Source organism: Streptomyces sp. NPDC058239 (assembly GCF_042882185.1).
Taxonomy (GTDB): Bacteria; Actinomycetota; Actinomycetes; order Streptomycetales; family Streptomycetaceae; genus Streptomyces.
Genome location: NZ_JBHVWS010000002.1, coordinates 1 through 44,725, shown reverse-complemented (window position 1 = coordinate 44,725; position 44,725 = coordinate 1). Strand labels below are relative to the sequence as shown.

Annotated in this window: 23 protein-coding genes and 1 pseudogene; 13 read left to right on the top strand and 11 right to left on the bottom strand. The window is 71.0% G+C overall.

The genetic code is table 11. The features are described 5' to 3' along the window. Nucleotides 1-93: 93 nt before the first annotated feature. Nucleotides 94-894 carry a DeoR/GlpR family DNA-binding transcription regulator gene (locus tag ACFVYE_RS02775; protein ID WP_093899008.1) on the bottom strand — a complete coding sequence of 267 codons (801 nt, stop codon included), beginning with the start codon at nucleotides 892-894 and terminating at the stop codon, nucleotides 94-96. A 192-nt stretch (nucleotides 895-1,086) separates the two neighbouring features. On the opposite strand from ACFVYE_RS02775, the gene ACFVYE_RS02770 reads away from it, so the two are divergent. Both ACFVYE_RS02770 and ACFVYE_RS02765 read left to right on the top strand, forming a co-directional pair. Further along, on the top strand, nucleotides 1,087-1,971 hold the full coding sequence (locus tag ACFVYE_RS02770; protein WP_383976295.1) for an SIS domain-containing protein: 885 nt from the start codon (nucleotides 1,087-1,089) through the stop codon (nucleotides 1,969-1,971). A gap of 118 nt (nucleotides 1,972-2,089) precedes the next feature. After that, entirely contained in the window at nucleotides 2,090-2,926 is an 837-nt protein-coding gene (locus ACFVYE_RS02765) for an acyl-CoA thioester hydrolase/BAAT C-terminal domain-containing protein (protein WP_389603752.1), read from the top strand. Between the two features lie 582 nt (nucleotides 2,927-3,508). Here the strand turns inward: ACFVYE_RS02765 and ACFVYE_RS02760 are convergent. The 5 genes from ACFVYE_RS02760 to ACFVYE_RS02740 all read right to left on the bottom strand — a co-directional run bounded on the left by ACFVYE_RS02760 (nucleotide 3,509) and on the right by ACFVYE_RS02740 (nucleotide 7,800). After that, nucleotides 3,509-4,048, bottom strand: coding sequence for a hypothetical protein (locus ACFVYE_RS02760; protein WP_389603750.1), 540 nt, complete (start codon nucleotides 4,046-4,048; stop codon nucleotides 3,509-3,511). A gap of 113 nt (nucleotides 4,049-4,161) precedes the next feature. Then, nucleotides 4,162-5,283 carry a P1 family peptidase gene (locus tag ACFVYE_RS02755; RefSeq protein WP_383976313.1) on the bottom strand — a complete coding sequence of 374 codons (1,122 nt, stop codon included), beginning with the start codon at nucleotides 5,281-5,283 and terminating at the stop codon, nucleotides 4,162-4,164. A gap of 211 nt (nucleotides 5,284-5,494) precedes the next feature. After that, on the bottom strand, nucleotides 5,495-6,184 hold the full coding sequence (locus tag ACFVYE_RS02750) for a 4'-phosphopantetheinyl transferase (protein WP_389603748.1): 690 nt from the start codon (nucleotides 6,182-6,184) through the stop codon (nucleotides 5,495-5,497). A 169-nt stretch (nucleotides 6,185-6,353) separates the two neighbouring features. Further along, complete coding sequence (locus tag ACFVYE_RS02745) at nucleotides 6,354-6,764, bottom strand: hypothetical protein (RefSeq protein WP_389603746.1); 411 nt, start codon at nucleotides 6,762-6,764, stop codon at nucleotides 6,354-6,356. Between the two features lie 367 nt (nucleotides 6,765-7,131). Further along, nucleotides 7,132-7,800, bottom strand: a complete 669-nt coding sequence (locus ACFVYE_RS02740) for a TetR/AcrR family transcriptional regulator (RefSeq protein ID WP_383976305.1) — start codon at nucleotides 7,798-7,800, stop codon at nucleotides 7,132-7,134. A gap of 225 nt (nucleotides 7,801-8,025) precedes the next feature. Here ACFVYE_RS02740 and ACFVYE_RS02735 point away from each other — a divergent pair, with 225 nt between their 5' ends. Continuing rightward, nucleotides 8,026-8,847, top strand: coding sequence for a class II aldolase/adducin family protein (locus ACFVYE_RS02735; protein WP_383976307.1), 822 nt, complete (start codon nucleotides 8,026-8,028; stop codon nucleotides 8,845-8,847). A 202-nt stretch (nucleotides 8,848-9,049) separates the two neighbouring features. On the opposite strand, the pseudogene ACFVYE_RS02730 reads toward ACFVYE_RS02735, so the two are convergent. After that, a pseudogene (locus ACFVYE_RS02730) lies at nucleotides 9,050-9,219 on the bottom strand (hypothetical protein); the annotation flags it as partial. A gap of 261 nt (nucleotides 9,220-9,480) precedes the next feature. Here ACFVYE_RS02730 and ACFVYE_RS02725 point away from each other — a divergent pair. From ACFVYE_RS02725 to ACFVYE_RS02710, 4 genes are all read left to right on the top strand, one after another. Continuing rightward, entirely contained in the window at nucleotides 9,481-10,293 is an 813-nt protein-coding gene (locus tag ACFVYE_RS02725; protein ID WP_389603743.1) for a response regulator transcription factor, read from the top strand. Between the two features lie 1,001 nt (nucleotides 10,294-11,294). Beyond that, complete coding sequence (locus ACFVYE_RS02720; protein ID WP_389603741.1) at nucleotides 11,295-12,308, top strand: ParB/RepB/Spo0J family partition protein; 1,014 nt, start codon at nucleotides 11,295-11,297, stop codon at nucleotides 12,306-12,308. A gap of 1,014 nt (nucleotides 12,309-13,322) precedes the next feature. After that, complete coding sequence (locus ACFVYE_RS02715; RefSeq protein ID WP_383976014.1) at nucleotides 13,323-14,174, top strand: VOC family protein; 852 nt, start codon at nucleotides 13,323-13,325, stop codon at nucleotides 14,172-14,174. A gap of 85 nt (nucleotides 14,175-14,259) precedes the next feature. Beyond that, nucleotides 14,260-14,970: a response regulator gene (locus ACFVYE_RS02710; RefSeq protein ID WP_383976016.1), complete on the top strand. Its 711-nt coding sequence runs from the start codon at nucleotides 14,260-14,262 to the stop codon at nucleotides 14,968-14,970. A gap of 62 nt (nucleotides 14,971-15,032) precedes the next feature. Here the strand turns inward: ACFVYE_RS02710 and ACFVYE_RS02705 are convergent, their stop codons facing one another. Both ACFVYE_RS02705 and ACFVYE_RS02700 read right to left on the bottom strand, forming a co-directional pair. Then, a complete protein-coding gene (locus ACFVYE_RS02705) occupies nucleotides 15,033-16,271 on the bottom strand; it encodes a beta-ketoacyl-[acyl-carrier-protein] synthase family protein (protein ID WP_383976018.1) in 1,239 nt (412 codons plus the stop codon). A gap of 85 nt (nucleotides 16,272-16,356) precedes the next feature. Then, complete coding sequence (locus ACFVYE_RS02700; protein ID WP_383976020.1) at nucleotides 16,357-17,391, bottom strand: beta-ketoacyl-ACP synthase III; 1,035 nt, start codon at nucleotides 17,389-17,391, stop codon at nucleotides 16,357-16,359. Nucleotides 17,392-17,628: 237 nt separating this feature from the next. On the opposite strand from ACFVYE_RS02700, the gene ACFVYE_RS02695 reads away from it, so the two are divergent. From ACFVYE_RS02695 to ACFVYE_RS02670, 6 genes are all read left to right on the top strand, one after another. Further along, on the top strand, nucleotides 17,629-18,876 hold the full coding sequence (locus tag ACFVYE_RS02695) for a histidine kinase (RefSeq protein WP_383976022.1): 1,248 nt from the start codon (nucleotides 17,629-17,631) through the stop codon (nucleotides 18,874-18,876). Between the two features lie 552 nt (nucleotides 18,877-19,428). Further along, a complete protein-coding gene (locus ACFVYE_RS02690; protein ID WP_383976024.1) occupies nucleotides 19,429-20,235 on the top strand; it encodes an alpha/beta fold hydrolase in 807 nt (268 codons plus the stop codon). Nucleotides 20,236-20,275: 40 nt separating this feature from the next. Beyond that, entirely contained in the window at nucleotides 20,276-22,201 is a 1,926-nt protein-coding gene (locus tag ACFVYE_RS02685) for an ABC transporter ATP-binding protein (protein ID WP_383976025.1), read from the top strand. 154 nt (nucleotides 22,202-22,355) lie between these two features. Next, nucleotides 22,356-23,063 (top strand): ABC transporter ATP-binding protein, encoded by a 708-nt coding sequence (locus tag ACFVYE_RS02680; protein WP_383976027.1) that lies wholly within the window; start codon nucleotides 22,356-22,358, stop codon nucleotides 23,061-23,063. Beyond that, nucleotides 23,060-25,393, top strand: a complete 2,334-nt coding sequence (locus tag ACFVYE_RS02675; RefSeq protein ID WP_389603737.1) for an ABC transporter permease — start codon at nucleotides 23,060-23,062, stop codon at nucleotides 25,391-25,393. Before ACFVYE_RS02680 ends, ACFVYE_RS02675 begins: the two co-directional genes overlap by 4 nt. Before the next feature lie 293 nt (nucleotides 25,394-25,686). Next, the gene (locus ACFVYE_RS02670) at nucleotides 25,687-26,751 is read left to right on the top strand and encodes a threonine/serine dehydratase (protein ID WP_383976030.1); all 1,065 of its coding nucleotides are present in this window, start codon (nucleotides 25,687-25,689) and stop codon (nucleotides 26,749-26,751) included. Between the two features lie 158 nt (nucleotides 26,752-26,909). Here the strand turns inward: ACFVYE_RS02670 and ACFVYE_RS02665 are convergent, their stop codons facing one another. Beyond that, nucleotides 26,910-40,658: an amino acid adenylation domain-containing protein gene (locus ACFVYE_RS02665; RefSeq protein ID WP_389603735.1), complete on the bottom strand. Its 13,749-nt coding sequence runs from the start codon at nucleotides 40,656-40,658 to the stop codon at nucleotides 26,910-26,912. Continuing rightward, a complete protein-coding gene (locus ACFVYE_RS02660) occupies nucleotides 40,658-44,635 on the bottom strand; it encodes an amino acid adenylation domain-containing protein (RefSeq protein WP_389603733.1) in 3,978 nt (1,325 codons plus the stop codon). The genes ACFVYE_RS02665 and ACFVYE_RS02660 overlap by 1 nt, the downstream gene beginning before the upstream one ends. Nucleotides 44,636-44,725 lie beyond the last annotated feature (90 nt).

The following is a 44,725-nucleotide window of genomic DNA, read 5'->3' as shown; positions in this document are numbered from 1 at the left end:
GTGCACGGCGACACCGTGGTGCGCGATGCCGCCCGGGCGTACGGCACACAGGCTGCTGCCGCGGTGGAGGCGCCCGCCGTTCGGACGACTGGTTCAGACGGCGATGACGGTGACGCCGGCCTCCGTGAAGCGGGCGGTCGCCTCGGGCGTGATCCCCTTGTCGGTGACCAGGAAATCGACCTGCCCGAGATCGCAGACCCGGGCGAAGGCCCGCTTGCCGATCTTCGAGGAATCGGCCGCCACGACCACCCGTTGCGCCTGCTCGGCGAGCAGCCGGTTGATGCTGGCCTCGCCCTCGTGGTGTACGTATGCACCGCGCTCGGTGTCGATCGCGTTGACGCCCAGCACGGCGACATCCAGCGTGATTTCGCCCAGTACCCCGCTGGCCAGCGGGCCCGTCAGCTCGTACGACTGCGGCCTGGCCACTCCGCCGGTCACCACGATCTTGATCTGTGGCCGGATGACCAGCTCGTTGGCGATGTTGAGGGCGTTGGTGACAACGGTCAGGGTCGGCTGACCACCCATCCCGGCCGCGGTGTCACCGACGACATCGGAGCGCACCGCCAGCGAACGGGCCACCTCGGTCAGTGTCGTACCGCCGGTCAGCCCCACCACTTCGCCGACCGCCACCAGTTCCGAAACGGCGCGGCCGATGGCCTGCTTCTCCGGGGCGTGACGGCCGGTCTTGTAGCGCAGAGCCAGTTCGTAACTGACACCGTGCGCGACCGCGCCACCGCGGGTACGCGTGAGCAGCTGCTGCTCGGCGAGCTGGTCCAGGTCACGACGGATGGTCGCGGCCGAGACATCCAGCGTCGCGGCGGCGTCCTCGACCTCCACCCGGCCGTTCTTACCCACAAGTTCCAGCAGCGCGTTCCACCGGGCATCCCTGGACAAGAGAAATCTCCTTACGAGCCCGGGCTTCGGGTACCCATCCCCTTGGGTACGTGTCTCCGGACACGCGCAAGCGTCGCACAAGGCTTCCTCCAGTCAAGCCTCCTGCAAGCGAAATGCTTGATAATGCTTGTACATCGCGTATAACGTGCGCAAACGAGCATCCCAAGCCCACTACGAGTACGGAGTGCAAGAGTGTCATTTGTCGAGATCGAGACAGCCAGTCAGCCGGAGTGCTGGCGCCGCGCCGCCGAGCTGGCCCAGACGCAGGCGGCGGCTCTGCCCGCCACCGGCGAGCGCATCGCGGTCGTCGGCTGCGGCACCTCCTTCTACATGGCTCAGGCATACGCCGCGCTCCGTGAGGAGTCCGGGCAGGGCGAGTCCGATGCCTTCGCCGCTTCGGAGTTCCCCTTCGGCCGCGGCTACGACCGGGTCGTCGCCCTCACCCGCTCGGGGACCACGACCGAGGTGCTGGAACTGCTCGACCGGCTCCGTGGTGTCACCCGCACAGTGGCCATCACCGCCGACCCGGACACCCCGGTCATGACGTCCGCCGACGAGGTCGTCGTACTCGACTTCGCCGACGAGCAGTCCGTCGTGCAGACCCGGTTCGCCACCACCCTGCTCACGCTGCTCCGCGCCCACCTCGGTCTGCACACCGAGGCCGTGGTCCGCGACGCGGAGACCGCGCTGGCAGAGCCGCTGCCCGAAGGCCTGCTGGACTGCACCCAGTTCACCTTCCTCGGCCGTGGCTGGACGGCGGGTCTCGCCAACGAGGCCGCGCTCAAGATGAAGGAGGCGTCCCTGTCCTGGACGGAGGCGTACCCCGCGATGGAGTACCGCCACGGTCCCATCAGCATCGCCACCACCGGCACCGCGACCTGGATGTTCGGCACCGCCCCCGAGGGCCTTGCCGAGCAGGTGCTCTCGACCGGTGCCCGCTGGGTGGAGAGCGGCCTGGACCCGCTGGCCGAGCTGGTACGCGTCCAGCGTCTGGCGATCGCCCGCGCCGCCGCCCGCGGTCTGGACCCGGACAGCCCGCGCCACCTGACGCGCTCGGTGGTACTCGCGGGCGCCTGACCGGCCGATGGACATCGTCGAGCGCACCTTCGACGGCCTGGGCGGGGGCGCTCGCAAGGCTACCCACGGAACCCCTCACGAAGTCCCTCACCCGGGCATTCGCGAGGGGTTTCTGGCCATGCCCGCGCGTGGCCGCGTACGTGGCGGCGATATCGGGGTGCTCATCCTCTCCGGGTCCAGTGGGCGCATCGAGGACGAGCGGTGCCGGATCCTGGCCCGGGAGGGCCTGACGGCTTTGTCGATCCGCTGGTTCGGCGGGGTCGGGCAGCCGCCCGGCATCTGTGAGGTCCCGCTGGAGACATTCGGGCCCGCGATCGAGGTGCTCCGCGCGGGCGGTGCCCGCCGGATCGGCGTCCTGGGTGTGTCCAAGGGGGCGGAAGCCGCCCTGCACCTGTCCGTGCTGCTGCCCGGTGTCGACGCGGTGGTGGCGGTCTCCCCCACATCGACGACGTGGGCAAACGTCGGCCCCGGCCGGGATGGACAGACCCGGCCCCAGCGCTCTTCCTGGACCTGGCGGGGTGAGCCGCTGCCGTTCGTCCCCTATGACACCTCCTGGGCGCCGACGCCCGCGCAGCCCGAGGGCGTTCCCGTCGCCATCCGTGGCTGGTACGAGCGCAGCCGGCAGACGTTCGCCGACCGCGTCGATGCAGCGACGATCGCCGTGGAGAAGTCCACCGCCGAATTCGTGCTTGTCGCCGGCGGGAACGATGCGATGTGGCCTTCGCTGCCCTTCGCCGAGGAACTGGCCTCCCGTCGCAGGGCGGCCGGCCTGCCCGTACGGGTGATCAGCAGCCCCGACGCAGGCCACCGCCCGCGACTTTTGGGCGAGGCCCCTGCCCCCTCATCCGCGGACTTCCTGTACGGAGGCTCACCCGCAGCGGACGCGGCACTTGGTGCGGCAGCCTGGCCCCACATACTCGACGTGCTTCGCGGCGCGCGTCAGGGCGGCGTCTGACGGCACTTGGGCGCGTCGGGCGTCTGCTGCGGCGCGCGTGACGGCGCTTGAGCGTCGGTGTCCGACGCGGCGCTCGGGTGTCAGGTCTCCGCAGCAGCGTTTGAGTGTCAGGCGTCCGCTGCGGCGCCTGCGCGGAGCAGGGCGGACTCGACCTGGTGAGCGTGCCCGACCATCCCTACCGGCCGGCTCGGCTGGACGTCCGGACAACGCTCGCGGTCGTTGCCGCCGCCACCGGTCGTGTCGGGAGCTGCGCTCGGCGCCGGATCTGCCCGCCGACGCTCTTGTCTCGCATCCGGCCTACGAGGAGCGTGAACTCATCGAGCCGATGGTCCGGTTCGGCAACGGCTGATAGGAGTCATCCACAGCGCGCCTCCGGGACAGGGCTGAGGCGGCGGCGGCCGAGGCCCCGGCCGGGCACCCGGTCCCACCGCACACTGCGCTGCCGCACGCCCCGCGCCGGCCTCTCAGCCCGTCCACCGCCCGGCATCCGCGCGGTCGGCAGGTCGGGGCCATGCCTGCGGTCGCGAGGGGGCCGGCGGTTTTTTCGGCCGCCGGCCCAGCCTCTGACAGACGCCGTCGTGGTCAGGACTCCTCGAAGTAGACGTCCAGGACCGTGTCGAGTTCTTCCGCCCACTGCTTGAGGTTGCTCCTGGCCGGTGCCTCGACCTCGGCGTTGAACCATCGACGGGTCGACATATGGACCGTAACGGTGAACCGGCGGCCGAACCGAGGAGTCTTCACCTCAACGGCACCGATCTCGTCCCAGTGGAACTCGGCCTCCTGGTCGTCCAGCCGGAACCGGACGCCGTCACGGTCCGCGGTGATCGACCCACGGCGGTCGCTCACTTCGAATACGGGGCCGTCCTCTGCCTCCTTGTCGTCAGCCGCCGCTTCGGCAGCGGCCTCCCCGTCGGCTGCCGCATCCTCGGATACGGCCTCCGCAACGGCATCGTCGGGGGCGATGACGCCGGGCGCCCCCTCCTCTGTCCTTTCCTGGTCCGTCTGCTCCTGGCTCGTATCCGGCTTTCCGGCAATAGCAGGGGCCGTGAGACCAGGGATGTACGCCGGGTCTGTCCCCGCGGCGTACCCGGGCTGAGTGTTCGGATCTATGCGCTGCTCCACGGCGGGCAGTATGGCCGACGAACCTGTACGAGGCCAGTGACCACCACGCCCTGCGCCCGTCTCCCCCGGCTGCAACCTCCGAATGCGCCGTCAGCCACGTCTTCCGCGCTGCGTCACTGTCGGCGCGCCGCCAGGAGTTCGGTCACCCGGTCCAGCGGGAGCGCCGGGACGTGGTGCCCCGCCCGGCCGGTCATCGAGTGTGCGCCGGTGAGCACATTGAGCACCGCCTCCTCCACCGACTCGACCACCGCACCGTAGAAGGGATCCATCCGGCCCCATGGCACGAAGCGCATCGACTCGTACGGCGCGCTGCCGTCGTCCGCGGGAAACGTACTGGTCAGCGCGGACGGGTTGGCCGTGGAGAAGGCCAGGAAGAGGTCCCCGGAGAAATGGCTTCCAGTGGTGCCGGTACGGGCGAGGCCCAGCGTCACCCGGCGGGCCAACGCCTTGCACTGCCCCGGCAGCAGGGGCGCGTCGGTCGCCACGGCTACGATCACCGAGCCCGCGCCGGGCGGCACCGGGGGCTCCCCGCCGGGCGCCGGTTCGGGGACCGACGTCTCGGCCGGATCGGACAGCTCGCGCCCCATCGGCACACCCGCGACCATCAGTTCGCGCCGTGCGCCGAAGTTGGCCTGCACGAAGGCACCGACGGTGTAGCGGTCCTCGCCGTACTGCACCACCCGCGATGCGGTCCCCGAGCCGCCCTTGAAGCCGTAGCAGCGCATGCCCGTTCCGCCGCCGACGCATCCCTCCTCGACCGGGCCGGAGGCCGCCGCCTCGATCGCGTCCGCCGCATGACGGGACTCCACAGCCGAGCCATGGATGTCGTTGAGGTGGCCGTCCCAGGTCTCGGTGACCACCGGCAGCAGCCACTCCGGCGCCATTCCACGACGGTTGGCGCGCACCCACTCGACCACGCCGCGGTGCACCGGGCCGACCGCGTACGTGTTGGTGATGACCACCGGCACGGCGAGCGAGCCGCTCTCCTCGATCCAGGCGGTACCGGTCATCTCACCATTGCCGTTGAACGAGTGCCAGCCGGCCGCGCAGGGCGTACCCACACCGTCCCGCCCGCGCGGCAGGAGCGCCGTCACTCCCGTGCGTACGTCCTCACCCTCTACCAGGGTGACGTACCCGACCTCGACACCGGGCACGTCCGTGATCGCGTTCCACGGCCCCGGCTCACCTGCCAGAGGGATGCCCAACTCACGTGCACGCTTGCGGTCTTCGCCCATGTGGTCTGCACTCATGCGGTCAGAGATTACGGGTGCACCCGCACGTCGGACGAGAGTGCGAGCCGACGTCTCGTCGTATCCGGCCTCCCCGCCGCTGATGATCGGGACGACGCGCTCGGTCACCGGCATGGTTCTCCCCGGTCTCCTCACGCGTCGCCCCGGACTGCGCGCCGTGCCATGTGCCGCAGCGGTGACCGCCTGCGGCGCCCCGCTACCCGGTGGGCGCTTTCGGCTCGCTCCCGACAGCGATGGCGGTCACCATGAGACCGTCCGCGACCAGCCATCGGCCACTGAAAGCCGTAGGGGTCGCGGTTGCCCCCGCGGCCAGGTCCGGCTCCGTGGCGGAGATCAGCAGCCCGGCGGTGAAGCTGCCGTTCGAGTGGAGCACGATGTCGGCCTGCTCGAAGCCCAGCCAGCGGTGGGTGAGCGGGAACCAGGCCTTGTAGACGCTCTCCTTCGCGCTGAACAGCAGCCGGTCCCAGCGGATCTCGGGGCACGCCCGACGCAGCTCCAGCCCGCGCCGCTGTTCCGTCGGGAGCGCGATGGACTCGAGCACCCCGTCGGGCAGCGGCTCATGCGGTTCGGCGTCGATGCCGACGGTGAGCACATCCGCCCGGCGGGCGACTGCAGCTGCTCGGTAGCCGGCGCAGTGGGTCATGCTTCCGACCACTCCTGCCGGCCATATCGGCGCCCCGCGTTCGCCTTTCAGGATGGGGACGGGTGCGAGACCGATTTCGCCGAGCGCGCGGCGGGCGCACCAGCGTGCGGTGGTGAACTCCTTGCGGCGGCCCTCCACGGAATTGCGGATCAGCTCTTCCTCGCCGGGAAAGAGAGCCGCGTCGGGCGGGTCGGAGAGCGCCTCGGCAACGGCCACCTGGGACGGCAGAATCTTCTCGATCATGTTCCCCCTCGTACCGGCTGGTTGATCCATCCTCTGCATCGTCTCCGAAGCCTGCCCGAAGACTGAAGAATTTTCAGTTCGTGGCGAACCTGACCGGTGTTGCAACTGTCACGTCAGGACCGAGGGGTCGGGTTTCGTCTCGGCGAGGCTCGGCCGACGGATCTGCGGCTCATCGCATGCGACTCAGCCTGACGCGCCCGCCCGCCCGCACGATCGCGAGCAGCCGGTCCACGTCGTCCCGGGTGACGGGGACGAAAGGGAGCTGGGCGAGCCGCATTCCTGTCACCATCTGCTGCCGGTGGCTTCCCTCTTGGGGGGAGTCGTCGCCCATGGACTTGCGGATCCTGTCGAGCAGCGCCCCGACCGCCGGTCCGCCGACCGGGCGGGCGAGCCACTCCGCCGGCGAGGAGTTGGCGTCCGGCTCCGACAGGGTCGAGTCACCCTTCACGGTGATCGTGGCGTTCATCCGGATGTCGCGGCTGGAGGCACCGATGTCCAGGCGGTAATCGAGGCCCTCGACGAGCCAGGCGTCGGCCGCGGTGTCGAAGTGGGTGAGATCCGCCTGGGCGAGCAATGGCAAGAAAGAATACGGCGTCCTGTTTCTCTGAACAAGGACCGGCCAAGGCATCGCACCGTCCTGCGGGGCGGACCCGACCGGTCCGCCGTGCCGGACGGCCGTCATGGGGTGGGCGGGCGACAGCGAAGAATTCAGCCGAACAGCGCGCGGGCCGCGCAAACCCCGGCCTCGACCCGCACTACGCCGCCTCAGCCCTCATCGCGGCGTCCGACGGCATCCAGCTCCAGTGGCTGAGCGACCCCCACCATCGACATGGCGGACCATGTCCGCCGCATCTGGCGCATGCTCACGAACGGCGACCAGACACCGGACACCACCACAACACCGTGGATCTCCGGCAGTCGGCTCCGCCGCCCACCGGAGCGGGCCGTTACGAGTGCACGCTCGCGGAACTCGCACCGGGTCCGGGTTCCCCTGCGGCGGGCCCCTCGGCAGCGGGTACGGTCACGGCGGACAGGAGAGGGGCGAGGTAGCGGCGCCCGAGCTCCCCGGGTGGCAGTTGGTCGGGCTCGACATAGCTCTGGGCCAGTTCGCCCTCCCGTACGGCGATGAGCAGCCGGGCGAGTTCCTCTGGATCCACGGTGAGAGTGAGGCCCGCACCGCGTACGCATTCCGTCAGAGCGCGGGCGATTTGCGCGCGCAGCCGTGCGTCGTGGCGTGCCAGCATCCAGGCGGCCTGGCGGTCACGGATGGCGTGGAGCGTGAACTCGGTGGTCACCAGGAACCAGTCCCGTTCGCCGGTTTCGAGTTCGGGAAGGAGTTCCGCGAGGCGGTCGAGCGAGAAGCCTTCCGCGTCGATCGAGTCGACCACTTCCGTCAGGCGGCTGATGATTCGCTCGCTGTGTGCGTCGAAGAGCGCGAAGAAGAGCTCTTCCTTGCTGCTGAAGTTCGAGTAGAACGCGCCGCGTGTATAGCCGGCGCGGTCACAGATCTGCTCGATGGAGGTGCCGTGGAATCCGTGCTCGGCGAAGGTCTCCAGTGCCGCTTGCAACAGCGCGGCCCGGGTGCGCGGCCGGCGTTTGGTCACACCCTTGGGCATTGACCCTCCTCGCGTTGCGTACGGCGGCATCCGGCAGAGCACCGGGCCGTAACCAATGCCCCAATGTATCCGATACGGACCTGCATCCTTCCTGCGAGGCCACCCCATGCCTGATTCCGTTGCCTGATTCCGATGCGTAAACGCATCCGATGCATTTACGCATCCGATACGGAAGCGTATCGTCTGGGGACCGCACCGCCATCCATTTCGTCCTGGAGGTACTCCATGACTGACACCACGGCCGACACCACGCCTTCCGCCATCGCGTCCGCCGCAGGCCCGGTGCCCGAAGGCGTCACCATCCCCATGCCACCGACGTTCGACTCCATCGAAGCCGAGCGGCAGTACCGCAAGGAGCAACTCGCCGCAGGATTCCGCCTGTTCGGCAGGTTCGGCTTCTCCGAAGGCGTCGCCGGTCACATCACGGTGCGCGACCCGGAGGACCCGGACCGGTTCTGGGTCAACCCGTTCGGCATGAGCTTCAACCAGATCAAGGCGTCCGATCTGCTCCTGGTCGACCACGAGGGCACCCTGCTGCACGGCAACCGCCTGGTGAACAAGGCCGCCTTCGTCATCCACTCCCAGGTACACGCCGCCCGCCCCGACGTCGTGGCCGCCGCGCACTCCCATTCCCTGCACGGCAAGGCCTTCTCCAGCCTCGGCATCCCGCTCGACCCGATCACCCAGGACGCCTGCGCGTTCTTCGAGGACCACGGCCTCTACAGCGACTACCAGGGCGTGGTCGACGAACTGGAGGAAGGCAAGCGGATAGGCGAGGCCCTCGGCGGACACAAGGCCGTCATCCTGCAGAACCATGGCCTGCTGACCGTCGGCCACTCGGTCGCCGAGGCCGTGTGGTGGTTCATCACCATGGAACGCTCCTGCCAGGCACAGCTGTTGGCAATGGCGGCCGGCACACCGAAGCTCATCGACCGGGAGACCGCACTGCTGACCCGCGGCCAGGTCGGCACCCATCTGGCGGGCTGGTTCCAGGCCCGCCCGCTGTGGGACCAGATCACGGCCTCCGATCCCGATCTGTTCGACTGACCACCAGCCGCATCCCGACGGCGGGCCGGTCACGCTTCCACCCCGCTCCGTTCAGGGCCGCACTCGCGGCCGACACCTCGCAGGGCATGCCCTACTGCGGCATGCCCGTCGGAACCCCGTACGACGAGGTCGGATTCGGCTTTGACAAGGCCGTCGCTCGCGGAGTGCGCCGTGCCGGCGGTGTCGCCCGCCTCGGCGCCGGTCGCGGGGCGGCCACCGTCTCGACGCCGAGCTCCAGGGCCTGTCGGGCCGGCAGCTGAAGGTTCCCCCGCCGGCGGAAAGGGCCTTTACGCGGAACCGACGGGGGTTGCGCAGGATCACGTCGACGGCCTGAGTGCCGATCGATCCGGTGCTCGGCACCCCTCCTCGGATGTACTTCGCCGAGGCCGGTCATCCCGTGGATGTACGTGGTTGGCTCTGAGGAATGATGCGGATGGCGGAGACGGCCTGGGAGGCTCGGGGGTGTGCGGAGTTCCGGAGTGGGCCGGCTTGTCATCGCCTTGGGGGTAGCGTGCGTCACCGCAGGTGGGCTGGGCGCCACGTTTTTCCGGGTGCGGCGAACCCATCGGTCAGCCTTCGAGGACCGCAGCCTGCTGCTGGACAGCGAGCGTGAGGGTGCCGAACAGTCCGCCCATGACGTCCACCGAGCCTCCCCTCCGCGTATTGGTCGCCGACGGCCAGGGGCCGGTGCGTACCGGCTTCCGTCCGATCCTCATGGCCCGGAGGACCGACGTGGCGGGAGAGGCCGCCGACGGACCGGAGGCTGTGGCGGTGGTCCGCGAGCTGCGGCCCGGCGTCGTGCTGATGAACATCCGCATGCCGAACACGGACGGGCTGGAGGCTGCCCGTCGCGTCCTTGCACAGCACCCGCACTGCCGGTTGATCATGTTGCCCACCTTCGACCTCGATCACCACGTCTGCGCCGCACTCGCCGCCGGTGCCGGCGGCTCCCTCCTCAAGGACGTCACCTCCGACTTCCTGGGCTCCGCCGTACGCCCGGTCAACAGCGGTGACGCGCTGCCGGCTCCGTCGATCTCCCGCCGCCCGGTAGAAGGCTTCGCCTGCGGCGGGAGGACGCCGACCGCGGAGCCCGGCCCTCCCGCCGTACACCAGGATCCGGCCACGCTCACACCGCGCGAGCGCGAGCTGATGACGCTCATGGTCCGTGGACTGTCCAATGCCGAACCGGCAGAGGAACTGAGACTCAGTGAGGCGACGGAAAATACGCATGTGGCCCGGATCTTCGCCGAACTGTCTCTGCGCGACCGGGCGCAGGCCTCGTACTCGCCCATGGGACGGGCTTCGACTCTCCCCCCAGGACTCCCGCATCCGCGCCACCGGGCTCGGCCGGGGAGTACGACACGGCGACAGCCGCTGTGCATGCCGAACACTCCTCATCGCCGGACCCCGTTCACACGCGGGGAATCGTCGCGATCCGCTCAGTAAGCGCGAGGACGGCTGAAAAGTGGCCACGAAGGGGTTCGGAAGCCCTTGTGCACACGAGGAAGGATGGAGGTGGCACGCTCGCCTGCTTGAGCGTCCGCGGAAGGTTTTCCTCCCACTGACTTGGGCGTTGTTCGGGTGCGGCGCGCCTGCGTCCGCCGGCGCGGCTCCGCCACGAGCGATGCTTATCGGACTTTCTTCCTGACACGGGAACTCTGCCAGGTGCACGTCCGTGCGAACAGCTACGACGAGTCGTTCATCGGCGCCGTGTCATGCGGACGCCATGTCCGGTACCCGACCGCTTCCCCCCTTCGCTCCCGCCAATCCCTGAGCCCAAACAGGCCCATTCGTTGTGAGCCGTCGCGAGGCTCGTGAATTCCGCAGACCCAAGCAGACCCATGCGCTCCGGAACGAAGCGCCTCCCACCGTGGACACACCCGTCTCACCCCTCGGACGTCCGGCTTTGAACAACTCGACAGCGCCGCAACGAAATATGAACATGAGTGCGGTCCTTGAGTGAGCGCCTGGTGGAACTGCTGGAGCCGCCGGCCTGAATAAGGTGATCATGTAGCTGGACAGGTCACAGCTATTAACAGCACTGTGCGACGCGACTACTGGGGGCGGGTGGAGCGGCGGTGTTTCAGCACGAGGCGGCGGTCTTCGGCGTGCAGTCGAACGACGCCACGCATGAAGATCCACATCCGCGGGTGCACGAACACCCTGGACGCCGCCCCTCCCCCTACCTGCCCGTGATGCCCCGGCTCCCCATGCGCGCAGCCGATCCGTCACCGGAACAGTGCGAGAGCGAACACACGAAGGTTCGGCACATCCAGAGCGGACCTGTCGAATGTCGGCCAAAATCAGCCGGCTCAAAACCCGCAGAAATTAACTCAGTAAATTCTACACACGGGGTGAATGAATTGCATGAGCCAGACGCTGAGACACCTGTTTCAGCACCGAATGCGACGCGCGTCCGTGCAGCCGACGCATCCCCGCTCTCCGACGTGCGCACACCGGGGATCATCCCAGTTCCCATCGCCGCCCTCCTGCCCGGCGAGTCCCCTCGCTCGGAGGGGCCGGACCAAGAACACGTCGCCCGGCTGGCCGAGATAGACGGACCGCTGCCGGCGATCCTTGTCCGTCGCTCCGACATGCGCGTGATCGACGGCATGCACCGACTCCTGGCCGCGCTCATCCGCGGACAGGAGACAATTGATGTCGAATTTTTCGAAGGCACCACGGAAGAGGCTTTTTTACGAGCAGTTCAGGCCAACATCACGCATGGCCTTCCGCTGTCGCAGGACGATCGACGTGCCGCTGCCGGCCGCATCATCGCGTCACATCCCCAGATGTCGGACCGGGCCATCGCGCGAGCGTCGGGCCTGGGGGCCAAGGCTGTCGCCTCCATCCGTCGTCGTTCAACCGACGTCGTGCCGCAGTTGAACTCCCGCATCGGACGTGACGGACGGGTTCGCCCGCTCAGCAGCGTCGAGGGCCGGTGGCGCGCAGCGGAGGTGATGGCGGAGAACCCGACGGCCTCGCTGCGCGAAGTGGCGCGGATCGCGGGCATATCGCCGGCCACTGCGAGCGATGTCCGAAGACGTATTCAGGCAGGTGAGCCGCCTGCTCCGGTACGGTCGGACACCGCCACCGTGCCGGCGCCCGCCCTCCCGGAGTTTCCGGAGGCGGAGGCCGCTGACATCGATGCCATGGTTCCCGCCCAGGGAGGACGGCCGAGGGCGGAGCACGGAGTCCGATTGCCGCAGCCGTCTCCGGCCATGGTGCTCGAGAAGTTGCTCCGGGATCCGTCACTGCGCCTCAAGGAGGAAGGGCGGCATCTCTTGCGCCTTTTGCAGCAGAACGCCTCGGCGGAATGGAACCACCTCACCGCCGCCGTACCGCCCCACTGCGGGGCACTGGTCGGAAGCCTCGCACGCCAATACGCGGCAACCTGGCTGGAATTCGCTCAGCATCTCGACGAGCGTGACCAGTCCACTGCTCAAAAGGCGGTCAGCTGATGATCGGCCTCGACTTGAGCCATGGGAGAACCGCACCTCCTCGTGGCCGAAATTCGTACGGCCCGCAGATTCCGCGCGGAACTCCCCACAGGGGTGAGTGCGAAATCACGAGGGAACGGTAACGGCTTTGCCTGGGCGATGCGCCGGGCGCCCACCATTTGGACGCCCGGCACGCTTCTTCGGCCCTGAGCCCGACTTCCCACTTCGATCACCCGGCAGCGCCTGGAGCAAAAGCCCTGTCCTGCCGCGGCAGCATCACCGGGGTTCGGGCGACAGCGACTGTGTCAGGCGGCGGGCCGACGCGTCCCAGGACCAGGACTCCTGAACCCACCGACCGGCCCGCCGCACCCATCGCGGCGGGCCGGTCGGTGTCGAGCAGAATCCGGATCAGCGTGCCGGCGACCGCCCCGATGGCCGCGGCGTAGCAGCACGGCGTCGGGCAACTCGCGGCGGATCAGGGGCAGTGCCCGGATCGGCTGGTCCTGGTCCTGGCCCTGGCCCTTGCCCTTGCCCTTGCCCTTGCCCTTGCCCTTGCTCGGAACGAGGATCGCAATGCGGAGGATTACGGGCTTGCCCTGCAGGCCCAGCTCTGTGCATGCGTCGAATGATGCTGCGGTGTCGGCATGTACGGCTGCCGGAGCCGAGCCGCGAGGAACCCGTCCGACGCGTTGACGCGCCACTCGTCAAAGGCCTTCCGGTTCCCCCGATCGGCCCCTCATCGCATCATCCGCCACGACTGGCGCGGAAGGCTGTCGCTCATGTCGCGGCGGCGATGCAGCCCTGCCGAACGGTTCCGCCCGCCCGCCGGAAGGCGGCGGGGAGAGCGGCGTGCAACTGGCGCGGTGCCGCAGTTGAACACGCTGCCGGCCCCGGTTGAGCCGGGTATTGATCACGTACCTGCCTACGGGTCATCCTGCTTCGACGCGGATGGAAAACATCTCTTCCGTCAGCTGCGGCGAACCGACCGATTCCCTGCCCAGCCCTGCACACCTCCCACTTCCAGGAGCTTTTCCTATGGCTGTGCGAGACATATCGCATGTCGAGCTGTACACGAGAGACAAAGTCACCACCGTTCGCTTCCTCGTCTCCACCATGGGTTTCACGCGGGTCGCGGATTCCGTCGCCGTGGACCGGAGTTCCGTGCTGTTGCGGCAGGGCGACGTCCAACTCGTGGTCACATCGGGGTGGGTGACGGGGAAGTGGCTGTCCGAGCACAGGGACGGTGTCGCCGATATCGCGTTGACGTGCGACGACGTGACGGAAACGGCCCGGGCCGCGCTGGCCGCCGGTGCAAGGGTCACGCACTCGCCGCAGGGGAACCCGGTCGTGTCGGGATGGGGTGGTGTCTCCCACACCCTCCTTCCGGACACCACCGCCGACTCCGCCGTTCCGCCCGCAGGTCACAAGTGGACAGCCTCTCCGGGGGCGACGGACGAGCCCGTGGGGCGGGTTCGGAGGTTGGACCATGTCGCCATCCGTCTGGAGGCGAGCCGCCTGGCGGACTACGCAGCCTTCTGCACCGAGGTCTTCGGCCTGTCCCCCGTCCCGGTCCCCCGCCTCGCCCCCGGCAGACAGGACGTCGCCCCCACCGTGCTCCGCAGCACCTCGGAGCGCGTAGCCTTCGCCCTCACCGCTGCGGACGCGCACCCCGGCGCGGGGGCGCCCGCTGCGTCCCCGGACCCCGAGTGGCCCATGGGCGCTCATCGGCTGGCGTTCCTCGCCGATGACGTCCTGTCCGGGGCACGCGAGTTCCGGAACCCGGGCATGCAGCGGCTCCGCCTCCAACTGGTCGAACGCGGCGGCCCGCACGGGCTCGGCACCGCCGACGCCGGGTTCACCGCCGATACCCGCAGCCCGGTCGGCTGACCACCGGGCGGCGTACCGGCCGAAACGCCGTCGCGCACCAGGCGTTTGGAGGCCCGAACCGAAGATGGTCCAGAATGTGGGCGTGATGACGACGCAGAACAGCGGAAGGCCTCCGGCAGTGAGCGACAACCCGGGGGCGGGGCTGCGCGCCGTCATCGTCGACGACCAGGCATTGGTACGCACCGGGTTCCGCATGATTCTGCTGTCGGACGGCATCGAGGTGGTGGGTGAGGCGACCACCGGCGGCGAGGCCGTCGCGGTGGTGCGCCGCACACGGCCCGACGTGGTGCTGATGGACATTCGGATGCCGGAGATGGACGGCATCGAGGCGACCCGGCGGATTGTCGCCGACGGGTCCGTGCAGACGCGTGTCATCATTCTGACCACTTACGACGTGAACGAGTACGTCTATGAGGCCCTGTCGGCCGGCGCCAGCGGGTTCCTCCTGAAGGACGTGTCCCCCGATCAGCTCGTGGCCGCGGTACGGCTCGTACGAGCCAACGACGCCCTGCTGGCGCCCAAGATCACACGCCGTCTGATCGAGCGCTTCTCTCCGCGTGCGGACGTGAAGCCCAGGGTGCACCGGGACCTGTCCGGGCTGACGACGCGCGAGCTGGAGGTGCTGCGCCTGCTCGCCACCGGCCTGAGCAACGCCGAGTTGGCGGAGCGGCTGACCCTCAGCACCGCCACGGTGAAGACGCACGTGGCGCGGATCCTGTCCAAACTCGGACTGCGCGATCGGGTGCAGGCCGTGGTGCTGGCCTACGAGACCGGGCTGATCTCTCCGGGCGAGTAGCCCCGTGAGAGATCAGCCCTGGCGGCCGGTCCGGCCGGGAACAGCCGGCCGAGTCGCCCGTGTCAGACGCTGCCGAGCACAACGACGGCGTTCTGGCCCCCGAAGCCGAACGAGTTGCTGACGGCGACGGACACCGGGGTGTGCCGAGCCCCGCCGTGCACGATGTCGATCTCGGGCAGATCCGCGCCGGGGGTCTCGAAGTTGGCGGTGGGTGGTATGACCCCCTGGTCGATCGACAGAGCGGTGAACGCGGCCTCGACCGCTCCCGCCGCGCCCAGCATGTGGCCGGTCACGCCCTTGGTGGAGGTGACGGCGGTCCCCGTGCCGAACATCCCGGCGAGGAGCCGTGCCTCGACGGCGTCGCCCTGCGGGGTGCTGGTCGCATGGGCGTTGACGAGTGAGACCTCCGACGCGCCGACCCGCGCGTCCGCCAGGGCCTGCCGCAGGGCGAGTCGGGCGCCGTGCCCCTCGGGGTCGGGGGCGGTGAGGTGGTGGGCATCGGAGGAGGCGCCGTATCCCAGCAGCCGCGCGTAGCCGCGTCGTCCGCGGGCCCGGGCGTCCTCGGCGCGTTCCAGGAGCAGCACGGCCGCTCCTTCACCCAGGACGAAGCCGTCGCGCCGCGCGTCGAACGGCCGGGACGCCCTGGCCGGGTCCTCGCCGTGTCGGGAGAGCGCCTTGAGGCGGTCGAAGGCGGTGGCGACCAGGGGGGTCACGGTGGCTTCGGTGCCGCCGGCGAGGACCGCGTCGCAACGACCCGCGCGCAGCAGGTCCAGGGCCACGCCCAATGCCGTGGTGCCCGAAGCGCACGCCGTGGACACGGAGAGGGACGGGCCGTGCAGGCCCAGGTCCCGGGCCACGGTGCCGGCCGCGAAGTTGTCGATGGCCTTGGGGGCGGTCAGCGGGTTGACCGCGCGCGGCCCCCGGTCCGCCAACCGGCGCCGCTGTTCCTCCCAGGTCTGCTGCCCGCCGACCGCGGTGCCGAGCACGACACCGACCCGGGAGGGGTCCCAGGAGGTGTCGGTCACGGCCGCGTCGGCGACGGCGGCACGGGCCGCTGCGACGGCGAACTGCGTGAAGAGGTCCATCCGGCGGGCTTCGGCGCCGCACTCCTGCTCCGCGTCGAAGCCGGTCACCGCGCAGCTGAAGGACACGCCGAGGTCGGTGAGCCGGGGATCCTCCGTGGCGCCGGACAGTCCGGCGCAGGTCGCCTTCCAGGCCAGACCGGTGGTCAGACCGACCGGTGTGACCATCCCGATGCCGGTGACGACGATGTCAGGGTGGTCGTACACGGGGGCGGTCATGCCGTGGGGGTGACGCCGGGGACCTCGTAGGTCCTGTCGAGGAGGTGGGGGAGGTGGGGGGTGAGCATCTGCGGGCTCCCTTCCATCAGATTTCAGAACGTACAGGGGTCAGGTGCGGCCATGTCAGTGCGGCCGAACCCCAGGTCAGTCCGCCTCCGAAGGCGGTGAGCACGGTGCGGGCGCCCGGCTTGAGGCGTCCGCCCTCCGCAGCGTCGGCCAGCGCGAGCGGGATGGAGGCGGCCGCGGTGTTGCCGACCTGGGCGATCTCGCACACCGCCGCGTCCGACGGCACCCGGAGCCGGTCCGCGACCGCGTCGATGATGCGTGCGTTGGCCTGGTGGCCCACGAAGGCCCCGACGGAGTCCGGGCTCCAGGCGCAGTCCTTCATCACTCGCAGGGCCGAACTGGTCATCTGTTCGACAGCCCGCAGGTACACCTTGCGGCCCGCCATGGTGAACCAGCGTCCGCCCTCGGGCTGTTCACGCTCGCCCGGCACGTGGATCACATCCCGGGCCGAACCGTCACTGCCCAGGTCGAAGGCGAGCAGGGCCCCCGCTTCGCGCACGGTGCCGCGGCGCAGCACCACCGCCCCCGCGCCGTCGCCGAAGAGCACCGCGGTCGACCGGTCGGCGGGGTCGATGATGCGCGAGTACGTCTCGGCGGCGGTCACCAGGACGCTGTCCACGAGGCCGGCGCTGATAAGTCCCGCGGCAGTCGCCGTCGCGTAGATGAAGCCGCTGCACACGGCCGAGACGTCGAAGGCCGGTATCGCACCCTGTCCGATGCGATGGGCGACCTCGGGTGCGGCGGCGGGGCAGGGCCGGTCCGGGGTCGTGGTGGCGAGCACCAGCGCGTCCACCGTGGTGCGGCCCGCCGAGCGCAGGGCGCCGGCGGCGGCCGCGCAGGCGAGGTCCGTCATGGAGACGTCCGGGTCGACGCGCCGCCGGGCGGCGATTCCGGTGCGTGTACGTATCCAGTCGTCACTGGTGTCCAGGTGCTCCGCGAGCGCGGCATTGCTGATTTCCGTACGGGGCAGGCACGTTCCCAGTCCGGCAACGACTGCGGCGGGGCGGCCGTCCGGTTCTCCCCGGGCCGCCGTTGTGAACTCCGTTGCGTGCATTCTTATGCCCCTTCAATTCCTTTTCACGAACAACAGGACACAGCGCTTTCCTGGGAGTTCAGCGAAAAGTGACCGTACACAGGCCTGGAGAGCAGGCACAACAGGCGACCTGCGCCGCCCATTCGATTCGGCCGATTTCGTATCCGCGACGGCATGCGGCACGGCCGTTCAACCGTGCCCCGGCGCCAGTTGAACACGGCGGTCTATCAGCTCCTGCCCTGCCGTCACAATGTTCAGGTGAAACAGGGAGAAGACGACGCGAGTACCGGATGGTGGCAGTCCGTGCGCGAGGTGCTGCGGCCCGAGGCACGTCCCGGCGCACGGGCGCTGCTTGCGGACGCGCTGCTCGCGGCCGCGCTGGCCGCCGTCGGTGTCATCGCCAGCTGGAAGTTCCAGGCCGTCGACCACATGCCCGGCATGCGTCCGCAGGATGCGCCGGCCTACGTACCGCGGGGCGGGCGTCCGAACTACTGGCTCCTTGCTCTCAATCCGCTGCCGCTGGCTTTCCGGCGCTGGCACCCGCTGCCCGCGTTCTGGGCCGCGGTGGTCACGGGCCTCCTGCTGGCCAGTCAGGCCACGTGGATCACCCTCGCGGTCTGTGCCGTGGCCGCCTACAGCGCGATCGCCCACAGCCGCCGGCGCGTACTCGCCGTGGTGAGCCTGGCGATCGCCGCGGTGCTGAGCAGTTTCGCCTTCCACGACGCCGCGCCTGAGCTGCCGGGCTGGTCCGCGGCCTTCGTGATCATGATGCTCGCCGCGGTCGTCGCGGGGACGGTGCGGTATTGGCAGGACCAGTTCAGAGCCAGCCAGGTGCGCGTGGCCACCCTGCAGACGGAGAAGGAGGAGGCCGCACGGAAGGCCGTGGAGGAGGAGCGCACCCGCATCACCGCCGAGCTCCACGACATCGTGTCGCACAACGTGAGCGTGATGGTGATCCAGGCGGGCGCAGCCCACCGGGTCCTGGACACGGCACCGGAGGAGGCCCGGGAGGCGATGCACGCGGTGGAGGCCAGCGGCCGAGGCGCGATGGCCGAACTGCGTGCCGTCATGAGCCTGCTGACCGGTCCGGGCAGCTCCGTCGACGGGCTGCAGCCGCAGCCGGGGCTTGATCAGCTGGAGGCGCTGGTCAAAGGGGTGCGGGCGACCGGGATGCCGGTGGACCTCACGGTGTCGCTGCCGCCCGAACCGTTGCCTCCCGGCGTCGAGCTCGCCGCGTACCGCGTCGTCCAGGAAGCCCTGACCAACGCGCTCAAGCATGCCTCCGGAGCGAGCGCATCGGTTGTCCTGCGCCATGACGACGACTGGCTGGAGATCGAGGTCACCGACACCGGAGGCACCCGGACGGAACAGGCGAACTCCGGCAACAGCAGGGGCCTGATCGGGCTGCGTGAACGGCTTGCCGCGTATGGCGGATCCCTGGAGGCACGCCACAGGATCGGCAGCGGCTTCATGAACAGGGCCCGGATCCCGTGGCGGCCCACCTGACCCGGCGACATCGGGCGCGGCACGGCCGGGACGGCATCCACTCCCCCGGGAACGGGGACGGCCGCGCGCGGGAGAGGCAGGTGCGGCCGTCGTCCGTGACCGCGACGGTACGCTGCCGGCCTCCCGCTCTCCCGCGGTGCACGCGTTGGCCGCCGGGCCTGCCGCGGCGCCGTACCCGCGACGGACACGGCCTCCCTGCCCGGAATGGTCGACGCACCGTCATCCCGGCAATCGGACGGCCCCAAGCGGCAGTTCACACCGGAACAACCGGCTTGCGCCCGTCATCCACACCTCTCCGGTAGTCGCTGACAACACGGCGCACGGCCGTGCGCCGGTTCGTTCAACTGCGCGGAGTCGTCAGTTGAACGGTCGAGGATCGACCGGATGATCGGCCGGATGATACTCATCAAGTCGTCATCCACGCCCCTGGCGTATCGCATCGAACCGCCTTGGGGCGCAGCCGCGGGCCGCGCGTCCCGTCACCGACAGGACCACCACTGCACGTCGGCCCGCACACCTTCGTCACCGGCAGTGAAACGAGTCGGGGAAACCATGCCTTTCGTCAACACCAACGGGATCCGGCTCGCTTACGAGCGTCAGGGCCGCGGGGAGCCCGTCCTGCTCATCATGGGCTCGGGGGCCGCGGGCCGAGCCTGGACCATGCACCAGACACCGGCGCTCAACGCGGCCGGCTACGAGACGATCACGTTCGACAACCGGGGGATCGCGGGGTCCGACGCTCCGCCCGGCGCGTACACGCTCGACGAGCTGGTCGCCGACACCGCAGGCCTGATGGAGGCCCTGGGCCTCGGGCCGTGCCGTGTCGTCGGCACGTCGATGGGCGCGATGATCGCGCAGGAGCTGGCCCTCAGCAGGCCGGGCCTGGTGCGGTCCGCGGTCCTGATGTCCAGCAGGGCGCGGGCGGACGCGCTGCGCCGCGCGCACTCCGCGGCGGATCGTGTGCTGCGCGAGAGCGGAGTGAAGCTGCCTCCCTCGTACGAGGCGCTCCGGACGGTCCTGGAGATGATGTCGCCGACGACCCTCAACGACGAGGCAGCGGTCGCGACCTGGCTGGAGATCTTCGAACTGTCCGGCGGCAGCACACAGGCCGCCGCCGGACAGGACTCGGTCTCCGAGTCCCTCGGCGACCGCCGCCAGGCGTTGCGCGGCGTCACGGTGCCGTGCCGTGTCATCTCCTTCTCCGACGACCTCATCTGCCCGCCGCACCTGGCCGGTGAGGTGGCCGACGCCATCCCCGGCTGCGACCTGGTGGAGATCCCTGGGTGCGGGCACCTCGGATACCTGGAGCGCCCGGAAGCCGTCAACGCGGCGATCATCGATTTCCTCGACCAGCACTGACCCATCGACCGACATCGCCGTCTCAGGACGAGACACGAGAGTGAGGCAGGTTTCCGTGACCAAGGGCGGCCCTACAGGTCTGCGGTTCGACGACGACTCGATCACCCGGCAGAGGGTCCGGCCCGGCACCGTCCGGCGGATCGTCCCGTACGCCAAGCGCTACCGCATGGCGCTGGTAGTACTCCTCCTGACGACGGTCGTCAGCGCGGTCATCACCGCGACCAGCCCCCTTCTCCTCAAGATGATCATCGATGACGGCATCATGCCCAAGCGGCTCGGGGTCGTGGTGGGGCTGTGCCTGACCATCGCGGGTCTGGCTCTGGTGGACGCCGCGGCCATGTACGTGCAGACCTGGTGCTCGGGCCGGATCGGTGAGGGTCTCGTCTACGACCTGCGGACCAAGGTGTTCGCGCACGTGCAGCGGCAGCCGCTGGCGTTCTTCACGCGGGCGCAGACCGGTGCGCTGGTCAGCCGCCTCAACGCCGACGTCATCGGGGCGCGGCAGGCGGTGACGACGCTCCTGACCAATGCGGTCACGACCGTCCTGACGCTGGTCCTCGTCCTCGGCACGATGTTCTACCTGTCGTGGCAGATCACGGTTGCCGCGCTGCTGATGATCCCGCTCTTCCTGCTGCCGGTGCGACTGATCGCACGCAGGCTGCAGCGGCTCACCCGGGAGACCATGCAGCTCGACGCCGAGATGAGCTCGATGATGAGCGAGCGGTTCAACGTCTCAGGTGCCATGCTCGCCAAGCTCTACGGCCGCGCGGACGACGAGAGCGGCCTGTTCGCGGCCCGCGCGGGCCGGGTGCGCGACATCGCCGTCGGCGGCGTGATCTACGGCCGGCTGCTCTTCATCATCGTCACGGTCCTCACCTCGCTCACCACGGCCCTGGTGTATGGCCTGGGCGGCGCCCTCACCATCGACGGCGTCCTGCCGATCGGCACCCTCGTCGCCATGGTGACCCTGCTGCTGCGGCTCTACGGGCCCATCAACCAGCTGTCCAGCCTGCAGGTCACCGCGATGAACGCGCTGGTCAGCTTCGACCGGGTCTTCGAGGTCCTCGACCTCGAACCGATGGTGTCGGAGCGCCCCGACGCCCGCGCGCTGTCCGTGCCGGGCCCTGCCGGCGAGGCGCACGACATCGAGTTCGACCGGGTGAGCTTCCGGTACCCCACCGCGGACGAGGTCTCGCTCGCCTCCCTGGAGTCGATCGGGACGCGCATGCCGGAACGCGGCGACACGGAGCCGGCGTTGCACGAGTTGAGCTTCCGCGTACCGGCGGGCCGGATGACCGCGCTCGTCGGGCCGTCCGGCGCCGGGAAGACCACGCTCACCAACCTGGTGGCACGCCTGTACGACCCGACGTCGGGCACCGTCCGGCTCGGCGGGCACGACATCAGCGAGCTGACCCTCCAGTCGCTGTGGGACACGGTCGGCGTGGTCCCGCAGGACGCGCACCTCTTCCACGACACGCTGCGGGCCAATCTGACCTACGCCCGGCCCGCGGCCTCCGAGCAGGAGCTGATCGACGCCTGCGTCGCCGCGCGCGTGTGGGACACCGTCAGCAGCCTGCCCAACGGCCTCGACACGATGGTCGGCGACCGCGGCCACCGCCTCTCCGGCGGCGAGAAACAGCGGATATCCCTGGCCCGGCTGCTGTTGAAGGCCCCGCCGGTCGTGGTCCTCGACGAGGCGACCGCCCACTTGGACTCGGAGTCCGAGGCGGCGATCCAGCGCGCTCTGAAGACCGCCCTGGCCGGCCGGACATCCCTGGTGATCGCGCACCGCCTGTCCACGATCCGCGAGGCCGACCAGATCCTCGTCCTGGAGTCCGGACAGATCCGGGAGAGCGGCACCCACGAGGAGCTGCTCGCTGCGGATGGGCTCTACGCGCACCTGTACCGCACCCAGTTCGCGCAGCAGTCCCCCGACGACGCCGACGTCCCCGCCGAGGTCCGCTGAGGTCCGTCGACCGCCGCCGAACGGCCCGTCCCGGAGGAGAGACCCCGGGCCGGGCCGTTCGCGCGTGCCGGAGCTACATCGCAGGGATGACCCCTCGGCCGAATTACCTCCCGGGGCCGACGTCCGCCCCCGGCGCGCGGCCTAGCGTCGCAGCATGACCAGTGAGAACAGTTCTGACCAGCTCGTCGTACGGCTGGACGGTGTACGCAAGGAGTACGGACAGTCCATCGCCCTCGACGACGTCTCGATGGAGATCCGGCAGGGCGAGGCGGTCGCGGTGATGGGACCGTCGGGCTGCGGCAAGTCCACCCTGCTGAACATGATCGCGGGCCTCGACCGCCCCACCGCGGGGTTGATCAACATCCACGGCGACGACCTGGGCAGCCTCAACGAGACAGGTCTGGCGCTGTTCCGCCGCCGACGGATCGGCATGGTCTTCCAGTTCTTCAACCTGCTCGACGACCTGACGGCGCTGGACAACGTGGCGCTCGCCGGGCAGCTCTCCGGCACCTCGGCCCGGCAGGCCCGCAAGCGTGCGCTCGACCTCCTCGACCAGCTCGGCGTCGCGGACCACCGGAACAACTACCCGGCGACGCTCAGCGGCGGCCAGCGCCAGCGGGTCGCGGTGGCCCGGGCGCTGATGAACAAGCCGTCCCTGCTGCTGGCGGACGAACCGACCGGCGCCCTGGACCGCAGCAGCGGCGAGCAGGTGATGAACCTGTTGCTCGACCTCAACGCGATCGGCCAGACGCTGCTCATCGTCACGCACGACCCGCGCCTCGCCGAGCGTTGCGCGACCCGTCTCATCGAGTTCGAGGACGGCCGGATCGCCCGCGAGAAGGTCCTGGAGCGGGCCGCATGAGCGCCGTATGGCATGCCGCGCGGGCCGCCGTCCGGCGTCGCCGGCTGCAGACGGTCATCATCGGCCTGGTCGTCCTGCTGTCCACCGCGACCGTGGTCGTCGCGACGGGGCTCCTCGACTCCGCGAGCCGCCCCTTCGACCGGGCCTTCGGCAAGCAGCACGGCGCGCACGCCGTCGCCGCCTTCGACCCCGCCGAGGTCTCCGCACAGCAGCTCTCCGCGACCGCCCGGCGGTCGGGCGTCGAGGCCTCCGCCGGCCCCTTCGGCCAGACCTCGGTGAGCATCGCGCCGGGCAGTGCCTCCTTCCTGACGGGGCCTCTGACCGTGGTGGGCCGGGGCGACGCGGGCGGCCCGGTGGACAAGGTGAATGTCTGGAGCGGCCGTTGGGCCGACAAGCCCGGCGAGATCGTGGTGAACCAGACCCCGCCCGCGAGGGGCGGTGGAGCACCGTTCCCACCGGGTGGCAAGGTGGTGACCCCGGAAGGCACGAAACTCACCATCGTCGGCTACGCCTACACCATGAGCCGGACCGCCGACGCCTGGGTCACGCCCGAGCAGATGAAGGCGATGCACCCGACGGCCCAGCAGATGCTGTACCGGTTCTCGTCGGCGTCGACGAAGGCCGACGTCGAGCAGAGCGTCGAGAAGGCCACGGCGGGACTGCCGAAGGGTTCGCTGGTCGCCACGCAGTCGTATCTCACGATCAAGAAGGACGTGGCCTCCGGGCCGGGCGTGTACGTACCCTTCCTGATGGTCTTCGGCGTCCTCGGCCTCATCGTCGCCGTCGTGATCGTCGCCAATGTCATCAGCGGCGCCGTCGTCTCCGGATTCCGGCACATCGGCGTGCTCAAGTCCCTGGGGTTCACGCCGCGTCAGGTGGTCGCGGTCTACCTGCTGATGGTCTCGCTGCCCGCGGTGATCGGCTGCGTCCTGGGCACCGTCGGCGGCGTCCTCGCCACGGAGCCGTTGCTGACCAGCGCGTTCCAGGGAACGGGCATGGACCTCCGTGGTGTCGCGGTCAGCTGGTGGGTGCCCGTGGCCGCCCTGGTGGGCATGCCGCTCCTCGTCGTCCTCGCGGCGGCCGTCCCGGCGATGCGGGCGCACCGGCTCTCCGCGGCCGAGGCGATCAGCGCGGGCAGCGCCCCGCGCCGGGGCCGCGGGCTACGGATCCAGCGCCGTCTGAGCGGCAGTTCGCTGCCGCGCCCGGTCAGCCTCGGCCTGGGCCAGCCCTTCGCACGGCCGGGCCGTACCGCGATGACGCTGGTGGCTGTCCTCCTCGGCGTGACCATCGCGGCCTTCGCAACCGGTCTGGCCAGTACGGTCAGCGAGTTCGGGCAGGCCAAGAGCCCGTCCTCCGCGGCCCAGATCGTCGTCCAGCCCGGCCAGTCGCAGTTCGGCGAGACGGCGCCGAAGCTGGACGACGAACAGACCGAGAAGGCCCTGCGGTCCCTGCAGGGCACCAAGAGCGTGACAGTCAACGCGCATGTCCCGGTCTCCATCATGGGCTCCAAGAAGGCCGTCGCGGAGTTCTGGCGCGGGGACACCTCCGCACTCGACTTCCAGGACCGGATCGTCAAGGGGCACTGGATCGAGGGGCCCGGGCAGGTCGCCGCGTCGACGGCGTTCCTGCGCGAGCGGGGGCTGCACGTCGGTGACCGGATGACCATGGAGGTGGGCGGCAAGCCGGCCCCCGTAACCGTCGTCGCCTCGCTGATGAACAACGGGGATCTGCTGTACGCGGACTGGCGGGCGCTGTCCGACCGCGGCCTGGACGTCACACGGCTCAACTCCCGCTTCCAGTACCTGGTGCAGGTGTCCCCCGGGACGAACATCGCCCAGTACAGCGACGCGGTGCGGTCGGCGGACCCGGGCCTCTACACCCGCCCGACCGACGACTCCTCCAGCTTCACCACGGCCGTCATCGGCCTGTCCGCGGTCCTCACCCTCATGCTGGCGACCGTCGCAGGGCTCGGGGTGTTCAACACGGTCGTGCTCAACACCCGTGAGCGCCGCCGCGACCTGGGCACGCTGCAGTCGCTCGGCATGACGCCCCGTCAGGTGATCGGCATGACGGTGACGTCGATGGCGGCGGTCGGGGCGGTCGGCGGATTGCTCGGGCTCCCCCTGGGGGTCCTCGCCCACCGCTGGATCGTGCCGATCGCCAGTGAGGCGGCGAAGGTGGAGCTGCCGGCGCGCATGCTGGACGTGTGGCAGGCACCGGACCTGCTGCTCCTCGGCCTCGCCGGCATCGTGATCGCGGTTCTCGGAGCATTCTTCCCGGCGCGCGCGACGACCCGCATGGCCACTGCGGACGCACTGCGCAGCGAATGACGGGCAGGGTTTTCCCACATCCCCCGGAGGAAAACCCTGCGACCGCGGACGCCGACCACCGACCGGTGGTCGGCTTCTGCGTGTTCACCACGGCTTTCCGTGCACCTTCCCGGCCGAATGCAGACATGCGAGCATGAACGCAGATCTGCCCTCCAAAGGGTTTTCCGAAAAGCCGCGTTGCCGATTTCGCGTGGTCGCGCCCTCTCAACCACGGGCGCCCGACCCGGCATTGCCGTCCGGCTTTTTTCCGGCACTGCACGCGGCACCGAATTTCTGGCATTCATGGGGAGTTCATGGGCATCGGTCATGCGCGCGAGTACATACCCGCGGCCAACAGGACGAGCGTTCCGGACAGCAAGGAGGGGGGCGCGCGCCTTGACCGCGCGGCCGTCGAGCGGGCGGGGCGGCTCCTGGCCGGCCGGGTGTGGCGAACGCCCGTCCTGCGCTGCGACCAACTGGACGCCCGCTGCGGCGCACGTCTGTGGCTGAAGGCGGAGAACCTGCAGCGCGGCGGCTCGTTCAAGGTCCGCGGGGCGCTCCTCGCGGTGGAACACCTCGTCGCGTCCGGCAGCCGCGGGGTGATCGCGCAGAGCACCGGCAACCACGCGATCGCGGTCGCCCTCGCCGCCCGGCAGTACGGCCTCCCGGCCATCGTGGTCCTCCCGACCGACGCCCCGCCCGCCAAGATCCACCGGATCCGGGAGGCCGGTGCCGTCGTGGTCACGGCCGGCACCCTGCTCGCCGAGCGGGTGGCCGTCGTGGCAGACCTGCGCGAGGCGCACGGCTACGACGTCATCGACCCGTACCAGAACCCGCACGTCGTCGCGGGCCAGGGGACCGCCACGGCCGAACTGCTCGACCAGGCCGCGGCGGAGGGCGTGCGCCTGGACGCGGTGGTGGTCCCGGTGGGCGGCGGCAGCGCGATCGCCGGTGCCTGCCTGACGGCCGAGGGACGCAAGGTGGCCGTGGTCGGGGCCGAGCCGCAGGCCGTGCCCGCGCTCACCACGGCGCTGCGCGCGCGACGGCCGGTGACCGTGCCCGCCGGGCACACCATCGCCGACGGGCTGCGCCCCGACCGGATCGGCGCCCTGCCGTTCGCCCTCGTCCAGGGGGCCGTGGCCGCGGTCGAGACGGTGTCGGAGGAAGCCATCGCCGATGCGATGCGGGCCGCGTTCCTGCACGCGCGGCTGGTGATCGAGCCGGCGGCGGCCACCGCGCTCGCGGCCGCCATGGAACACGCGTCCCGCCACGGCGCGGATGTCGGAGTGCTGCTCAGCGGCGGAAACGTCGAGCCGGGTCTGGCTGCTTCGCTGCTGACCGGCCAGGGGGCCTCCGGCCCGCACACCGCGGCGGTCTGAGGCAGCCCGTAGCGCGCCTCAGGGCAGGACAGCGCCAAAGAAGCCGAGCCGCAGAACGGAGCGGGCCGGGCGTCCGACGACACGAGGTCGTGGAGGCGCCCGGCCCGCTTCGGCATGTCCGCCGGGGCCGCGCGGCGGCGTGCGCCGCGCGGCAGCAGTCAGTCGTCCAGGCCCAGCCATTCCGACACGGCGGACCACACGATGGCCAGGTTGTCCGGCGTGCCGATCTCGTGGTGGGCGCAGTCGATTCCGGTCCGGTGGACCTCTCCGGAGACGTGGGGCCGCCACGCCTCGCCGGTGACCGGGCCGGCGCGGCCCTCCCGTTCGGCCGCGATCAGCAGCATGTCGCCGTCGAACAGGCCCTGCTCATGGCGCAGTTGGATCTCACGCTGGTTCATCAGGACCCGGGCGATGTTCGCGTACTCCTCCTCCGTGGTGGCTCCGAGCGCGCCCCCCGCCTGACGGCGCACCATCTCGGTCACGCTCGCCAGCACCTCGTCGGGCACCTCCGTGAGGTCCTCCAGAGGACCGGCGTCCGGGTCCGGCACGGCCGGGTTCTGGTCCAGAACGACCAGTGCGGCGACCTCCTCGCCCGCGGCGCGCAGCCGTACGGCGATCTCGTGCCCGACCACCGCGCCGAAGGACCAGCCCAGCAGGTGGTACGGGCCAAAGGGCTGCACCCTGCGGATCTGCTCGACGTAGCGGTCGGCCATCTCGCCCACGGAACGGGCAAGTCGGCCGGCGCCGTGCAGCCCGCGGTCCTGCAGGCCGTACAGCGGGATGTCGCCGGGCACGTACCGGGCCAGCGGCATGTAGCACCAGCTCAGGCCGTCGGCGGGGTGCAGGCAGAAGAAAGGCGGCCTGCTGCCTTCGGTACGGATCGGCAGCAACTCGTCGAGGGCGTCGCGCACCGACGACAGGCTCATCCCCTTCACCAGCTCGCCGACCGTCGGCGCGGCGAACACGTCGCGGACCGCGACGGACACGCCCCGCTCCCGCAGCCGCTCCACGAGCCGGACCGCCATCAGGGAGTGCCCGCCGAGGGCGAAGAAGTCGTCGTCGACCCCGACCGACTCCACCCCGAGGACCTCGGCGAACGCCTCGCACAGACTGGACTCGAAGGCGGTGACGGCCCCGTTGGCGGTGGGGTCGGCGGCGGTGACCCCCGGCTCGGGCAGCGCCTTGCGGTCCAGCTTGCCGTTGGGCATCAGCGGCAGCCGCTCGATCACCACCACCGCGGACGGCACCATGTATCCCGGCATCCGGCCCTGGGCAAGCCCGCGCACCTCCCGGCCCAGCTCCTCCGCCTCCTTCGGGCCGGTGGCCGAACCGGGCACCACGTAGGCCACCAGGCGGTGGTCGCCCGGCGTGTCCTCGCGCACCACGACCACGGCCTGCCCGACCGAGGGGTGTGTGGCCAGAACGGCCTCGATCTCGCCGAGTTCGACCCGGAAGCCACGCACCTTGACCTGGTCGTCGGCGCGTCCGACGTACTGCAGGTCGCCGTCCGCGGTCCACCGGACCATGTCGCCGGTCCGGTACATCCGCTCCCCTGCGGCGCCGAACGGGCAGGCCACGAAGCGCCCCGCCGTCAGGCCGGGGCGGCCCAGGTATCCGCGAGCCAGCCCCTCACCCGCGATGTACAGCTCGCCCGCCACGCCGGGCGCCACCGGGACCAGGCCGTCGTCCAGGACGTAGACCTGGGTGTTGCCGATCGGGGAGCCGATCGAGGTGGCGTCGGCCGCCTCCGGCCGGAGCACCTTGGCGGTCGACCAGGTGGTGGTCTCCGTCGGGCCGTACAGGTTGGTCAGGGTCGGTGTGCGGCCCAGCAGGATACGGGCGAGATCCCCGGGCAGCGCCTCTGCGCCGATCAGGGCACGGACCCGGGTGAAGTCGACCGGGTCGTCGGTGTCCGCCACCAGGCCGCGCCACAGGCTCGGCGTTGCGTGCACCATCGTCACACCATCGGTGCGGATCAGCTCCCGCAGTGCCCACGGGTCGAGGACCTGCTCCTGCGCGGCGAGGACGAGCCGGGCGCCGTTGAGCAGCGGCAGATAGAACTCGAACCCGGCCATGTCGCAGCCGTGGGTGCTCACCGCGAGCAGCCGGTCGGCGGCGGTCAGCGGGAAGGAGTCCTGCATCGACGTGAGGAAGTTGACGATCGCCCGGTGCTCGACGAGCACGCCCTTGGGGCGTCCGGTGGACCCGGATGTGTAGATCACCCACATGGGGTGCCCGGGCAACAGCGGACGTGTGCGCTCGTCGTCGCCGACGGCCCGGTCCGGCAGGGCCGCAAGCTCCGCGGTCACCTCGGGGTCGTCGAGCAGCACCACCGGCACCCCGGATGCGGCGTCGGCGCCCACGTCGAACGAATCGAGCCGGTCCCGCATGCCCTCGCCGCTGAGCACGCACATCGCGCCGGAGTCGGCGATGACGTACGCGATGCGGTCGGCGGGGTAGTTCGGGTCGATCGGCAGGTAGGCGGCTCCGGCCTTGACCACGCCGAGCAGCGCCACGACCAGATCGACGGTGCGGTCGAAGACGACCGCGACGACCGACTCCGGCCCTACTCCCCGGCCGACGAGATACCGCGCCACGCGGTTGGCCCGCGCGTCCAGCTCGGCGTAGCTGAGGGCGACGTCACCGAAGGTCAGGGCGGTCGCGTCGGGGGTGCGCGCGACCTGCGCCTCGAACAGGGCGCCGACCGTGGTGTCCGGCAGCTCGGCCGCGGTGTCGTTCCACTCGGTCAGCATGCGATGCCGCTCGTCGTCCTCCAGGACGTCCACGGCGCTGAGCCGGGTGTCCGGGGCGGCGGAGAGGGCCGCGAGGGCGCGGTTGAGGCGGTCACCGATGCGCACCACCGACGCGGGTTCGAAGAGGTCCGCCGAGGCGGTCACGGTGCCGCGCAGGCCCGCGGGCGCGCCCTGGGCGTCGTACGTCTCGACCATGCTCACGTCCAGGTCGAACTTGACCACCGACTCCGTCACGGACGCCTCGCCGGAGGCCGGCCGCGGCGGGGCGCCCCCGTCGGCGGCGAGGCCGGGCAGATCGACCACCGCCTCGGCGGTGTTCTCCAGGAGCAGCATCACCTGGAACAGCGGGTGGCGCGCCAGCGACCGGGCGGGGGCGAGTTCCTCGACGAGCCGCTCGAAGGGGACGTCCGCGTGGGCGAACGCGCCGAGGCCGGCTTCCCGGACCCGCTCCAGCACCCTGCGGTAGGTCGGGTCCTGCGACAGGTCGGTGCGCAGCACGAAGGTGTTGACGAAGTAGCCGACGAGGTCGTCGAGGGCTTCGTCGGTGCGTCCTGCGTGTGCCGATCCGATGGGGATGTCGGTGCCCGCGCCGAGGCGGGAAAGGAGCACCGCGAGCGCGCCGTGCAGCGCCATGAACATCGTCACGCCCTCGGCCCGCGCGACCTCCAGAAGCCGCGCGTGCACCTCGGCCGGAACCTCGATCGGTACGCGGTAGCCCTGGTGGCCGACCACGGCCGGGCGCCCCCGGTCGGTCGGCAGCGTGAGCTCCTCGGGGATGCCGGCGAGGGCCTCGCGCCAGTAGGCGACCTGACGGGCGAGCAGGCTGTCCGGGTCGTCCCCGTCGCCGAGCACCTCACGCTGCCACAGCGCGTAGTCGGCGTACTGCACCGGCAGCTCCTGCCACTGCGGGGGCCGGCCCTCGCTGCGCGCCGCGTACGCCACGGACAGGTCGCGGGCCAGTGGCGCCCAGGACCAGCCGTCGGTGGCGATGTGGTGGATCAGCACCACGAGGACGCGGTCGTCCGCGCCCGTCTCGAACAGCCAGGCCTTGACCGGCACGTCCGCCGACAGGTCGAAGGGGTGGCGCCGGGCGTCGGCGACCGCCCCGGACAGCTCCTCCGGAGCGACCCGGGTCACGGTGAGCTCCCACTCCAGTGCGGCCGGGTCGAGGACCTGCTGGTACGGCTCGCCGTCCGCCACCGCGTACACGGTGCGCAGCACTTCGTGGCGTGCGATGACATCCCGGAGCGCCGTGTTCAGCGCCGCGTGGTCCACCTCGCCCGCCAGCCGTACGGCGACGGGGATGTTGTAGGTGTCGCTGGCGCCTTCCAGCTTGTCGATGATCCACAGGCGGCGCTGGCCGTACGACAGCGGCAGCTGTGCGGGCCGGGGACCGGACACCAGCGGCGACCGGGCCTCGCGCGCCCCGGCCAGGTGCTCGGCCAGACCGGCGACGGTCGGCGCCTCGAACAGGTCGCGGATCTCGACCTCGACGCCGAGCAGGGCCCGGATCCGGCTGATCAGCCGGACCGCGAGCAGCGAGTGGCCGCCGAGTTCGAAGAAGTCGTCGTCCACGCCGACCGCGGGCACCCCCAGGACCTCGGCGAACGCCATGCAGAGGATCTCCTCCTGGAGACCGGCCCCCCGGTTCCGGCCGCCCGGCTGTTGGACCCCGTGGTATTCCGGGGCGGGCAGGGCCTTGCGGTCCAGCTTGCCGTTGCCCGTCAACGGCAACCGGTCGAGGAGCACCACCGCCGAGGGCACCATGTGTTCCGGCAGGCGCTGCGCGGCGAACTTGCGGATCGTCGCGGGCAGCCCCGAGTCCTGCGCGGTCTCCGGGTCGTCGGTCACCACGTAGGCCACCAGGCGCCGGTCGCCGGGGATGTCCTCGCGGGCGATCACCACTGCCTGGTCCACCATCGGGTGGGCGGCCAGGGCCGATCGGACCTCGCCGGGCTCGATGCGGAAGCCGCGGATCTTCACCTGCTCGTCGGCCCGCCCTGCGAACACCAGGCGACCGTGCGCGTCCCAGCGCGCCAGGTCGCCGGTGCGGTACAACCGCTCGCCCCTCGCGCCGAACGGGCTGGCCACGAAGCGTTCCGCGGTCAGGCCGGGGCGGCGCACATAGCCGCGCGCCAGGCCTGCCCCGGCGACGTACAGCTCACCGGCTGCGCCGACCGGCACCGGCCGGAGCCTGTTGTCCAGGACGTAGAAGCGGGTGTTGGCGAGCGGCGTGCCCACGGGTACCGAGCCGTCGGCCACCACATCGGCCGTCAGCGCGGTCGTGGCCACGCCGATGGTGGTCTCCGTCGGGCCGTAGTGGTTGAACACCGCGCGCCCGTCCGCGGCGGACAGGAGTGCCTGCACCCACTCGGGCTGTGCGGCCTCGCCACCGAGGACCAGCGACTTGGCGGGCAGCACCGCGCTCAGGTCCCCGGCCGCACCGAGCGCCGCCAGATGGGAGGGCACCGCCTTGAGGTGGTCGATGCGGTGCTCGGCCAGGTACCGGCTGACGGCCGCCGGGTCGGTGACCGCGTCCTCGTCCAGGATGTGCAGTTCACCGCCGGTGGTCAGGCTCGCGAACACCATGGTGTTGCCGAGGTCGGTGGCCTGCGCCTGGAGCAGCGCGTACCGGTCGCCCGGTGCGCCGAGCCCGGCGCGGCCCGGCACGGACGCCACGTAGTTGGAGAGCGAGCCATGGGTGACCGCGACGCCCTTGGGGCGGCCCGTCGACCCTGAGGTGTAGATGACGTACGCGAGCCCGTCCGGGGCCGTAGTGACCTGCGAGGCCGTCTCCTCGGCCGCGTCCAGCTGCATCGTCATCAGCGGGGAGTCGAGGGCGACGAGCCGCTTGCCCGCCGGCAGGTCGTCCAGGATCTCCTCGGTGGTCAGCGTCAGCGCGGCACGGCTGTCGGTGATGAGGTACGCGACCCGGTCGGCGGGCTGCTCGGGGTCGATCGGCAGATAGGCCGCACCGGCCTTCCACACGGCCAGGATCGCCGCGATCATCTCCACTCCGCGGCCCAGGCAGAGACCCACCAGGGACTCCGCCCCCACGCCCTGGTCCATCAGGTAGTGCGCAAGGCGGTTGGCGCGGGCGTCGAGTTCCGCGTACGACACCTGCGTACCGTCGGCGACGATCGCCACGGCGTCCGGGGTGCGGGCGGCCTGCTCCTCGAACCGGGCCGCCACCGTACCGGCGGGTACCTCGGCCGCGGTGTCGTTCCACTCCACCAGGACCCGGCGCAACTCGTCCTGAGGCAGTACGTCGATGGAACTCAGCGGCAGTTCGAGGCCGCCGTCCAGCGCGGAATCCAGCGCCGAGACCAGGTGGTCGAGGGCGGTGCGCACCAGCAGGCTCACCGCGTGCGGGTCGCCGGGGTCGGCGGAGTCCACGACCAGGCCCATGCTGTCGCCGTTGTCGTCCACGGCGACGGTCAGCGGGTAGTTGTTGAGGGGCCGCATGAACAGCCTGCGGATGCCCTCGAATCCCTCGTTCCGGCCGCGGTCCACGGTGCGGGCGGCCGGTCCTGCGGTGTTGTGGCGGTAGTTCAGCAGGCTGGTGAACAGGGGGATGTCACCGGTGACGCCGCTGGCACCCTGGGCTACGGCGAGCGGTGCGTGCTCGTGCTCGAGGAGCCCGGCCAACTGGCTGCGCATCGCGCCGATCGCCTCGAGGACTCCGACACCGGCCATGCGCACCCGGACCGGCAGGGTGTTCATGAAGAGACCGAGCACCCGGTCGGAGCCCGCGCCCGAGTTCATCCGGCCGAACAGGACGGTGCCGAAGACAACGTCCTCGCGGCCGCTGACCGCGGCGAGGGCCCGGGCGTACGCCACGTGCAGCAGGGTCGCGGGGCTGGTTCCGAGGCGGCGCGCGGTGGCGCGTACCCGGAGGTCGAGGGCCGGCTCGAATCCCAGGTGGGCCTTGTTCAGGTCGGTGCCGTCACCATGCACGTCCGTGACGCCGTACGCGGAGGTCGGTTCGGTCACATCGCCGAGGAGTTCGGCGAAGTACCGCTCGTGCTTCTCGCGTTCGTCTGCGCTGCGGGTCTGGGCGACGAAGTCGCGGAAGGGCAGGGGGTCCGCCAGTTCCGCTCCCCGACCGCTCAGGAAGGCGCGGAGTTCCTCGAAGACGGCCTCGATGGTCGTGTGGTCCTGAACCATGTGGTGCATGCGCAGCAGCGCCGCCCAGCGGTCGCTGCCGGGAACGGCCGCGATGTGCAGGTCGACCAGGGGCGCCCGGGTCAGGTCCATGGTGGCGCCGCCGAGTTCGAGGAGCTGGTCCACCAGCTCCTCGCCGTCCGGGTCCAGCGTCACGTGCTCGACGGGGACCCGGGCGTTGCGCCACACCACCTGCACCGGTTCCCGCAGCCCCTCCCACACCACGGAGGTGCGGTAGATGTCGTGCCGGTTCACCAGCTGCTGGAGTGCGTCCACGAAGGCGTCGAGGCGGGCACGTGAGTCGAACTCGAGCGCCGTGGGGGCCGCGTAGGTGTCACGTCCGGACCCCGCCATCAGGTGGTGGAAGAGCAGACCCTCCTGCAGCGGGGCGAGCGGGTAGACGTCCGCCACGTTGGCGACGCCGCCCTCGACCGTGGCGACGATCCGCTCGATCTCCTCGTCGGACAGGTCGACCAGCGGCAGCATCTGCGGAGTGAGTTCCTGCGCGCCATCGGGGATCTGGTTCGGCGGCACCGCGATGCGCGCGGCGGCCGTGTCGCCGGCCAGGCCCGCCACCGTCGGCGTCTCGAACAGCGCCCGGACCGAGACGGAGACGCCTCGCAACCGCAGCCGTTCCACGAGCGACACCGCGAGCAGGGAGTGCCCCCCGAGGCGGAAGAAGTCGTCGTCGACGCCGACCCGTTCAACGCCGAGGACCTCGGCGAACACCTCGCACAGGATCTCCTCGCGGGCGTCGGCGGGCGCTCGGCCCGCGCCCGCCGTGTACTCCGGTGCGGGCAGCGCCGCGCGGTCCAGCTTGCCGTTCACCGTCAGCGGCAGCTCGTCGAGGACGACGACCGCGGCCGGCACCATGTGCGCGGGCAGCCTCCCGGCCGCGAACCGACTCAGATCCTGGGCCAGTTCACCGCCCTGCGTGGGATCGTCCGGCACGGCATAGGCCACCAGGCGCTTGTCGCCCGGAGCATCCTCGCGGGCCACGACCGCCGCCCGGGCCACGGACGGGTGCTCGGCCAGCAGGGACGCGATCTCGCCCGGCTCGACGCGGAATCCGCGGATCTTGACCTGCTCATCGGAACGGCCCAGGTACTCCAGCTCGCCGTCCGCGCGCCACCGGGCCAGATCGCCGCTGCGGTACATGCGCTCGCCCGGTGCGAACGGCGAGGCCACGAACCGCTCGGCCGTGCTTCCGGCCCGGCCCGCGTAGCCGCGCGCCAGGCCGGCCCCCGCGATGTACAGGTCGCCCGCCACACCGACCGGGACCGGCGCCAGGCCGGCATCGAGCACATACAGGCGGGTGTTGGCGATCGGCCGCCCGATGGGCACCGATTCGCCCACCTCCTGACCGGCCGCCACCTCGAAGACGCAGCACCCGACCACCGTCTCGGTCGGCCCGTACTCGTTGACCACGAGGGAGCCGGGCGCCTGGTCGAGCCAGGCACGCACATCAGCGCCCTGCAGCGCCTCACCGCCGACGATCCAGCGCCGGGCCGCCCCGGCGAGCTCTCCCTCCTCCAGCAGCCGGGAAAGCAGTGGCAGATGCCCGGGCACGACCTTCACCAGGCCGAACTCACCGGAGTCGCGCACCGCGGCGGCAAGGCCTTCGGGCCCTCCCTCGCGGCTGACCACGACGCGGGAGCCGGACACCAGGGGCACCAGCAGACTCGTGACCGTCAGGTCGAAGGCGAGCGACGAGTGCAGCGGTGCGCCGCCCCCCTCCGCCATGCCGTAGGTCCGGTTCGCCCACGCCACGTAGTTCGCCAGGCCGCCATGGGTGACCACAACGCCCTTGGGGCGGCCCGTCGACCCGGACGTGTAGATGACGTAGGCGCTCTGCGCGGACAAGGGGGTGCCTGTGCCGTCGTCCTCCGTCGGCGCCGTCTCCGGCAGTCCGGCGAGCTCGGCCTCCACCGCGGGCTCATCGAGCACCACCACCGGCGCAGCGGACCGCTGCTGGAACTCCGCAAGCCGGCCGCGGGAGCCGTGCCCGGTGAGGACGCACGTCACCGCGGCGTCCGTCAGCATGAACGCCGCACGCTCCGCCGGGTATTCGGGATCGACCGGCAGGTAGGCACCACCGGCCTTCCATACCGCGAGGACGGCAACCAGCACGTCCACACCGCGTTCCAGGCACAGGCCCACCACCGACTCGGGGCCCACGCCGTGGCGGACCAGCAGATGCGCCAGGCGGCTCGCCCGCGCGTCCAGCTCGCCGTAGGAGACCTCGGCGCCGTCGCACTCCACGGCGACCGCCGCCGGGTCCTCGGCGGCCCGCTGCCCGATCAGCTCCGGCACCGGCCGAAGCGGGGTGTCGTCCGCCGTGTCGTTCCACTCGACGAGCACCCGGCGGCGCTCGTCCGCGTCCACCACCTCGACGGTGCGCAGCGGCCGGTCCGGGCCGCTGTCGAGGACGCCTTCGAGCAGCGTCACCAGGTTCTCCACGGCGGTGTGCAGCAGGTCGCCCACCGCCGTCGCGTCGATCGGGGCCACTGCGTCCACGGCGAGTCCGATGCCGTCGTCCCCGTCGTCGTCCACCGAGACGGTCAGCGGGTAGTTGTTGCGCTCCTGGGAGAAGACGGCCCTGATGCCCGCGGTCCCTTCCGCGCCCGCCTCGTCCGCGGCCCCGACGGCCGGACGGCCGGTGTTGTGGCGGTAGTTGAGGAGCGAGGTGAACAGCGGGGTGTCACCGGGCACGCCGCTGGCCTGCTGGGCCAGTGCGAGGGGCGCGTGCTCGTGGTGGAGGAGTTCGGCGAGCTGGCCGCGCATCGCGGCGACCGCGGCCGCCGCCCCGAGTTCGCCGGTACGCATCCGCACCGGCAGCGTGTTGATGTACGGGCCCAGCGTGCGGTCAGATCCGCTGCCGGCGTTCATGCGCCCGAACAGGACGGTGCCGAACACCACGTCCTCGCGGCCGCTGACCGCGGCGAGCACCCGCGCCCACGCCACGTGCAGCACGGTGGCGGGGCTGGCGCCCAGGCTGCGGGCGACACCGCGCACCCGTGCCACAAGGTCCGGCGGGAACGGCAGCCTGGCGCGGACCGCCGCCGCGCCGTCGCCGTGCGCGTCGATCAGGCCGTAGGGCGCGGTCGGTTCGGTCACATCGCCGAGGAGCCGGGAGAAGTGGCGTTCGTGCTCGGCGCGGGCCACCCCGCCACGCGCCTGGGCGACGAAGTCGCGGAAGGGCAGCGGCTCGGGCAGCTCGTCGCCGCGTCCGGAAAGGAATGCCTCCACCTCGGCGAGCAGCACCTCGAGCGCCGTGTGGTCCTGAACCATGTGGTGCATCCGCACCAGCGCGAGCCACGCTCCGCCGTCCGGCTCGGCCGCCGCGTGCACCTGCATCAGCGGCGCACGCCGCAGGTCCATGGCCGAGCCGACCCGTGCGACAAGGTCCGCCACCGGGTCCGTGGCGTGCGGGTCGAGTGCGACCTCCTCGATGGGCAGGGCGGCACGGCGCCGCACCACCTGTACGGGCTCGCGCAAGCCCTCCCACCCGATGCCGGTCCGCAGGATGTCGTGCCGGTCCACGACCTGCTGAAGGGCGTCGGTGAACGCCTCAAGGCGCTCACGCGAGTCGAACCTGACGACGGTCGGCAGCACATAGGCGTCCTCGCCGCCGTCGGCGAGGAGGTGGTGGAAGAGCAGACCTTCCTGGAGGGGGGCCAGCGGGTAGATGTCGGCGACGTTGGCCACACCGCCGTCCACGGTGGCGACGATTCGCTCGATCTCGTCGGCGGTCAGGTCGACCAGCGGGAGCATCTCCGGCGTGATCGCCTGCGCATCCTCCGGAATCGCGTTGGGCGGTACGACAACGCTCTCCGCACCGGCCACGGCCGCAAGACCGGCCACAGTCGGGCTCTGGAACAACGCCCGTACCGAGATGGACACACCACGGGTACGCAGGACCTCCACCAGCCGTACTGCAAGCAGGGAGTGACCGCCCAGAGCGAAGAAGTCGTCGTCGACGCCGACCCCGTCCGTCCCCAGGACCTCGGCGAACACCTCGCAGAGAATCTCCTCGCGGACCGTCGACGGCCCACGGCCGGAGCCTGCGGCGTACTCGGGGGCGGGCAGCGCCGCGCGGTCCAGTTTGCCGTTCGGGGACAGGGGCAGCGCGTCGAGGGCCACCACGGCCGACGGCACCATGTACTGCGGCAGTCGCTCCGCCACCCGGGCCCGCACCGCGGCCGACAGCTCCCCCTCGGGCGCCCCGTCGGTCACGACGTAGGCCACCAGCCGCTTGTCACCGGCCACGTCCTCACGGGCCACCACCACGGCCTGGGCCACCGATGGGTGCGCGGCCACCGCCGACTGGACCTCGCCCAGCTCGATGCGGAACCCGCGGACCTTCACCTGTTCGTCCGCGCGGCCCAGGTACTCCAACTGCCCGTCGGCATTCCACCGGACCAGGTCACCCGTGCGGTACAGGCGCTGTCCGGGCGCCCCGTGGGGGTCGGCGACGAAACGTTCGGCGGTCAGTGCGGGGCGGCGCAGATAGCCCCGCGCCAGGCCCGCGCCGGCGATGTACAGCTCACCGGCCACTCCGGGTGCGACCGGCGAGAGGTGGTCGTCCAGAACGTACACACGGGCGTTGGAGATCGGCCCACCGATGGGCACGGCACCCTCGACGTCGGTGTCGACGTACGAGGCGGTGGTGTAGACGGTCGCCTCGGTCGGACCGTAGATGTTCGCCACCCGCGCGCCCGGCAGCTCCCGGCGGATACCGGCCACCGTGTCGGCGGTGAGCGCCTCGCCCGCGAGGACCACCGTGCGCGGCCGGACCTCGGGGCCGGAGCGGCCCAGGATCCGGGCGAAGGCCGACGGGACACCGCTGACCAGGCTCACCTGCAACGGGCCGCGCTCGGCGTCGGCGAGCGCGAGCAGGTCCGGGACGAGTTCGACGGATCCGCCGGTGACCAGCGGGCCGAACAGCTCGAAGACCGACACGTCGAAGGTGAACGAGGTCGAAAGGAGCACGCGGGAGAAGTCGGCACCGTCGAACTCGGCGGCAGCCCACGCCAGCAGCCCCGCCACCGACCGGTGCTCCACCACGACGCCCTTCGGGCGGCCCGTGGAACCGGAGGTGTAGATGACGTACGCCGGATGGCCGGGGGTCAGCGGGGCCATCCGCTCGTCCTGCGCCGGAGCCCGCGCGGGCAGCGCGGCGAGCGCGGCGGCGGTCTCCGGGGCGTCGAGGACCACGGCCCGCGGCCCGGAGGACGGAAGGGCCGCGGCGGTGGCCGAGTCGGCGAGAACCACCACGGGCGCCGCGTCGGCCAGCATGTACGCGATCCGCTCGGCGGGGTACGCCGGGTCCACCGGCACGTATGCACCGCCCGCCTTGAGCACGCCGAGCAGGGCCGGCACCGCGTCCGCTCCGCGCTCCACGCACACCGCGACCCGCGACTCCGGGCCGACGCCCAGGCCGATCAGGTGCCGGGCCAGCCGGTTGGCGCGCGCGTCCAGTTCGGCGTAGGTGAGCTCGGCGCCGTCGCACACCACGGCCACCGCGTCCGGGGTGCGGGCCACCTGCGTCTCGAACAGCTCGGTCACGGTGGCCTGCGGCACCTCGACCGCGGTGTCGTTCCAGTCCACGAGGACCCGGCGGCGCTCGTCCGCGTCCAGGACGTCGACCGCGCTCAGACGGATCTCCGGGTCGGCGGCGACCGCGGCGAGGAGCCGGCCCAGACGCTCGGCCAGGCGCTCGGCGGTCGCGACGTCGAACAGGTCCGCCGCAGCGATGAGCTCGCCGCGCAGCCCGGCCGGCCGGCCGTCGGCGTCGAACGCCTCGGCCACGCTTGCTTCCAGGTCGAACTTGGCCGCGAGGTCGCCGGTCAGCGAATCCGGCCGGACGCCGTCCGCTCCTCCCCCGGCCTGGACGCCGTGCAGGTCCAGGTCCGCGCCGGCGGTGTTCTGCATGGTGAGCATCACCTGGAACAGCGGGTGCCGGGCCAGCGAACGCGTCGGGGCCAGCTCCTCGACGAGCCGCTCGAACGGCACGTCCTGGTGCGCGAACGCGCTCCACCCGGTCTCCCGCACCCGGGCGAGCAGTTCGGAGAACGTCGGGTCACCCGACAGGTCCGTACGCATGACGAGGGTGTTCACGAAGAACCCGACCAGGTCCTCCAGAGCCACGTCGGTGCGCCCGGCGACCGCGGCGCCGATCGGGATGTCGGTGCCCGCGCCCAGGCGTGACAGGAGCGCGGCGAGCGCGGCCTGGACCACCATGAACATCGTGACGTCCGACGCACGCGCCATCTCCATGAGCCGTGCGTGCACCTCGGCGGGCACCGTCAGGGGCGCCGTGTGGCCGCGGAACCCGGCCACCGCCGGGCGCAGCCGGTCGTAGGGCAGCTCCAGCTGCTCCGGAACTCCCGCCAACTGCTCGCGCCAGTAGGTCATCTGACGGGAGAGCACGCTGTCCGGGTCGCTCTCGTCGCCGAGCAGTTCACGCTGCCACAGCGTGTAGTCGGCGTACTGCACGGGCAGCGGATCGAACTCCGGCACCCGCCCCTCGCACCGTGCCGCGTACGCCATCGACAGGTCCCGGGCCAGCGGCCGGGTGGACCAGCCGTCGCTGGCTATGTGGTGGACGACCACGACGAGTACGTGCGCGTCGGGCCCGGTGGCGAACAGCCAGGCGCGGATCGGCACATCGGAGGAGAGGTCGAACGGCCGCCCCACCGCCTCCCGGGTGACCGCCGGCAGGTCCTGGGGGGCCACCTCGGCGAAGGACAGCTCCCAGGACACGTCGTCGAACTTGAGAATGTGCTGGTACGGCTCGCCGTCGGCCGTGGGGAACACCGTGCGCAGCACCTCGTGGCGGGCGATCACATCCCGCAGCGCGGCATCCAGCGCTTCCCGGTCGATGTGGCCCGACAGCGGAAGGACCACTGGAATGTTGTACGTAGAACTCGGTCCCTCGAGCTGCTCGATGAACCACAGGCGGCGCTGCGCGAATGACAACGGAAACATCAGGAATCCCCCTGGTTACGCATGGGCCGCAACGCCGGCCGAGCTGACTTCTGTTTTCCGAGCTGTTGTGCGAGATCTGCCACCGTCGGGTTGTCGAGCAGTACTCGCAGTGGGACTTCGACGGAGAGCCGCGCACGCACGAGGCTCACCAGACGGACCGCAAGGAGGGAGTGGCCGCCCAGTTCGAAGAAGTCGTCGTCCATTCCCACACCGTCCACGCCGAGTACTTGAGCGAACGCCTCGCACAGCGCGCGCTCCTGCGGCGTCGACGGTTCCCGGCCCGCGCCCGCCGCAACGGCGTACTCCGGGGCGGGCAGCGCCTTACGGTCCAGCTTGCCGTTGGGTGTCAACGGCAGCCGCTCCAGCGGGACGACGGCCGCGGGCACCATGTGCTCGGGCAGCCGCTGGGCGACGAACTTCCTCAGGACACCGGGGAGTTCCCCGTCGTCCGGCTGCTCTCCCTCGGGTGGCACGACGTAGGCGACGAGGCGGACGTCACCGGGCGTGTCCTCGCGGGCCACAACCGCGGCCCGGCCCACCGACGGGTGGGTCAGGAAGGCCGCCTCGACCTCACCGGGCTCGATCCGGAAGCCCCGGACCTTCACCTGCTCGTCGACCCGCCCCAGGTACTCCAGCTGCCCGTCCGTGTTCCACCGGACCTGGTCCCCGGTCCGGTACATCCGGCCACCGGGCTCGAAGGGACACGCCACGAAGCGCTCACTCGTCAGGCCGGGCCGCCGCACATAGCCCCGGGCCACCTGCGCCCCGGCGATGTACAGCTCGCCGGCGACCCCGGGGACCACGGGCTGCAGCGTGCCGTCGAGCACATAGACCCTGGTGTTGGTGTTCGGCCTGCCGATCGGCACGGATTCGCCGATGTCCTGGCCGTCCGCCACCTCGAAGACGGTGCACCCGACCACCGTCTCGGTCGGCCCGTACTCGTTGACGACGACCGAGCGGGGTGCCCGCTCCAGCCAGGAGCGGACGACAGCGCCGGTCAGCGCCTCGCCACCGACGATCACCTTGCGCGTCGCGCCCGGAAGCCGTTCGTCCGGCACCAGCTCGGTCAGCAACGGCAGGTGGGCAGGGACCAGCTTCATCAGCCCGAATCCCCCGCCGGTGCCGACCAGGGACGCAAGCCCCTCGGCCCCGCCCTGCCGGCTCACCACCACCGCCGCGCCGGACACCAACGGCACGAGCACGCTGGTCACCGTGAGGTCGAACGCCAGCGAGGAGTGCAGCGGAGCCCCGCCGCCGTCCCGCATCCCGTACGCCTCGCTCGCCCACACGACGTAGTTCGTCAGACCGCCGTGGGTGACCGCCACACCCTTCGGGCGGCCGGTGGAGCCGGAGGTGTAGATGACGTACGCCAAGCCGTCCGGCCCGACGTGCACTCCCGGCGCGGTCTCCGGGCAGGCGCTCACCGCGGTGGCGACGAGCGGGTCGTCCAGCGCCATGGCACGCACCCGTCCCACCGGCAGCTCGTCGAGCACCTCCTCCTCGCTCAGCAGGACCGCGACCCCGCTGTCCGCGAGCATGAAGGCAACACGCTCGGCCGGATACTCCGGATCGATCGGCAGGTATCCGGCCCCCGCCTTCCATGCGGCGAGGATCGTCACGACCATGTCGACGCCGCGCGGCAGGCAGAGACCGACGAGCGACTCCGGCCCCACCCCCTGGCCGACGAGGTGGTGCGCCAACCGGTTGGCCCGCGCGTCCAGCTCCGCGTACGACACCTCGACGCCCTCGGCGACGACCGCCACCGCGTCCGGAGTACGGGCCGCCTGCGCCTCGAACAGCTCGGGCACCGCCATCGAGGGCACCTCGGCCCCCGTGTCGTTCCACTGGGTGAGCACCTGGTGGCGCCGGGCGTCGTCGAGCACCGGGATACCGCTCAGCGGGGTGTCGGGGCCGCCGCCGAGCGCCTCTTCCAGCGCGACCGCCAGGTTCTCGGTGGCCGTGCGGACGAGCGTTCCCACGGTGTGCGGGTCGATCGGGGCGACCGCGTCGACGACCACCCGCAGCCGGTCGCCGTCGTCGTCGACGGCAACCGAGAGGGGGTAGTTGGTGCGGTCGACGACGAGCACGGTCCTCACCCCGTCCAGACCCCGCTGTTCCTCCTCCGCCTCCACGATCCGGGCCGAGGCACGGCCGCCTTCGTGCCGGTAGTTGAACATCGAGGTGAACAGCGGCGCGTCCGCGGCCACTTTGCCGGCCCGCTGAGCCACGGCGAGCGGCGCGTGCTCGTGTTCCAGGAGCGCGGCGAGCTGACCGCGCATCGCCTGCACCGCCGCGAGGACGCCCGTGCCGTCGCCCAGGCGTGCCCGCACGGGCAGCATGTTCATGAACGGACCAGCCACCCGGTCCGACCCGGCTCCGGCGTTCATCCGTCCGAACAGGACGGTGCCGAACACCACGTCGTCGCGGCCACTGACCGCGGCAAGAACCCGCGCCCACGCCACGTGCAGCACCGTGGCCGGGCTCGCGCCGATCTGACGGGCCAACTCACGCAACTGCGCGCTCAGTTCGTCGGGGAACGTCACCCCGGCCCGCTTCACGCCCGCGCCGTCACCCCGCACGTCCACCTGTCCGAACGGCGCGGTGGGCTCGGTGACGTCACCGAGCAAGTCGGCGAAGTACGCCTCGTGCCTCCCGCTGTCGAGCCCGGCACGTGCCTGCGCGACGAAGGTGCGGAACGGCAGCGGCTCGGGCAGTTCGGCAGCCCGCCCGGCGAGCACCGTCTGCACTTCCTCGAGCATCACCACGACGGCCGTGTGGTCCTGCACCATGTGGTGCGCCCGGAACAGCGCGAGCCACCGGTCTCCACCGGGCAGGGCCGCCACATGCAGCCCGATCAGCGGCGCTCGGCCCAGGTTCATGCGGGAACCGGCCAGCGCGACCAGCTCGCCCGCCGGGTCCGCCCCGTGCGGGTCGAGCTCGACGTCCTCGACGGGCAGTACGGCGTGCCGCCACACCACCTGCACCGGTTCACGCAGACCTTCCCAGAGGATGGCGGTGCGGAGGATGTCGTGCCGGTCCACGACCTTCTGAAGCGCGTCGGCGAACGCATCGAGCCGTTCACGGCTGTCGAACTCCAGCACCGTCGGCATGACGTAGGCGTCCTCGCCGCCGTCGGCCAGCAGATGGTGGAAGAGCAACCCCTCCTGGAGAGGAGCGAGTGGGTAGACGTCGGCCACATTCGCCGCGCCACCGTCCACCGTCGCAACGACCCGCTCGACCTCCTCGGCGGTCAGATCGACCAGCGGCAGCATCTCCGGCGTGATCGCCTGCGCATCCTCCGGGATGACGTTCGGCGGTACGACGACCTGCTCGGCCCCGGCCACCGCCGCAAGGCCCGCCACGGTGGGCGACTCGAAGAGCGCCCGCGTCGAGATGGACACGCCGCGGGTGCGCAGGATCTCGACCAGCCGGATCGCGAGGAGGGAGTGACCGCCCAGAGTGAAGAAGCTGTCGTCCACACCGACGCTGTCCAGGCCGAGAACCTCGGCGAAGGCCGCGCACAGGATCTCCTCGCGCACCGTCGACGGTCCACGGCCGGAACCGGTCGTGTACTCCGGGGCGGGCAGGGCCTTGCGGTCCAGCTTCCCGTTGACCGTCAGCGGCAGCGCGTCCAGAACAACGACCGCCGACGGCACCATGTACTCCGGCAGGTGAGCGGCAGCGAACCGGCCCACGTTCTGCATCAGTTCATCGCCGTTGCGGCGATCGGCCGGAACGACGTAGGCGACCAGGCGCTTGTCGCCCGGGGTGTCCTCACGGGCGATCACCACCACCTGAGCAACCTCGGGATGCTCGGCGACGACAGCCTGGACCTCGCCCGGCTCGATCCGGAAACCACGGATCTTCACCTGCTCATCCGCCCGCCCCAGATACTCCAACTGCCCGTCCGCATTCCACCGCGCCAAGTCACCCGTGCGATACAACCGCTCACCCGGCCCACCGAACGGAGACGCCACGAACCGCTCCGCCGTCAGACCCGCACGACCCACATAACCACGAGCCAACTGCACACCCGCGACATACAACTCACCACCCACACCCACCGG

Bases quoted from the DNA above. Each gene is read 5' to 3' on its own strand.
- ACFVYE_RS02765 (WP_389603752.1), top strand. From the start codon at position 2,090: ATGCCCGCGCGTGGCCGCGTACGTGGCGGCGATATCGGGGTGCTCATC.
- ACFVYE_RS02755 (WP_383976313.1), bottom strand. From the start codon at position 5,283: ATGGGCGAAGACCGCAAGCGTGCACGTGAGTTGGGCATCCCTCTGGCA.
- ACFVYE_RS02750 (WP_389603748.1), bottom strand. From the start codon at position 6,184: ATGATCGAGAAGATTCTGCCGTCCCAGGTGGCCGTTGCCGAGGCGCTC.
- ACFVYE_RS02740 (WP_383976305.1), bottom strand. From the start codon at position 7,800: ATGCCCAAGGGTGTGACCAAACGCCGGCCGCGCACCCGGGCCGCGCTG.
- ACFVYE_RS02735 (WP_383976307.1), top strand. From the start codon at position 8,026: ATGACTGACACCACGGCCGACACCACGCCTTCCGCCATCGCGTCCGCC.
- ACFVYE_RS02725 (WP_389603743.1), top strand. From the start codon at position 9,481: ATGACGTCCACCGAGCCTCCCCTCCGCGTATTGGTCGCCGACGGCCAG.
- ACFVYE_RS02715 (WP_383976014.1), top strand. From the start codon at position 13,323: ATGGCTGTGCGAGACATATCGCATGTCGAGCTGTACACGAGAGACAAA.
- ACFVYE_RS02710 (WP_383976016.1), top strand. From the start codon at position 14,260: ATGACGACGCAGAACAGCGGAAGGCCTCCGGCAGTGAGCGACAACCCG.
- ACFVYE_RS02705 (WP_383976018.1), bottom strand. From the start codon at position 16,271: ATGACCGCCCCCGTGTACGACCACCCTGACATCGTCGTCACCGGCATC.
- ACFVYE_RS02700 (WP_383976020.1), bottom strand. From the start codon at position 17,391: ATGCACGCAACGGAGTTCACAACGGCGGCCCGGGGAGAACCGGACGGC.
- ACFVYE_RS02690 (WP_383976024.1), top strand. From the start codon at position 19,429: ATGCCTTTCGTCAACACCAACGGGATCCGGCTCGCTTACGAGCGTCAG.
- ACFVYE_RS02680 (WP_383976027.1), top strand. From the start codon at position 22,356: ATGACCAGTGAGAACAGTTCTGACCAGCTCGTCGTACGGCTGGACGGT.
- ACFVYE_RS02675 (WP_389603737.1), top strand. From the start codon at position 23,060: ATGAGCGCCGTATGGCATGCCGCGCGGGCCGCCGTCCGGCGTCGCCGG.
- ACFVYE_RS02670 (WP_383976030.1), top strand. From the start codon at position 25,687: ATGGGCATCGGTCATGCGCGCGAGTACATACCCGCGGCCAACAGGACG.
- ACFVYE_RS02665 (WP_389603735.1), bottom strand. From the start codon at position 40,658: ATGTTTCCGTTGTCATTCGCGCAGCGCCGCCTGTGGTTCATCGAGCAG.